The organism is Ectobacillus soli, from assembly GCF_042610425.1.
Taxonomy (GTDB): domain Bacteria; phylum Bacillota; class Bacilli; order Bacillales; family Bacillaceae_G; genus Ectobacillus.
Window position 1 is genome coordinate 2,076,177 of the sequence record NZ_JBGJZM010000001.1, and the last position, 57,671, is coordinate 2,133,847.

A 57,671-nucleotide genomic window follows, 5' to 3' on the forward strand; every position below is an offset into this window, starting at 1 on the left:
AATTTGTCTTGAAATAATGCAGCGGGCCTCTGTGCTTTACCGCGTCCGATAAAATCGGTTCGATCGCCGGTATAGGAAACTGTGCCGGACGCTGCAATATGGAGGAAAGCAGTAGCATCTCGGAATGTCTCTTGATATAGATTATGCGCAAGTAAGGTGCCATTTTCCCATTCGGTAACGATGAAAGGAGCCTGTGCTTCCCTTAGAACGCCGAGAACCCACTCCACATAATACGTAATCGAAATCGTTTTTTCTTCCTCGCTTGTATTTTTCAGGCGAAGCTGCATCAATTTCAGCGGATCTTCCGTCGGTACGGTGATTTCCATCGTATGCACGATATCCCCGTCCAATTGTTCAATAGCGCTCTGGCCAAAGCCGTGCGTTACCTTGTACGATCGTCCGTCTCCATTTGGCTTCGGGGCAGCGGTCCATATTTCATTGCTGGCAATATCCCGCAAATACAAACACTCACCAGGTCGGTCAAGGACCGGATCATTCGTCCACGGTGTCAGCTTGCATTCTCTTGAATTATGCCACCATGTATAACCAGTTCCGAGCTCCGTTACAACGCATCCAAAATGTGGATTAGCCAGTACGTTACTCCATGGTCTAGGTAAATATACACCCTCTCCGACATGCATTTGATACGCCTTACCACCTTCTACAAATCCGCCCCAGCCATTATAAAATTCACCCTTTGCCGCTAATCGTATCGCTTTATTTGTTGACATGCTCATTGGCAAAGCAGATGGTACTTCTGGCAGGTCTCGTTTGTTCACACGTAGCTGCGTCTTAAGACTTGGCCCACCTGCACGTATGATGACGCGCGCCGCAGCAAAGAGAAGGGTCCGCACCTCAACAGATAAATGAGATGTTTTCAAGAAAATAAGCCGCTGCGGGTTCCAAATGCCACGGTTCTTCAAATTATCATGGACGCGATGCATAAATTCATCTTGGTAACTACCGTGCGTTTCATCGAGTATAACAAGCTCAGTAGCCACACCAAGCATGCTAAGATACTGATGCTGACAGGCGGTGGTTAAAACAAACGGCAAATCTGCATGATGGCGCACAGACACGACAAACATCGGAATATCACCGCTAATGCCATGCGACCATAAAGACGACTGCCCTAATGTATTTTGTAAAATGGCCTCTCTGCGCAGCGGTGAAAGCGGTGGTGTATACAACAAACGACTCGCTAATAGATGTGCATGCATTGCCTCTTTACGTGTAAGGTGCATTTGGCGAAGATCAATTTGCGTGCGTACCCATGCAAGATGGAACGCTCGGTCTGCTTGCCGCGGTTCCCGCAGATGATCTACAATGGCAAGTGCCTCTTCTCGTTCTTTCGCAACGCCGGTTACCATATAGACCGTCGCAGTAGCTTGTGGAGGCAATTGAATACTCCGGCGCATCACAAAGGCTGGGTCAACAACCGAACCCGTTGCACCGCTTAAACGTGTACGCAGAGCCTTTGGTGCTTGCAAGGAATGACCACGCCCGATGAAGGCTGCTCGGTCTGTTTCAAATTCATAGTCACTAATCTCATGCTTATCCACATAAACGGTATGAACAGCCCACGTTTCTTCTTCCTCATCCTCACGCCGTCTTCTCTTTGCGACTAGACATGAAGCCCCTGAATCATGATTCGTTTCAATAAATAATTTATTAAAAGCTGGATGCGCACTATCCGCAGAGGGATGGGCGAGCGCTAACTCAAGGAATGAGGTCACCTCAAGTGTTCGATCCTGTGCTCCCGTATTCGTTAGCGTAAGCCTGCGCACCTGGGCATCCATATTGGATGCAATCGTTACTTCAAGCTTAGTTGATATATCATCATATAATTCTTCATAAACGGTTTTATCTAACCGAAATAACGTCTTCATCTCTCCCGTTGCACAAGGAAAGTTCGTGACACTCCACGCTTTATCCTGCACTACGTCATACAGATAAACAATTGGGCCTGATGTATCTTCGACTGGGTCCTCTCGCCACCTCGTTACAGCCAGACTATTCCACATCAACATGCCTGTACCGACGTTGGTATTCACACTTGTCAATCGTCCATTCGATAATACATTCACTTCTAAAGCTTCAGTTGGCTCAGTAAAGATTCGATCACTTTCATCGGACGGACAGTCGAATTCTAGCGTTTTTACCTGATCCAGTGGCTCAGTCAGCATGGCAGCCTTTGCTGGTATACGCTCCTGCAAGAGCAGTTCAGCAGAACAGACGCGCGGATCACGGTGGAATCGGTTCACCATAATGTCATCCTGAAGCAAATTCACAAGCGTAAGCATACTCATCCCTTGGTGATGCGCCATAAAGCTTTGTACTACCTGATAATCGGCTCCACGCGGCATGCGAGTCTTTGTGAAATCGACCGCTTCATAGAATCCATACGTTCCTTTTGCATCATAGGATTCTAACGAATGAAGGGCTTTGACAGCTGCTTCTTTCGCATGTGGAAGGGCCAGAATCGTTGCATACGGCGCGATGACCTGATGATTTTCTAAACCACGCTGCATCCCAAGCCCCGGCACCCCAAACGCACGGTACTGGTAGTTTAATTGATAATCAAACGCATAGTACCCGCTCTCAGATATACCAAAAGGAAGCTTTAGCCCATCGGCATACGTTTTCTGACGTTTCACAACCGCTCGGTACGTTGAATCCCAAATGGTGTTTGGATACGTTCGCATGAGTAGACTTGGCATCAAATACTCAAACATCGTTCCCGACCATGACAGAAGCGTCTTGCACCCATCAATCATGGTCATCGTACGGCCCAGTGTAAACCAATGAGACACGGAAACCTGCCCTAAGCTAATTGCGACAAAGCTAGCTTGCCTTGCCTCGGAAGCAAGTAAATCATACAAAATTGTATCCTTTTGCTCCGTATCAACATGGTAGCCAAGACAAAACAAACGCTCGTCATCGTTATACAACGCTTTAAAATCGGTTTGTTCTACAATCTCGTCAATTTTTTCAATGATCATGTGAATACGAGAGGCAAACTCCTCTTCCTCGCATTCGATAAGCGCCTGACGAACTACCATTAAATAGGCGACAAAATTTCCGGAGTCTACCGTCGAAACGTAGCGCGGCGTAAGAGGAGAAGCGCTGCGTGTATCATACCAGTTTAACAAATGCCCTTTCCATTTTTCCATTGATTCGACCGTTTGTAAGGTAGATTCTATCCGAAAGAGCATCGCTTCTGTATCGGTAAAATGTAAATCACGAGATGCCACCGTGCAGGCAAGATAAATGCCAATATTCGTCGGTGACGTACGATGGGCGACAAGCTCACTTGGCTGATATTGCACATTATCAGGTGGTAACCACGATTCCTCTCTCGTAACATATCGCTCATAAAATGACCAAATATGACGAGCCAAGTCTCGTAGCTCCGGCTTTGCCTCCTCTACCCACGCATGCGAAATAGACTTTGGCGGTCGATTCAACTGCACAATAATAGGTCGTGCCAACAGCCAAATGACAGCGAAGGCAAAAGCTGTAGTACGGCTACCACCGGAAAGAAAAGCAAGCCCTAAGAAGAAAGCAATGACGATATAGCCCGCAAGTTCGTACATAAAAACGCGGCCACGTGCCGGACTGCGGTCCGTTAGCGCAGAAGTGACCCACTCTAGCAGTTTCCGCTTGCTTACATACAACCTATACAACGTTCGAATAATCGCATCAACCGAAAGAATCGCCGCAAAGGGTAAAGTCAGTAGATGAACCACGCATTGCAGAAAGCTCACCTTCATACTCTTTACTCTTCCGCTACCCATTACTACATGCACACAAGCCATGAAAAATGGAAGAAAAATCGTAAGCAGTACAATCATTTCCCATACCAATGCACGGCCCGGTAATAGATGCAAACCGAGCAGTGCAACTAGAAATAAAGCGGGTGCCATCAGACTTCTGCGTAAATTATCAATAATTTGCCACCGCGTAAGTCCGCATAAATCTACCTTTTTACTATCCCCATATCTATCCTTACAGGTCCGTCCAATCCACTTAATAAGCTGCCAATCACCGCGAATCCAACGATGTGCTCGGCGCTCAAACGCATAGTACGTAGATGGCTGTGACTCAATTACTTCAATATCAGAGGTTAACCCTGTTCGCAGAAATCCACCTTCTAGTACATCATGACTTAACACATGATGGTCTGGAATCCGATCCACCAGCGTTTTTTTAAATGCTTCCACATCAAAAATTCCTTTTCCAACAAAAACAGCATGACCAAACAAATCCTGATAGCTATTTGACACCGCAAATGCATACGGATCAATGCCTGGTTCCTCGGACCATAAGGAGGCAAAACGAGATTTTTGCGTAGATGCAAAGTTTACCCCAATGCGTGGCTGCAATACGCCGAAGCCTTCCACCACACGTGTTTCTTCCTTATTTAAACGCGGCCGATTATAGGGAAAGTGAATCGTTCCCGCCATGCGGCTAACTACCCCAATCGGTAGCTGCGTATCATGATCCGCCGTAAAGACATACCGAATACCAGACAAAACCTCTTTGTTTCCATGAATCGTTGTAAAGCTCGTATCTTCCTTGCCTGACAACAGCTCCACAAATTCAACGAGCTTTCCTCGCTTTCGTTCCCAGCCCATAAATACTTCATCGACATCATTATAAAGACGCGCACGATGAAAAAGAAAAAATAGATCAAAGCCATACTTGTTGCAGAGTGCGTCTATGCGCTTAATCGCATGCGCCACTATTTCTTCATCACCAGGCTGCGTTTCCTCATTGGCATCAGCAAAATCGGCCAGTACACCGAAATAAATATGCTTTTGTCGGTTCGCTAGGTAATGCACGAGCAGCCGGTCCATCACATCGTCTACCTCTTCCATACTCGACCAAATGATTGGCATAACAACCATCGTTTTCGCATCGTTTGGAAGTTTATCAGAAAAATCATAGCGAAGCAGCGTAGTAGGACGGCAACACCGACTTATTAAACCATGCAGGGTAGTTACCGCCCATTCACTCATCGGTAGCACCAGAGCTACTGCAATAACAAGCCAAGCAAGCGGCTGCACGCCGGTTCCAGATGCTATTAAAGTACCAGCAAGCCAAATAAACCCAAGCAACAATACGATAGACGCCGATACATACGAAACCATCGGCTTCCTACGAATCGCAAGCTGCGGCAATTGACGGGGACGCGTTACCTTACAAAGCTCCTTACGCATGGTCGTCATCCCATGCGGATCCAACAAATAATGAACAAGACTTGCATCCTTAAGCCCAACATTTGCCGAATGCTGTCTTTCCTTTGCAAGATAAACAGCCGTCTGTGCAACGATCGGCTCTGGAACATGAAGCTGGTATGCTATATCCGTTACGCGCGTACGAAGGACATTTTGACTTACTTCATCAATCTCCTTGTACTCACTCGTTATATCGGATAAAAGAATTTGCTCGACATGAGACAAGCGAGCGAACGACTTTCGCCATGGCAAACGTTCGAGTCGATGCAAGCTTTGTACGAGATTACCGCATGTCACCTGCAACTCAGCCTGAAGCTGTTGCTCAAGGGAAACGATGTGATCAAGACTTTCCTCGCTGTTCCCAACATAGGCCGCCAGCCACTCCTGAACAACGTGAATATCCGGTTCCTGCTCCCGCAAATGCCGAACAATATGTACAATTTCAATGGGACCGAGTGTTTGTTTCCGTGCCACCCTCTCAAGTAAAGCACGTACCTCATCATCTGATAGCTGCTTCTTCGTCATTTCACCAAGCAAAGAGGAAACGAAATGACACACCTCATGTCGATTGCGTACATCTCGCATCGTCTTCGCAAGCCTACGAATAATCATCACGCGAAGCGCACTCGGCAACGCCCAGCACTCCGCCACGCGAAGAACCGAGACCTCCTGATATGACAGCACATACTGTTCAAAAGAATGTGCATCATAGCAACCATCCACATGCTCCAAATAATCATCACAAAGAGCATATATACGAGGCTGGCCGGTTGAACGTATGCGCGGCAACTTATGAAGCGTAGCCCGCGGCAAATTTCGCATCACTTCCTGCGACTGCGTCTCTAGAAAATGAATGTGATCAAGCAACCAATCCTCCGCCGGCTGCTTACAATGACCTTTGCTAAGACTCACCTGCTCCGCAAACTCGTGCAAGCTAGCCATATCAGACCGAAAAGCTGGCCAAAACCGAACCTTCAAGCGACTTGGTTCACAAACTTCATGCATAAGGGCAAACTCGTGTCCCCTAGTTCTTAGTTGATCAGTAGTAAGAATCATAAGAGCCTCCTAGGTTTCATTACCAAAAATGATGCCCTTTATGAGACCCTTTTATGCAAAACAAGAGGGATTTTATGGTGAGGAAAGCAGTGAAAAACTAAAAAAACGAATCCACATCATTCTAGATTTCATGGTCGGATTCTGATAAACTCTAGGTGGACAAGTAAAAAGAAAGGAGAATGTAAATGTCAGAAATCAGCAATAAAGAACTCATGCAAGCAATTTTAGAAACCAATCGTATCGTGAAAATCATGCAAACTGATTTAGAAGATGTGAAAAAGGATATCGCTGAATTAAAAACAGATGTCGCTGTGTTGAAAACAGACGTCGCTGTGTTGAAAACAGACGTCGCTGTGCTGAAAACAGATGTCGCTGTGCTGAAAATAGACGTCGCTGAATTAAAATCCGAGCTTCAAATTGTAAAAACAGATGTGGAAGAAATCAAAATAACACAACAAGTATTCCAAAACGACCTATGGATGAACAAAACTGATGTTCAAAAGATAAAAAATCATCTAAATATTTAATGAAATACCCCTTGTAGACACATCATAATACATTCTAGAATCCACATCCTCACTCTCTGTCCTCGATGTCTTGACCGATAATTACTAGATGCATACAACTTACTACCCTATTCTTATGATCCGAACTTCATTCGGATATGATCCAAAATGACTAACTTATGATCCGAATTCCCCAACTTATGATCCGAACTTCATCGGATATGATCCAAAATGACTAACTTATGATCCGAACCCCAGTTTAGCCCACAGATTGAATACCTCATGAACCGTTTATGATCCGAATTCCCCAACTTATGATCCGAACTTCATCGGATATGATCCAAAACCAGTCATATATGATCCGAACCCACGTTCAGCCCACGGATTGAATACCTCATGAACCGTTTATGATCCGAGTTCCCCAACTTATGATCCGAACTTCATCGGATATGATCCAAAATCAGTCATATATGATCCGAACCCCAGTTCAGCCCACAGATTGAGGACCTCATGGACCGTTTATGATCCGAGTTCCCCAACTTATGATCCAAACCATTACTCAAGCTCCTAATCCATCAAAACTATTACTATATTAATATCCACTATTTAATTCCTATCATTCCCTTTTTTGTACGATTCTATTATAAAATAGAAATGATAATACGATAAAAGGGAGGCACTTTCATGTTTTTTGCTTTGTTAACATACAAGACATCTTTGGAAAGGGTAGACGAATACTTAGAAGAACATAAACATTACTTAGATAAAAATTATCAACTTGGGAATTTTATATTTTCTGGTAGAAGAAATCCACGCATAGGTGGTGTTATATTAATTAACCAATCTTCTAAAGAGCAAGTAATGAATATTATTGCAGAAGACCCATTTTATGAACATGAAATTGCTGAGTATGAGTTAATTGAGTTTACGCCATCAAAATATGATGAAAAATTTAATGTGTTTCTGAAGTAAATTTTTGAAAAACATTCGATATATTGGTGGGCACGGAAATGAGCATTACGTGCCCTTTTTTAATGGATATGAATGGATTGTGACCGGCTGCGGTGATTTGTGTAGAATGCGGTCACTAATCCGGGCTTTAATTACCGTCTTCTTTCTTTTTTTCACAATGCGGGCTCTAATCCGATGCTTTAGTGACCGTCTTCTTTCTTTTTTTCACAATGCGGTCACTAATCCGGGCTTTAATTACCGGCTTCTTTCTTTTTGACACAATGCGGGCTCTAATCAGATACTTTAGTGACCGGCTTCTTTCTTTTTTTCACAATGCGGTCACTAATCGGGGCTTTAATTACCGGCTTCTTTCTTTTTTTCACGATGCGGTCACTAATCCGAGCTTTAATTACCGGCTTCTTTCTTTTTTTCACGATGTGGTTACTAATCCGTAGCTTCGATTACCTACAACCCATTTTTTCAACGTGCGCGGGAACCATAGCGTTAGCCTCACTTAAATTATGCACTCGCCCGGCACGATTCCGAGCATTTCATTCCACCTACCCCCATCTCACCAACAACCCGCAATGCGTCAACCCGCCACCAAATCCGTATAAAAGAAGTGTGTCCCCTGCTTGTAGTTTTCCTTCCCGAAATCCTTTATCTAAAGCAAGTGGTATAGAAGCCGCTGATGTATTTCCGCACTCCACTAGGCTGGTCAAGGTGCGATCAACAGGGAACTCGCTCTTTTCACATATTGATTCAATCATGCGGAGGTTTGCGCTATGCGGAACAAACCAATCGACATCTGCTAGATGCATCCCGCTGTTTTCCATCAACTTTTGTATACCTTGCGGGACAGTTGTTACTGCCCATTTATACACTTGCCGGCCATTTTGTACCAAGAAACCGTTATCTACTAATTCGGTTTCACCCATACGATTCGATAAATTCGTGCTATAGAGATTGATGCCGCCTGCACCGTCTGAGCCCATGTGAGTGGCAAAGAAACTTGGATTTTTTTCGTCATATTCCACGAGAACAGCCCCCGCACCGTCTCCAAAAAGAATACAAGTCGTGCGGTCGGTATAATCCATAATTTTTGATAGTGTCTCTCCGCCGATGACAAGAACTTTCTTGTGCAGACCTGCCGTAATCAGGCCGTTCGCCATATGCAATCCGTACGTAAATCCAGCACACGCTGCATTGATATCGATGACGCCGGTGTTTCGGATGCCTAATTTTCCTTGTACACTTGCCGCTACACTTGGCGTATGAAAATCAGGTGTCATCGTACATACGATAATGAGATCCACATCCTCCACAGACTTCTGTGAGGATTGCATTAAGTTTTGAACCGCCTGCACGCAAAGATCGCTTGTAAACTCATCTTCGGCAGCAAGGCGACGTTCCTTTATGCCTGTTCGCTGCACAATCCACTCATCATTCGTCTCGACCATTTGTTCTAAATCTGCATTCGTTAACACCCGCTCTGGAACATATGAACCAATCGCTGTAATACGTGCCTTTGATGTATGCATAATCGGAAACACTCCTGTTGTTATTTTATACTACATATTATGACTAGGTACTAAATATTATGTAAAACTATCCTATCATGTTTACTTTGCCCACTTCAACTCAAAAAATCTAACAATACAGCCTTCCAATACTTGTTTCGCCGTACTGCCTACTTCGGTACGAGCCTCATGACAAGAACAAACGCTAATATATCTACAGATGAACCCAAAGCATTAAACAAAATAAAGAAAATGAAGTGTGATGACAATAAGCCAAGTGAACGCCTCTCTTCCATTTTTCCTTTCGCCCATTAGCCATTCAGGTAGATCAATATTCCCGCTTGTTTCCTTTTTTCACGAACTCCCAATCCACCTCAATATTTTTTCTTACCCTTTGCAGAAGTGTTAAAATGGCTTCAGCTTCTTTCGGCGTAAATCCAGACAATGCCACCTGATTGGAATACTCCCCTTCTTTTTTTAGAAGAGGATAGACATTTTTCCCTTTCAAAGTTGGATATAACCGTTTAATTTTTTTGTTCGTTTTATCGTCTTTCTTTTCTATAAGCCCTTGCATCTCCAACTTTTTTATTGCACGAGCTGCTGTCGTGCGGTCAACCTTTATCATTTCGGCAACTTTTTCTTGAATGATTCCGGGATTTTCACAGATGCGAACCACATACAAATACTGCCCTTTTGTAAGGTCAAATTCTTTGAATTCTATATTACTGATCGAGTCTAGCGCCCTTGCAATCATACCAATTTCACGCAGAATTTCCTTCATTCGAAAAACCCCTAACTTTTTTGTTGCATTTACAACAATAATAATATCACGTATACTATTCATAGACTACATTATTATGACCTGTCTCAAAAAATAAAGCTAGAAAAGGATTGAAGATTGATGTATGCAAAAAGAATAACCGTAGAGGACGATTTAAAACAAGCGTTTGAAATTCGAAAAGCCGTATTTGTTGAGGAGCAAGGGGTACCACTGCAAGATGAATTTGACGAATTCGATACGTTGAATGGACAATGTGAGCACATATTAGCCTATTATAAAGAACAGCCTGTTGGAGTCGGAAGACTAAGAATCGTAGATGGATTCGGGAAATTAGAGCGAATTTGTATTTTACCGTCTTATCGTAAAGTTGGTCTAGGGAAAATAATTATTCAAGCATTAGAAAAACTCGCAAAAGAAAGAGGAGTATCCAAAGCGAAACTACACGGGCAAACACATGCAGAAGGCTTTTATCAAAAATTTGGCTATAAGACTTCATCTGCTGTCTTTATGGAAGATGGGATTCCGCATTTATTAATGATAAAAGAATTGGCCACTCATTAAGATTAGATTGGACAAACCTACAATCTTTTTTCACTTTACATTAGCATGGCGTAAATACTTTTAGGCTGATGGTTAATCATCAGCCTGTAATTTTTGCGTTAAATATCTCCATTTGAATCAACAAAAAGCTTTATATCATCCTAAATTTCCGACCTTATCTTTTTTCATCAGGGTCGGCATGAATATTTACCCGGGTATTTTTTAATGTTTCATTCAAATCCTTTTTCAGGCTACCAATAATATCATGTGTTTCTTTGACTGTAAGATCAGGGGGAACAGTGATATGAAAATCAATATGTTTCTTATTGCCTGACTTTCTTGTTTTAAGCTTATGATAATCAATAAATTGATGACTATGTTCGCTGATGATTTTTTTTACCTCTGCTTCTTCTTCATCAGACAACTTTGAATCAAGAAGATGGTCAAAAGCATTTTTACATAGTTCCCACGCCTCCTTGATTATGATCAATGCTACAAGTATGGCAACAATCGAATCCAGTATACTTAGACCCGTAAGCTTGATAAGAAGAATTCCTATACCCACTCCCAAAGAAGTGTAAACATCTGTTTTCAAATGGAGGGCATCTGCCTCAAGAGCCATCGAATCTTCCTCCTGAGAAACCTTGTACAACTTTCTTGACACAGCCAAATTGATAAGTGCTGATACAAGCATAACAGCGATTGCAATATTCGCTTGTTCTATTTCAGCAGGATTCAGTATTTTTTTAACTGCCTCCGTAATAATCAGTGCAGCAGCTACAAAAATCAAAAGACCTTCGATTAAGCCGGAAATATTCTCTATTTTCCCATGCCCGTAAGGATGTTTCTTATCTGCAGGCTTTGCAGAATTTCTGACAGAAAAAAATGCTACGAATGAGGCTACTAGATCCATTCCTGAATGAATTGCTTCCGAAATAATACTGACTGAACCACTTAAAAAACCTGCAATCAATTTAAAAATAATTAGTATTGTGTTGGACATAATGGATAAAAAAGCAATCTTAACTCTTCTATCAGAATTTAACATAAGTAATTCTCTCCCCCTATACATATTGATAAATAGGAATGTTCCTTATTAATTATATACATATCAATATACCAAAATATATAGAGTGAAACTAAATTTTCAAGATATCAGCCTAATTTATCAATCATCATTCAATTAATTAGTGTCGTACTTTATTCACCAGCCATTGCAATTGCTCTAGTTTCATGAACTGTGCCATGTGGGTGCTCAGCGGGTGCGTAAATAGAGTACATTTTAAGTGGTTTATCCCCTGTGTTGGTTACATTATGCCATTTACCAGCAGGTATCAAAATTGCATAGTCATTTCTTACTTTTTCTTCAAAATTTAGATTTTCCTTACTATCACCCATTTGAACAAGTCCTTGGCCTTCTTCAATACGTAAGAATTGATCCGTTTTAGGATGAATTTCTAAACCGATGTCCTCTCCAACTTCAATATTCATCAAAGTAACTTGCAAGTGAGACCCAGTCCATAAGGCAGTGCGATATGTATCATTTTTCTTAGTAACATCCTCAATATTTACCACAAACGCTTCTGCTCCATAATCTTTTAATTCCATTAAACCGTCTCCTTCAATAATAGTTTAACTTTACTATTCCCCAAATACTTTATTTCATGTAATTGTTACGGGGCAGGAAGATGGCATAATGAAGTACTATGAGCAGTAACTCAATAGTGAAAACATATTCATTCTCTGTCTTTTTAATAAAATAAAACGAAATACTTATTCTTTTTCACCAAATAAAAACCATTCTGGCAAGAATGGTTTTCCCTTTTGTTTATTAAGGTTGAACATCCATATGCTAATTTTCTTTCACATCAATCACCGTAAATCGTTCGCAGACGAGCAACATATCCTCTGAAAATGTCAGCCCATATTTGGCTAGCTCTTGTGTGAAAAGTCTTTCATGCGTGTCCCGCCAATATTGATACGTTCGATCGCCTTCTCCTTCGGCAACCGCAAACGCTTCTGATACTTCGTTCATCGGTGTGACCGTGACTTCCACCGTTTTTATGATTGCTACCAGATTTTCATGACTGTTTAAAACAATGCTATAATCCTCTGTTGTTGGCAAAGCTTCTTGATCAAGTTCATAAAAAACATAGCCCGAACACGTCGCTGTTTTTACGCCATCGACTACCAATTGAGCGAGATAATCTGGATCATCTCCGAATTGCCAGGCCTCAACGGACGTTGGTTTCTCTTTATTTTTCCAAAATGCATTCCAGTAATCTTTCGCTACTTCATTCATTCTTGCATCCCTCTAATCTTCATGCGTGTTCGTTTTTCATCGCTTCTCAGTTGCGAGGAGCTTACCACTCCATACGATTACACAAAGAAGTAATATGAGCAAGATGATGGCGGCCATGCCAAGCGTAAATACCGATGTTTTTTCCAACGGAAACGATGCCTGAATCTGGATGTAGAAATGTCTTTTCTAGGTCAGATGGACTTAGGCTTCGTAACAAGATGATCCAACGTATGTGCAGCGCCTCAAGCAGCATGAGTGAAATGCTAACAGGCAACTTCGAATCCGGTAATTCAGCCCATCTCGCTTCCTCATACGGCTTTATGGTAGGTTGATTTTCGGTAAGTGCGAGCTTAAAACGCACATACGCATTCATATGACTATCCGCGACATGATGCACAACCTGACGAACCGTCCAACCGCCATCCCGGTAAGGTGTATCAAGCTGTTCCTCACTCAGCTTGCTGACGACATCACGCAGTTGTAACGGCAATTGTTCAATTTCATGAATCCAATCTTTAATCACTGCAGGCGTCAGTTCACCTTCGAATTGAAACGTTCCAATCGGGTATTTTCTATCCAAAACGTAGGTCTCCTTCTTGTAAATCAAATTTTGTACAGTCGTTTCCCTCATTATACCTGCTTCTTCATTAAAGCGACCTTTATTTCTATGTCGTTTGGCTTATGTACTATTTCTTCATTATAAGTCCAGTAGCCGAGGGATTCGTATAGCAAGATATTTCTTGGAACATTCATCCGAACTTTGCACCGCACCGTATGCTTCCCGTTTTGAACGGCGTATTCTTCTAAGGCGGTTACGAGTTTCTTCGCAATTCCTTGCCCCTGCTTTTCCGGAACCACTGATAACCGGGAAAAATAAATACCTGTATCTTGTATACGAAAGCGAACCATCCCTACCGGATTATCTTCTATAAAAACAATAAAAGCCTGCTCCCCATCTTCGAGCGCTTCCGTGATCGACTGCACTGTTTCCTCTAACGCACTAGAAGGCGCTACTTCATTCTCGTATTCTTGAAAAGCTTGTATCATAATTGCGTGAATAATAGGAGCTTGTGATGCGTCTGCTAATTGTATATGCACGTGCGTCCCTTCCTTCGTTGGATTGTGTCAAACTCAATATAAAAAGTAAATTTTCATACAATTATCATATATACGAAGGCAAATATTTCGTATACATCTCGATTGCATTTGTATGCTGTTTTAATGTATCAATGATTTTCTTATGAGGCTTTGTATAAATGATTGGATAATCGATTTCACCTTGTTGTTCATTTACTGGAAATGCTAATTTTTCTTCTTCAATCGAAAATTCAGCCTGAACTCCAGGTTTATTCCCGCGCGCATCTAAGCGGATCCAACGCCCGATTGATGTAAGAAAGACGGCGTTAAGCGCATGGATGCAATAGCCTTCCTCTGGAGCATCAAATAGCAGAAGGCGCTGATAACAAAAACCGGTAGGAATTCGCTTTGCTCGTAATAAGGCTGCTAACAAATTCGATTTTGCATAACAAATTCCTTCGTTGTAGGTCAGTACCTCATCTGCACGACAGGTAACCTTTGAACTTTGAATATCCCAGGAATGAGAAATTTCATCACGAACATATTCGAAAGCTAACTTTGCCATTTCAAGATCCGTCTGCTCACTTGTAAACAATTCGTCGACTTTTTCTTGTATGAAAGGATGAGAATAGTTTACTTCATCTGATTCATCTAAATAGTCTGCTAGCTTTTTAGATTCAGGTATAAATTCCATTTGCTTCTCCCTCATATGAAATCGTATGTATGGTAAGCAACAACAAATTATTTCTTCCATAATACTATATATTTGGGATGTAAATTCAATTATTTTCGTCCACGCTACCCATCCTAAAAAGGATAGACTGTTCATCTAAAACTGCCCTACGTATCTTCTACTAGGACATCATTCGACAATAATCCCAAATCACATCTGATAAACTTACTATACAACGCTAGCAGCAGGAGGATTCTGATTATGACAACTAACCCCTACTTCCAACATCCCTTTATGAGTGATCAAATTATAAATTCTATGGCGCAAAATGTAGTCGTAATCGATCAGGACGGATTTATTATCCATACCAATAATCAGTGGGGAGAATTCTGCTCGAAAAACGGTGGAGATATAAAGAAATGCGGAATTGGAATTAACTACTTTGAAGTTTGCCTCCGCAGCTATAAAAATGCTGGCATAACGGAAATGATCTATGTCTTACGGAACCTGAAATTTATTCTGAATGGAAGACAAGAAAGCTTTTCCTATGAATATCCGTGCCACTCCCCTGATGAAAAAAGATGGTTTCTCATGTACGTAACCCCTCTTCAGCAAGGAGCTGGCAAAAGCACCGGAGCAGTCATTGTCCATGTCGACATTACCGCAAAAAAATTAGCAGAAGAACATATGATTTATCAAGAGCGACTATCCGCCATCGGGCAATTAGTAGCGACCGTCGCACATGAAATTCGAAATCCTCTCACTACACTGAAAGGATTCTGGCAACTATTCAATCATCATCCGAATCACACCCTAACGGCTTATGCCGATATCATCAGTCAAGAAATTCAGGAGATAGAAAATATTATCACAAAGTTCATGATTCTTGCTGATCCCATACAAGAACAAGTAGTTGAAATGAACATACTAGAATTGCTTCAACATGCGTTAAAATTGATGGAAGTTGATTCTAGTAAGTATACGGTCACAATCTCGTATCCATACCTTGCAGACAGCTGGCTGATACTCTGTAACGAAAATCAAATGATTCACGCCTTCAGAAACATTATGAATAATGCCTTTCTCGCCATGCCTGATGGAGGAGAGCTAGCCATTCATTTAGAGACCCATGATAATCGTGTAGAAATTATATTTACAGACGAGGGTTGTGGCATCCCGATTGAATTACTGGAGAAATTGGGAGAACCCTTTTATGTAACTGATAAAAAAGGAAGCGGACTTGGCCTTATGCTGGTATATCAAATTATTCATAAACATAACGGCATAGTGTCCATAGAAAGTCAGTTAAATTATGGCACGAAAGTGAAGATTGTGTTGCCTATAACCTAAATGTTTCATTTTATTAATTATATGGTCAGGAGTCCGAGTAGCAAAGAAGTTCGGCTAAGACTGAACATTCCTTAATTATTACATTATCCTGCTTTTTTCCTGCACACGAAACTAGTTTACGTGTATAAAGAGAAAGGTAGGATTTTACTTTCTTTGCCTACGAGGTTTCACTCTTTTTAATATAAACAAATCCACTCAAAGAACTAATTACGGCGTTCGGCCGTTAAAACCTACGTATCAGTCTTACCGCTATGCATATTATCGACTGTCACCAACAGCAGCTCTTTAAACAATAAGCATTCCTTACTGCCCTATTGCATTCCAATATATGGTATTGTAATAATTAGTCAGATCATTTATATATGGGGGGATTAAATTGAAATTGATTTCCATCTGTCCGAGCAATACCGAATTAGTTGCATATTTAGGATTAACCCCGTCACTAATCGGGGTAGATAATTTTTCTGATTGGCCCGAAGAAATCAATGGATTACCAAGGTTGGGACCAGATTTAGACATAGATATGGACAAGGTAGAAAACTTACAGCCTGATTTAGTTTTAGCCTCCCTTTCCGTTCCAGGGATGGAACGCAATATTAAGGAGCTGGACAAACGCAATATCCCGTATGTAATTGTTCCGAATCCACAAACCTTACAAGAAGTCGGAGACTGTCTCTTGTTTGTCGGAAAAGCAACGAAAGCATATGACAAAGCAAACCAACTGTACGAAAAATTTACTCGTATTCTTACATACTACGACTCTTTAAGCCATCAAGTAGATTCACAAAAAACACTTTATTGGGAGTGGTGGGCGAAGCCAATCTTCACTCCAGGCGCCGGGAATTGGCTAACAGAGATCAGTAGGCTTGCTGGAGGACGAAACATTTTTGAGGATAAAGCAGAAGCAAGCGTCCAAACAGATTGGGAAGACATAAAGCTTCGAAATCCAGACGTTATATGTGTTGTATGGGTAGGTGTTCAGAAAAAGAAGGTTAATCCAAAGGTAATCCTAAAACGTCCAGGTTTAGAGAATATGAATGCGATCCAAAACAATCAACTTTTCATTCTGGATGAACCTCTTTATTGCAGACCATCTCCCCGTTTGTTGAACGGGTTAGCTAAAATTGGGTATCTCCTTCATCCTGACATTTATCCAAAATGTAATGAGGGAGTTGACTTGTTACTTCATTCTGAATTCGTATTATAAGGTCATGGTTAACCATTTTTTTAGCGATAAGCCGAGGTAGAACGTATGCACTCATCAACTTAACAGTTCGCCCCCGACTTGTAGAAACATAATTGAAGCTGGGTTGCACGTATAACAAGCGAAGCTATGATACTACAAGAAAATGGCTTATATAATTCTTTTGTATTTAGTTAGTTGTTTTTATGATGCGATTTTCTTACATTTTTTTCAAACCAACCGAATGCAACTTCTGCCTTAACAATTTCATTATCTGGTGAAACTAAAAAAAGAATAAAGGACTCGCCCGATGAAAAAATAAATTTTCCATCTTCATCACTGGTCAAAGTACTTTTTGGTGGTACAATTCGCTTAAATCCATTTACCCCTCTCTTTGGAAAGCCTTCTACAAGTTCTGCAAATGCAATTTTTACTTCCGGCTTTGGAAGTGGAGAAAGACTTGTGTTTGCAGGTGTCACCTTATCCGAAATCATTGGTTTCCCAGGAGGGATTGGATTAAACCAAATTTCAGCTATAAAAGGTTGATTAGAATGATTCGTAATGGTAAATGCATTTACAAATAAGTTTACATCTGAATGAAAGGGGTTAATTAAGCCACCCCAAGCATTTTTCCCTTTTCCGAAACGAATCGTTTCAGTTTGCCCAACAAAATATCTTCCTTGTAAGGATTGATATAATGAGTTAGGGATGTTGACAGCCTTTATAAATTGGTCATTTTTAGACATTGTCATATAAGCACTCACTCCTTTCTAAATTGTATGTAGATTAATAGAGAATGTATGGACAAATATAATTAAATAGAAATAAAAGTAGAATTGAACGACAAGTCTCGTTCCAAATCGATTTAAAAAATCCGTCCTCGTTTACCTATTTCATTACAGCTGTTTCATCATGGAAACAACCTTTATTGCAATACCGTTTGGCTACTATACAATTTTCCAGTATGTCTTTGGACCATTGCTTCGCAGAATAGCATGCTTTGGCACCTGTCTTACTACAAACACACAAGTAAGTGTGTCTACTGAAGCCCCAATTGCATTGATTAAGATTAATGTTATTAGAGTAGGAGTTAATAAGCCGAAAATCCCTAGAATGATAGGAAAAAGAATGGAAAGAACCACAAAGGGAACCAATGTGATGAAGATATACCTTGTTTTATAGATTTCTTCTTCCGTATACACAAAACCACCAAAGGGAGTAAGACCTAAGTATGTTTTGTCCGAACGGAAAAAGTTTGGAACGAAAATCAAATGAAGCAGTTCGTGAACGATAAGTAGTAAAAAAAGGCCAACAATAAAAATGAAATCAATACGTATGATAATGGCATTAGATGTTTGATCAATTAGAGGAAAAGAAATACTAGAAAACATATTGATAATTACGATAGAAAGAATGGCATTTAGAAACATAAACGGAACTGATGTAAATATGATTTTACCCATGTTGTTCGGTTCTTTCAGCAACGTCCATCCATCACTTACTAATTGTGCATGTAGGGGTTCATTTACTTTTGGTAACTGATTTTTGATTTTCAAGCACATCTCTCCCATCAAGCATGCATTTTTTTATTTCACCCCGCCAAAAACGGCAAGCTCCATCCACTTAAAATAACAATCGGAATGCTTAAAACCAATTTTTCTTAGCCAATTAACCTGAATATCTACTCTTTCTAGTATATTATCTTCCTTATCAGGGCGATTGTAATATTCCTTCGCTATTTCTTGGCTGTCCCTTTTATTATGAGTGGCAAGATAATCAATAAACAGTTCATCATGCAATTTTGCCAATTCAGGAGTGGCAGAAGCTGTATGCTCAACATTTATGAAAATACCGCCTGGTGCAAGTATATTGTATATTTCTTGATACAGTTCTTTTTTCTTTGTTTGCGGCAGATGATGAATTGCGTACCCAGAAACAATGCAGTCCATTGACCCTGGCTTAGCATACTGCGCAATTGAACGACTGAAATCCCCATGAATAATTTCACAACGATTCCTATACTCTTTCATGTGAACGCGTGCATGTTCAATCATTGGCTTTGAATGATCCACTAATACAGCAGAAGCCTTGGGGTAAGATGTAAGCAAAATTTCAGCCAAAAACCCATTTCCACATTCCAAATCCATGATTCTTTTCGGATTTGGAATAAAATGATTGACTACTTGAAGCATGAGTTTCGTTTGTTCTGCTCCAAAAGGAATTCCCCCGCGAACCTGTTCCAGATAATGTTGAGTAACCTCTTTCCTTTGCCAAGTTGTTTCCATTTTCGCTCCTCCTTTATATAAAAAAGCCTATCCTCTCATAAGAGACGACAGGCTTTACCTACCTCATTGATTTGTTTATTTATCAACAAATTAATCTCAACCGTTACATATTTTCATAATTTTAAAAATTTTCTCTATTTTACTATTTATTCTTGCATTAATCAACCTATAATTACCATTTTTCTCTCTTAACAACAGCTCTGATCAAAGAATTAAGTGCTGCTGAATTTGTTAATTTTCCCTTTTGGTTGGAAAAACCAATACCTTTCTATTTTTTACATCATATAAACCACTTGGAGTCAATCGAATAAATGGTAAATGAGTTGCAGAGAAAAATAATAAGGTGAAGGCAGGGTCGTTATATTTATAGCCTCTTTCTTTTAGTAACTCGATCATTTTTTTCTCATCTTTAATTAAAAATCCCATATCTAAATTAGACATGATACCCCTTAAAGGTAAAGGAATTTCGTGTATGATATGATTTTCTTCAACCAAGACCATACCTCCACCGATTTCTTGCATTCGTTCAAAAGCAAAAAGCATATCTGTTTTTCTTTTACCTATGATTAATATATCTCCTGTTCCAGAATAAGAACTTGCAAATCCACCTAAATGTTGAGCAAACCCTTTTACTAATGTATTTATTCTCCAAGATCCATCTCGTGCAACCATCATAAGGAAACATTCATCATGTTCCAGTGATAATTCATCACTATTAACATCGATACTACTTTCATACGGTTTGGTAATTACATTATTTAGTAAGTTAATGCCATTTGAAGCCGAAAAGCTAAAATCATCTTCTTGTAACGTCCATTTTAAATGAAGAGGAGATAATTGATACTTGTCCCAATCGATGGATGTTGAATCGTTTTTATCTATCCCATCTTGCTTAATCCATTTCCCTTTTGCTAATACACTAATAGGTGTAGGGTTAGTTTTGCTCTCTAAAATATTTATATTAGCTATTCTCCCTGTAGCAATTGATCCATGCAAATGTTCCATATTATAATAGCGTGCGATATTATAACTTGCCATTTTATAAGCATCAATTACTGGTATACCATGATACATTGCCATTTTTATCAGTTCATCAGTCATTCCATTTTCATAAAAAAAAGGATGAGAACCGTCCGTGGTAAAGAAAAATCTATCAAAATTTCGGACACCTAAGTCTACTAATTCTTTTAAAAGAATTTCTAAATCAGGTCGAATCGATGAATGTCTAAGAGATACTGTATAGCCCTGCATTAGACGTGTAAGTGCTTCTTGACCTGTCATTGCTTCATGATCGCAATCTGTACCGAGTAACATTAATTTTGCTAAAGTACGTTCGGACGCTCCTGGAAAATGTCCTTCTACCTTTTTATTTAACCTCTTTGTCTCTTGTACCCAGGATAGCATTTGGTTATCTCCATTTAATAATTTCGGCCATGCTGTTAGCTCTCCACCTTGCAGCACCGATTCATGTTGGAGCCAAGACATCACATCTTCAGTATTAAAAATATCATCTTGATTCGGCAACTCGGTTTGTCCATCAAAACGACACCACCAGTACATGCTTGATGGAATGTTTTGAAATTCATTTAATAATTCAAAGGCTACTTTAGTAGGAAGCTCAAAGAATAAAATGATATTATCACTAATAAAAGTCGTTGTGCCGAATTGCCCCGCATGTTTCGCTAATGTTAGAGGATTGTATAACTGATAAGGGTGATTATGCGGCTCAATATATCCAGGTACTACATATTGCCCCTGACAATCAATCACCTCATATCCTTTTACGTTTTTAGGAAGATTCTCTCCAACATAAACGATACGATCTTCATATATCCAAATATTCGCAACTAACCATTGATGCAAATAGGTATTTAAATACGTTGCGTTTTTTAGGATCATATGAGGATTTTTTTCTTCATCAAGTACCTCTACATGGTTTCTTATTTGTTTGTTGCCCCATCTATACTTTCTATTATCCATCTCGTCCCCCTATTTTTGTTATTATTTGGTAGTATAATAAACTTCGCATATGTTTATTATACTTGCAAGAATTTCGCACATATTTTACCAATGTGAAATTGATTTTCTTATTGAACCTACTTTGCTAGCTACATATTAAATTTATTTATTCATCTGTTAATACCCTGTCCCCTCTACTATTAGGTTGGGATATTACCAAAAACTCTACATCTCCATTCGATTCATTACACATTTGATGTGGAATAAGGGGAGGTACTTCGATTCCTTCTTGCGAATCTAAAGTGAAGCGTTCTCCCCCCATAATTAATGTTGCAGTGCCTGATAACACAAAGAAAAATTGACGTGCCTGATTATGATAATGTCTTACCTCAGAAGTTTGAACGGGCATCCGTTCATGAATAATACTTAACTCTTTATTTTTCACTAAGTGCCAGCCATCACACTGGTCTCCCCATATGTAATGCTCCGCGTTTTGTTTTGATATCTTCAAAGGGATCACTTCCTTGTTTTTGTAATCTGCTTGATCCATAATCGCGCCCGATTACTGAACAACAGCTTTAAATGGAATTTAAATACCTCCCCTTAATGGAACAATTGTTATATCAGCAAATAAACCTTATCAAAGTAATTAAGTTGATGATTATGAATAAGGATTTTTAAATATCACTTTGGGATTCGCATAGATATAATATTCCATTTTGTTTTTTTTAGACCAACCTGTTTGCAAAAGCATTTGAATATGTCTGAGTTTCCATTCTTCTGACAAACATATAGCATATTCATCAAATATCTCGGTGTTGCCAAAAGAATAGATGATTACGTTATACTTATCCTTTAATAGATTCAACACTGATTTTTCTGATTTTTCTGTATCCAAATTGTCTTCGTCTAAGCGGAAATTATTTAGAAAATAAAGTTCTCCGGACACATCTTTTAATTGATCCTTATGTTCAAATAAGAACCACCATAATTCAGAACACAGCTGAGAAACAGCATCCAGTTCTCTTAAAGAGTTTCTTTCGGTGAACATATCATTAATAATAAGAGGAATATTCAATTGATACCCTGTAATAATACCAATATTCTTATTGTAATCATCCTTAATATCCATCCAATGAGGGTGTATGTACTTTGTTTGTATATCATCGCAAATAAATTCTACTTCTTTTTTCATTATATTTTTCACCAATTGCATATCGTTAGCTCCTTCATTTTTTAAAAGTGAAACCAAAAATTACAACTAGAAAGCATCTATATAGACACTATAAAATTAGTTTTTTGTCAAAACAAGCAATTCATTAACCAACCTAAACATCCAATTTCTATTATACTGATACAGCATCACTTAAAGGAAAACCAAAAAGCTAATGTACAATCCATTGTAACCTAATCTATCTTTTTATAAAGAGTTACTCCGCAATCTGGCCCTAAAATGGAAAAAGCACTTCTCCTTATTACAGGAAAGCGCCCGATTGTTGAAGTATAATGTTTCACAATCTTTTTTGGTTCTTATCTAATTCCAGTTAATCTGACGGATGAGCTATTCTCCATCAAAAACATTTTTATCTATAAACAATCAAAACTAAAAAAGGGCAGTTAAGTCTCGCCCTTATTAGGTGTTAACTATCGTCCCATTAGGTTAGAGTGTACAATTTTTTAATTTAAAATGGTGGTTGTCCCGTTCATTTTCTTGATTTCAGAAATAAAAGCCAGTGCTGATGGATTAAATCCTTTTACGATAAGCCATACTGCTAAAATCATTTCGTTAGCTGCTACTGGCAAACTTAAAAAGGCTCCCCAAATAGAAATTTGATTAATAACTCCAAACATTTCCAATATTGATGCAAGAAAAACGAGTGCTGAGCCTGTCATGCCCAAGATAGGTATAAACTGAGGTACGAGCTTAGATTTATAAAATATATAACTATACATCATTGTATTAATGCCTAACATAAAATTGGGACCAAGTAAAAATGTCCAATCATGGATTGATTTTAATACTGTACCTGAGGCTTCAAATGAGGCGATATTCGGAGATGTAATTGCTGCAAATTCCTGACTTAAAGTTAAAAGGGACAATACGCTTATTATACCAATAGTAATAATAACGGCTTCAAGAAACCTGAAGCAAACATGCCAAAGAGCTATGGTTTCATTGTATTTTCTTAAAATCGGAAACATCGTAGTTGAAGTGCCAACGGCTGAAACGACAAGAATTAATTCCATAAGTGCTCCCATTATCACCTGATTAGCATATTCAGGACCTTTAATCAGGTAATCTGGGCCCTTTAGAATAGGGTTGTATAAATTCAGACCTATTATTGCTGTAACTGCTGCAAATATAAAGAGTGCTCCTATAATTAGTTCGCTTTTTTTGGTAGCCATTTGTTCATCTCCCCTTTCTTAAGGATAGTGATACAAGTTCAGTTTTACATCAACACATCCACAAATTGTTATAACTTTATACATAAGATCTGTTGTGGTCTATGTTGCACATTAATCAAATACTAGTGTGGCGTATTCAATCCCCATGCAATAACTTGAAACAAAAGGCCTAATGAAAGAAGTCCAAATCCCCATTTAATCATGGATTGTCTGGGAGCCGATTTTACATATTCCATAAAAATAAAGACTGAACCAATAAAAGCAACAATAAAACCTATACCACTTAAACTCCAAGCCCACCAACCTAACAAACCAATCCCTCCTCGCATATATAAACTACAGGATAATCATATCAAACCAATAATATAAATTTGGTAATTTCACAATAAAATAACATTAAAAAGCAGTTGAAAAAACCGGAAAATCATTCTAGTAAACTAGCACTTTCATTTCCTATTCACTGACTAAACTTTTCAAATATGAAGATAATACTTCAGGTTGCGAAAAGAACGGTGAGTGGTCTGTATCAAGGGTAATGATTTGCCTGTTCAGACTCATTATCCAAAATACTACATAGACGGTCAGTATAATCTTTCAAAGTAACCTTAGAAAGTGGGGTTTTATCCTTTCCGTGTCCTGGTAAATCAAAGGTTAATACCCGGTGTCCAGCGTCTTGTAACAAAGGGATAACTCTATCTCAACACCATTCTCCATGCCATGCGCCATGAACCAGAACGTATGTACTCATTCAATCACTCCTTTTTTATTTACCCTTTTCATTATATTGGAAATTTTTTCAAATAACAGTTTTTTAATAAATTCCGCTTAATAAATATCCAGTTTTCTTTGCAAGTATTGTACCATTAAATGGCCCTAAAATGGAAAAGCACTCTCCTTATTACAGGAAAGCGCCCGATTATGGAATACTAATTATTTAAAGAAATGTATAAATCTAAAAAGTACTTTTATTTTAAACGTCATGTAATCAATAAACCATTATTCTGTCACGACAAATTCTTGGGTTGGCGGACTGATTGTTATTTTAGCTATCATATCAGCAATCTTCTCCTTAATAACAAAAAGCAAAGGAATTGACCGTTACATCTTTGGAAAATAGTAATTGGAACGCTGCTCTTTACACTATTCTGTCTGCGGGTACTTTGGACAGTTATTTGCAATAACATATACCTAAATGAGCCAAAAAATAGAGCGACGGTCGGTGTCACTATGTGCATAACCGTCGCTCTAAATCTGTGTTGGACTCCGAATCATTCTAAATACCCGAATAAATAATATTCCTCAACTGGATTACCAGACTTTTAAGCTCCTTCTCTCTTTCCAAATAGTATAGCGAAGCTTGCAGCAACGGGAGATTCGGTTCCGCTTTTTTCATTTCCCTCTGGATAAAATAGCAAAGCTCACTCAGCTCCGAACGATGTTTGGCGCCTGACGGAAGAGCGTTTAGGGGCGAATCCATTTCCCGGAACAGTTCGGTAAGAATCTGCTCCTTCTCTCCTTGGCGATTCTCGAGCCCCCAGTTTAAATACCTCTCGAACGAAGCTTGTTTCAGCAGAGGCTTCAGATTGGAAGCCATCATATGTTTAACAAGCACGTTAAGCTTGTCCAAAATGAACTTTGCCGTTTCCTCGAGCGATAACGACTTTTCTTCATAAGCAATCCAAAATAGATACTCCTTCAGAATCGCTCGATAGATGGAAACCAAATCCCACAGATACGGATGAATATCTTCGCCGTACACATGTAGCAAACACTCACTATGCCATCGGATGAGCCGCCCCCTAACCTTGTGTCTAAGCGGTTGGAACTTGGGATCCTGTTGGATAGGGAGCTCCGTAAATTCGACCAGAATATGCTTGTATTCTATAAAATAACGGAATCGAAGAATGATCTGCTGTACAAACTGCTCTTCTGGCGTAAGTCCAGGAAGGCGCGTCAGCCTATCGACTTGATCAAAATAGTCGTTATGACATTGATCAAACACCTCGCTGAATAGGTCTTCCTTGGAAGGAAAGTATTTATAGACGGATCCTTTGGCAATACCGCAATCCTCAGCAATATCCTGTATCGTTGTTGAAAGAAACCCCCGTTCCTTAAAAAGCCTCGTCGCTGATTTTACAACCTCTTCCCTTGCCACACTCATAAACAATATCTCCCCACTTGACTATTTTTGAATCATCGTACAAAATATAAGACATCAAGTCAAATGACCTTATGTTTAATATTTGAAACTAAAGGTCAAATTTAAAAAGTGAGGAGAACATACGGAATGGAAAAATTATTGGATCCGCAAAAAACAGCGTTGGTTGTCATTGATTTGCAAAAATGGCTAGGAAATCAATACGCCCCTTATTCTGCCGAGCAGGTGATATCTAACGCCGCCGCCTTGGCTGATGCTTTCCGTGAGCAAGGCTCGATGGTTGCACTGGTCCGGGTATCTAGCAAAGATCTGAAGGATATCCCGAGACCGAAGTTGGATTCGCCTGCACCACCACTGAATCTGCCTGAAGAATGGGATCAAATCGTCCCGGAAATGCGGGTCGCCGAGACAGACCATATCATCACTAAGAAGCATTGGGGAGCTTTTTACGGAACGGAGCTCGACCTGCAGTTGCGCCGCCGGGGAATCGACACCATCGTTTTATGCGGCATCGCTACCGGGCTTGGCGTGGATACGACCGCGCGGGAAGCGTTTATGCATGGGTATCAGCTGATTTTGGCGATTGATGCCATGACTGGGTTTTCTCAAGCCGAGCACGATCACGTGAAAAATTTTATTTTTCCACGCATCGGGCGTATTCGGACAACACAGGAAATTATCTCTGCCTTTGCTAAAGCTTGAACCTATTAGAACTCAATCAGTCCTTCAATCCTTGTTTCGAACAGTTATGAGAGACAGATGGTATTTAAACGTGCAACTAACTCGTCGAAAGAACCAAGTTCAACAGCTTTTCAAAGTCACTCATCCTGATTTAAATAAAGCTTTTAAGAGCCTTTTTACTACATCTGTTTTGGAGTTAGTCTTAGAGATGGCGAACCAAATTTAGCTTACGAATGGGATGTTTCGAGCATACTATCCTGCTGGCACTTCAAGACGAAGGGCGAATGTCACTCGATTGGTAGATTACTGCGTTAACTGATGTAACCTTCACATCTCTTAGTAACAATCCCAATACAAATACCACTCATCATCAAGTCTTGATTTGTAGATATATATGTTTCCATTATCTCCAATCATAAACTTAGGTTTTTCTTCTGAAGTTATTTGCATAATATACTCATAATCTTGAGATATTGGAGATTGTATATAAGAAGCAAAACCTCCTATTTTAGTCCTAGAATATTGTTCGTATTCATCAAAAAAAGTATCACTTAACTCATCAGAATCATTTATAAGTCATATCGACATACTCCCAGGATTCTTCCCAGCAAGGATAATCTTCTTTATCTGCTATAGTCCACTTGATCTGAAACGATTTATGTCCATTTGAAAAGTGATCGTATACAACGAACTCGATGCCCTAGACTAGACGATTTTAAATGTTCTCCCACTTCAATTAAGTAGCTTTTGAGTTTCTCTGTTGTAAATTCATTCATATCAATATCGCCAAAAAATCTTAATAACAGATTATATTGAAAGCAATAGGTTTTCAGGTTAGAGCTGAATATCCTTCAATCTTCTTATCTAGTTGATACTTCTCCCATGCTTCAGATAATAACATTACACTTCACTCTCCTAGGTTATGAACCATTTAATCTAGATTCTATTATGTTCAAAAAGAGCAAATTTCATACTAAAGTTATTCAACAATCTAGGAGTTACTATTTTCTAGGAACTCTGAAAGCTCCAAGGAATGAAAAAGAGCCAAGAAGAAATACTCCTTCAAATATGACTAATGCATAGATGATAACACTAGAAGGATTTTTAAGTATATTGATATATGACATGAAAGCCTTGCTTTCCTTATTTTTTGTTGATGGTATCTTTTTGCCTATAGTAACTAACAATATGGCAGAGAGAACGGCGAGGCCTGCATAAATACCAAATACACCTCTCCAATTTAGGAAATATGCAATCGAACCGCCAATTGCCATACTAAGTCCTTGACCTAAGAAAGACATACCCATAAATGAACCGATTGCAGTTTGTCTTTCTTCCAAAGGGAACAAATCACCTATTAGCGCCAATGAAATTGGCATTATGGATGCTGCAAACATTCCGGTTAAAGCCCTGTATACTGCCAAGTCAGGAATAGCAACAGCAAACGCACAAAATGCAGTAGCTAATGTAAACATCAACATGGCAAATGTAATATCTGTCGCTTACCAAATCGTTCTGCAAGATACCCATATAACAGCTGAAACAAACCAAAAGGCAACATATAGGCAGTTATTACAATAGAAGCTGATGCAACATCGACATTCAAATTTTGTGCAATGGAAGGAAGAATAGGCGATACCACCCAATTATCAGCCATTGTAACAAAACCTGCAAAACCGAGTATTAGTAACATTTTTTTCTTATCCATAAAAATCTTCTCCTTTCATCTACCAGCCCTTTAAAAAAGCAGAGGTACTTTCCATTTTGTTACTGTTTATTATGATGGGATTGATTTTACTCATCTCTTTATTCGACTTCAAGTTCCTAGTTGCTTTCCGATATTTATCTCCCTCATAATATAATATACAATACAACTATTTTTCTAGTTTAATAGTTTTAATTGTATCTATTTTTTAACAATAACTTTAAAAATACTTGTAGGAATAAAGTTTATTCTCCCTATCCAAACACTGAATCTATCCCGTAATACTCTTCCTTAAGGAATCAACTTAAATAAAATAAAGAACGATCTTAAAAAATTAACAACCATTTTAAAAGTACATGATTTACATATATAGGGGAATATAATAGAAGCAATATTAACTTCTATTTTATACAATCTGAAACAGAAGATTATGATTTATTTCTACAACAATTATCCAAAGAGTTACATGACCAATTTGGAATTGAACATGCAACAATTCAAATTGAAAAAGGAACGTTTTGCTGTTCACTTGCATCTGAAGAAACGATATAAAGAAAAATAATAATGCATATTTGTTCACAAAACATTCAATAATAAAACTACAAAACTAGAAAAATAGTTTTATAATAACGATAAGGAAGTGATAATATGAAAAAGCAATGTTGCTCAGTAAAAAATTCAGTAAAAAGTGATGAGGAAGCAAAAGCAGTGGTGCAACAATCCGCGATAAATGTACCATTGTTAAAAAATAATGAACAACTATTAGAAACAGCAGAATTTTTTAAAGCATTAGGTGACGAAACGAGAATTAAGATAATCGGTATGCTTTCAGTTGAGGATCTTTGTATGTGTGAAATTGTGTCTGGCTTACAGATCGCTACTTCTACTATATCTCATCATTTGAAATTGCTAGAACGAGGTAAAGTGATTCAATCACGAAAAGAAGGACGTTATACTGTGTACAATCTAAACAAAGAAAAAGTTCTAGCTTATATTAATTAGACGACTTTTATGTTTGAAAAAGGGGGAATATTTATGGATGCCTTTCTAAATGTATTTTCATGGCTGAACGATCAGCTGCTTAAAATGCAGTGGCTTTCAGATTTAATTCGAAAACTCGTAGAAGAAGTTTTTAATATGCCTATTGATAGTAAAATTGGTGGAAGTATACACTTTTTTATCTACGATACAATCAAGATATTTATTCTTTTATCTGTCTTAATTTATATTATCTCGTATATTCAAAGCTATTTTCCACCAGAACGAACAAAAAAAATGCTTGGCGGAATCAAAGGGATTAAAGGAAACATACTTGGCGCATTACTTGGAACCATTACACCATTTTGCAGTTGTTCAAGTATTCCTATCTTTATAGGATTTACATCTGCTGGTTTACCTTTAGGTGTAACCTTTTCATTTTTAATTTCATCACCATTGGTAGACTTAGCATCTTTTCTATTATTAACCTCTTTCTTTGGAATAAAAATTGCACTTATATACGTTGTAGTCGGATTAATTCTTGCTGTTGTAGGCGGTACAATTATCGATAAGTTACGATTAGAAAAATATGTCGAAGAATATGTTACCGAAGTTGAAAATGTAGATGTTGAAGTGGAAGAATTAACTACAAAGGAAAGAAGAACTTATTCTATAGATCAAGTCAAAGATATTATTAAGAAGGTTTGGTTATACGTACTTATTGGCGTTGGTATAGGTGCATTAATCCACAATTGGATTCCAGCGTCTTGGGTACAAAATGTCATCGGGGATGATAATCCTTTCGCTGTTCTCATCGCAACAATAGTTGGTATGCCAATCTATGCAGATATATTTGGTACACTACCAATTGCTGAAGCATTGTTTGGAAAAGGTGTAGGAATAGGTACTGTACTTTCATTTATGATGGCCGTAACAGCCCTTTCATTACCTTCTATTATCATGTTAAGTAAAGTGGTTAAACCTAAATTACTGGGTATTTTTGTATCAATCGTTGCAATAGGTATTATCATCATAGGTTACACATTTAATGCGTTAGAATTCCTAATCTAATTGGGTTTTCAATATACAATCATATAGTAAGGAGATGTTCGACTTGAATATTAAAATTTTAGGATCAGGATGCTCCAATTGCAAGAGATTAGAGGCCAATGCAAAGGCTGCCATAGAAGAATTAGGACTAGATGCAACAATTGAAAAAGTAACAGATATTAAAGATATTATGAAATATGGTGTCATGAGTACTCCTGCACTTGTTGTAGATGAAAAAGTGAAAGTAATGGGTAAAGTACCTAGTGCAGAAGATATTAAAAAATACTTATAAAATGTAACTAATTCAACATTCAAAAGGCGATTTCATATATACAAGAAATCGCCTTTTCTTATTCATTCTTGTTCAACTCCGGCTTCGTTACTTTTATAAAAATCTCCTTTAAAATTTAGGATAGAGATCTAATTTTCCTTAAAGGAGTTGCTCTACAATCTGGCCCGATTGTTTAATAGAATGACTCACATTTTTTAAACGACTTTTTTGTCACTTAACAATAAGCCTTGGTATCAAACATCCTCATTACGATAAGTTTAAATCCTTCCAACCATAGATAGTAATGATCAATCCCTAGTAAACCAAGCACGCTGAAGTAACGTGATTCCCTCATAAATTTCATTTTCATTTAATCCAGCAAAGCCAAGGAGAACCATTGGCTTCCCTATAGCAGGTGGATTTACATAGTAGATTGATACGGGATATACCTTAACCCCCTCTTTCATAGCAGATTCAATAAGTTCTTCCTCAGACATCGTATTGTTTGGTTCCAATAAGATATGCAAGCCCGTTTCTGCACCAATCACATGTACTTGTTCCCCCATTATATGTTTAATGGTTGTAAGCAGAGCGGCACGTCTTTTTTTGTATATATTCCGTACTTTGTTTATATGTCTGTCCCAATGTCCATTTTCCATAAAGAGCTTGAGAGTATGCTGATGAAGTCTCGAAACTGTTTGTTTATATACAGTGAACTTCTCCCTATAGAGCGCTAATAACGATGGGGGCAATACCATATAACTTAAACGTATGGAGGGGATGAGAGATTTTGAAAACGTACCTAGGTAGATAACATTTCCATGGTTATCAAGACCCTGAAGGGAAGGGATTGGTTTCCCATGATATCTAAATTCGCCATCATAATCATCCTCGATAATGAACCCGTTCTCTTGTCTCGCCCATTCAATTAATTCCATTCGTCTTGATATAGGCATTACGGTACCGATTGGAAATTGATGAGATGGAGTGACATAAGCTACTTTTGCTCCGCTTTTTCTTAGTTCCGTAATACTGATTCCTTTTTCATCAAGGTGGATTGGCTTAATCTCTGTTCCATAATCCCTCAGCACAAATCGTACGCGGTGAAAGCCGGGTTCTTCTAAGGCATAGGGTACTTGTCTGCCTATCATACCGCATAACAAACTAAGTACGTATTGTGTTCCAGCTCCGATTACAATTTGCTCTGCTGAACATTGGACTCCTCTTGATTGATACAGATACTCCGCAATCAGTCTGCGCAGTGAAATTTCTCCTTGCGGCTCACCAGTTAATAAGAGATGACCTTGGTCCGAATAAAGAATTTGCATGGTTAGTTTACGCCATATTTCATATGGAAAATGCTTTAGATCTATATCTCCGTGTTTAAAATCATATCGAATAGTGGGTATTTGTTTATTCTCCAAATTTTCAATCAATACCCTCTGCTTATCTTTATAGCTCGTTAAAAAGAATTCGTTTTTTAGCTCCTCAACAAATAATCCTTTTCTTGCTTTCGGTTGAACGTATCCTTCAGCTATAAGCTGTTGGTAGGCAGCATCGACTGTATTCCGGCTCACCTGTAAGTATTCCGCTAATTTTCTTTGGGAAGGAAATTTGCTTAAAGGGGGTATGTTCCCGCTCCGTATTTCACTTCGAATATAATCATACAGTTGTATGTACAATGGTTCTTTTCTACTACTATCAAGGGCGGGAGTCATTTCTAACATGCTATTCACCTCTCTATGCATTCTGGCTCTATAAAAATTAGGAAAACTGGCTCTTTTTATGATGCCAGCGCAATCTTTATACTAAGGATACAATAAAGATAACAAAAAAACAGGAGGGTAAACTTATGTATATTCCATCGCAATTTCAAATTGAAAAGGAAGAAATACAGTACGACATTATAAAAAATAATGGCTTTGCTACCTTGTTTTCTCAGCATGATGGAGTTCCCTACGCAACTCATTTACCTTTGATGATTGATCAGGAGAATAAATGTTTATATGGGCATTTGGCACGTCCTAATCCTCAATGGAAGGATATTAAAGACCAAACTGTACTAGCTATCTTCCAGGGTCCCCACTGCTATATCTCGCCCTCTTGGTACGAGACAAATAAAACAGTACCAACATGGAATTATGTCACTGTTCATGTCTATGGACATGTTGAGATGATCGGTACGGAAGAATTAATGAATTCCCTACGTGATCTCGTATTGAAATATGAAAAGCCAAACAGTCCCTATAAATTAGATCAAGTAGACGCTAGTTTAATAGAGGGCATGACGAAAGGAATTGTAGGATTCAAAATCAAGATTGATAAAATAGAAGGAAAGGCAAAGCTAAGTCAAAACCACTCAGTTGAGCGACAAGAACTTGTCATTTGGCAATTGGAACAATCTACGAGTGAAAATGACCGAAACATTGCATCTTTAATGAAAGAAAACCTTGAAACCAAACGTTGAGAGTGGTGATGTAGTAGGAATTTTTTTAATAGGTGCAAGAAAGGCGGCGGAGAATTTTGAATATCGAAGCAATAGAATTAATAGGGCAGCGAGTGAAACTTGTGCCGATGCATATCGATCATATTGAAGGATTATTCGAAGCCGGTAGCAATGATGAGATATGGACATACATGCCGATGAAGGTTAAAACGATGGATGATGCAAAGCGCCTTGTAGACAACGCTCTATCTGCTAGAGATCAAGGATTAGAATTTCCCTATACCATTTTTGACCAAGAAACAAATAAAATCGTAGGTAGCAGCCGATTTCTTACTATTTCTAAATTAAACCGTAGTCTCGAAATCGGCTGGACTTGGTATAATCCAAGTGTTTGGCGTACTCGTATAAACACCGAATGTAAATACTTGTTGCTCTGTCATTGTTTTGAAACCTTATCCACGATACGTGTAGAATTTAAAACGGATTCTCGAAATACTCGTTCTCAGCGGGCTATTGAAAGACTAGGTGCAGTTAAAGAAGGAACTTGGCGAAATCACCGCATTTTATCGGATGGCTACATACGTGACTCAGTTTACTACAGTATTATTTTCCAAGAATGGCACACTGTAAAATCGAAGCTGCAACATTACTTAAAAAGCTAGCAATAGATGAATCCATCTAGAAATATTATTTTCGAACGCCGTTGATGATTCGTATTTTCGTTAGCGGCGTTTCATACTATTATATCAATGTCTAGTCCATTCTTTTTAAAATGAGACATCAGGTTTCAAAGCTCTTATTTGTAATTAATGTTCACTTATTTTGCAACGTATTGCTTTTGGTCTCCTTGTTACTGATATTTTTATGTAGCCAATCTAGCATTGATATCCCCTACCATGATTGTACATAAGCAAGTATAGTCACAATCAAAAAAACAACCCCAAGTAGCCCGTTCCATAGGCTCAACTTTTCCCGATAGTTGCGTTGCTCTTTTGTTTCAGAGTGAAAATTCGCACGTTGTCGGTCTCCGCTCACCCAAACCCCAAGCGATAATCCTGAAATGAGAAAACAAACAGCGGTAATGCTAAGAAACAAGTTGAATAGGATCATATTGTTTTCCCCCTCATTTTCCATAACATTTTCTACATCTCGTCTGTTTAACAGATGTGCGGAATACGATGAAGTAATTGTATCTTTCTCACATTCTATTATATATCAGACGGGAGGCCCGAATATGTTTATTACATCAACGATTTTAAAGCTAGCAATTGCTACCTTTTTAGGGATGATTTTAGGCCTTGAGCGCGAATTGAAGCGCAAGCCGCTTGGTCTGAAAACAAATACGGTCATTTGTGTTGCTAGTTGTTTGATTACGATTGTATCAATAGAATCGGCGTATCAATTTCCGAAGATGCAAAACATTACGATGGATCCGCTCAGATTAGCAGCTCAAATTGTGAGCGGTGTTGGTTTTCTTGGTGCTGGGGTCATTCTCGTCAAAGGAATGACGGTAACTGGACTGACGACGGCTGCCATGATGTGGGGTGCGTCCGGTATTGGTATAGCGGTCGGGGCTGGCTTTTGGGAAGAAGCGTCCATTGCACTTGGTTTTATGATTATTTCGGTAGAACTGCTTCCTGTTTTTTTGCGAAAAATCGGTCCGGGACGCCTACGTGAAAAAGAATTAGAATTAATCATCATCGCCACGGAAGATAGCGATTTAGATAACATCCAAACAAGTATCAAAAGCAAAGAAATTATCATCCATCACGTACGCATCCGCGATATGAAAAACGGCAACCGCCAGCTCACTTACTCTATCTCCACCTACGAAAACAGACAAACAACCGCTGTCTATGAAGAGATACGCTCCATCAAAGGGATCCGCTCAGTAGAGCTCGCAACGGGTGGATAGCTTAGAAATGATAGAGAGTTATGAAATTTTGATAGATTTCTACAAACACAGCGATACCAAAATAAGCAAAAAAATCGAAACTTATCCCATGAAAATCACCACAAAAAAGAACGAGAGTTACTCGTTCTTTTTTCGTTCTATTATTACGCTCCAATGGAACCGGTGTAGCCTATGTCCTTCAGACGTTTCCTTAATGCATCGCTTACACGCTTTTGTTCAGCTTTAATCTTTTCGACGAGATATGCTTTCTGCTCAGGGTTTGTTACGAGCGGATAGTACAGTTCAATCTGTTTCAAATACGAGATAATGGAAGCGACATCCTTTGTATTTGTAATAGAAAGCGCTGATGCTCGCTGCAGTAATTTTTGGACTTGTAAGTATGGGAGCTGTGGCTTCAAATCTTTCCAAAGAATATCAGAAATGGCTTTATAACCTGCTAGATTCGGATGAACATCGTTTGGATTCGGTAGATATGCGTATGGATTTTCAGCAAATGGTGTGGAAATGTCTATATACGTCGTTCCGGTTTGGTTGGCTGCTTGTTGAATGGTTTGATTAATGAGTGAGAGAACTTGAAGAAGTGCTTGCTGCTGATCAGTTGGTAGATATGGAAATGCATTGTAGTAGCCGATAACATATACCTTTGCGTGCGGGTTAATTGCCTTAATTGTTCCGAGTGTCATTCCGAGATTAGTACCAATTTGCGTCAGAATTCCTGGTACTTTTGCGGGATCAAGGGATACACCCGCTTGCGTAATGGTCAGTTCTCGAAGGAGATCATTTGCCCCTGCATGAACCGTGATAATATCAGACTTTGCAATTTGGGTAAGTACCTCTGGCTTTTGCACGATTGTAAGTACATCCGTTGTCGTTGCTCCTGACTGGGCAAAGTGTTTGTCAAAGGAACCCAAGTACCCCGCATCTTGTATATCCTTTGCTAAAAAGTCTGCATACCCTTGTCCAATTTGTCTGTACGGTGTTTGACCTGCAGCGAGTGAATCTCCCAAAGCAAGGTACGACAGCTGATCCGACGGCTTCACTGTTACAGGTGCTGCGCTCGTAACCGGCGCAAACGCCAATGTGAAGATGGATAGAGCGAGTGCAAAAAAGGTTATTTTTTTATACTTGACTAACATTCTCATCCTCCTAATATAGTAGAATAAACTCTTCCATGTGTTCATTCTACTTTTATGGAGGAAATTCCTGTAAATTCGAGGATGCTTTTATGCACTAACTAGTTAAAAAATGGAAACAGTCAATTGACCTACATATCATACACTATGCGACAACACGAGCCCCCCATACACAAATGCAGCAATAATTACAAACGCTGGATGGATTCTTCGCATTTCCATTGCCCAAAATGCTACAAGGGCAATTCCAATAAACTGCAGTATCCCGATTGAAGCGAACGAACTTGTGCTCATCTTCCAGGTTAATAGAACCATCATGATTGCAATCACAGGTTGGACAAGGAGTGTCATCCCTTTTACAATAGGAGATTTGCTAAATTTATTTAATACTTTTAACAGCAAGATTAGTGCAATAGTCGATGGTACGACTGTGGCAACAAGCGCAATAATTGCGCCTGACCATCCTGCGACATCATAACCAACAAAAGTTGCAATATTTGTTGCAATAGGTCCAGGCAGTGAATTGCCGAGTGCAAGCATATTTGAAAATTCGGCATCCGTTAACCAATGATAATGAGGAACAATTTCTGCATACATAAGAGGAATGGACGCAGGTCCTCCTCCATACCCAAGAATATTTGCAATAAAAAATCCCATAAAAAGTTGAAAATAGATGATCATGCGCTCTTACCCTCCTTTTTGCTTCTTTTTCCCCATCTTGTAACGGATCTAAAATGAATACTTCCATATGCTAAAAAGATAACAATTACAATGGCTGGATGGATGTGGATGATTTGAAGGAGGAGAAATGCAATAAGGAACATGACAATTCCCAACGTTTTTCCTAAGCCCTTTACTGCCTTTTTTCCAAATTGATAGGCCATGGCACCAAGCATAACCGCTATAACAGGTGTAACACCTGCAATCATTCCCATGACAACTTTCGAAGTGCTAAGTAGAGTAACAACAGAAAGCAAAGCAATCATAGCAACGCTGCTTGGTAATATATGTATGAGTACAGCAAGCATTGCACCCGTTGCTCCCTTTAGCTTATATCCCAAATAGGCAACCATTTTTGTTGCAATCGGACCTGGCAACGCATTCGCTATCGCTAACGTTTCTCCAAATTCATCATCCTGCATCCATTTATATCTCGATACCGCTTCATGTCTAATTAGCGGGATCACAGAAGGTCCGCCTCCAAAACCAAGAATTCCAGTTCGGAACATAGCTACTGATAATTGATAATACGGATGATCCATCAACTTTCCATTTTCATTATCTTTCATCTTATAATTTCATCCCCATTCTGCTCTTATATCTTTGAATTAGGAGCTGACAATCTACACTCATAATTCCAGGAAGAGGATACAATTTTTGATTTAGAAACTCTTCCATTTCTTGATTATCTTTGAACAACCCATGCATATGAAGTTTACTTGGCCCCGTCATATGATACAGACTAGTGACAGCAGGTTCATCAGCTAATATAGTCGCAACCTCTTGCAAATGCTTAGGTTCCACCTCGACATTAAAAAAAGCCGACACGGAAATCCCCATTTTTTCTGGATTCACCACTGCCGTGAATCGTTCAATCACACCATTTTCCATTAAATTATTAATACGAGATTGCGTAGCCACCCTAGAAAGTCCTATTTCTTTAGCTAAATCTGTGTAAGATATTCTCCCATCATCATGCAAAATCTGAAGGATTTTTCTATCAATCTCATCTAAGCTAGTATACGATTTATGATCCATAAATTATTATCCCCTAACACAGAATATATTTTGAAAGTCATTTACCAATTTAACTTTCTTTATGTTTAAATATATAGCCATTTATATTCAATATCAATATAAAAATTCATAATTAGTTACGCATAGAGTACTTTTATTTTATTATAAAAAATAAATTTTTTTGCTTCATGACAAAAATAAAGTGGTCACGTTTTCATCCTTTAACCCACTTTCTTTTTGAATAATAATGAACGCTATATTAAACAAATAGTAAGTCATGATACACCTATACTATTATAATATAGCACTTATAAAGTTTTTATATTTCGTTTTGCAAATTATCCTATTGACAATATATACTATGTTATATTAAATTACATTACAAGTTATACAAACAGATAAAACAACTTAGAATCTGATTAATTTTTGGCACATTTGTATAATATATCGTTATTTATGTGATATATACTGACATGATTTTATGATTACAATCAAAGAGGAGGAAACATTTTGAAAGCAAAAAATCCAGTCATATTAATTATTCTATTTTCACTCGGTTGGGCTTTTATGTATGCAGATCGCAATATTTTGTCACCGGTAATGGGAGTCATTGGACAGGAATGGGGACTTTCCAAAACACAACTCGGTTTAATGTCGACCGTTTTCTTTATTACATATGCCTTAATGCAAATACCAGCTGGTTTTCTTGCTGATCGATTAGGAAGAGTCAAAGTATTAGTAGGTGGATATATTCTATTCGGTATTGGAACATTACTTAGCGGACTAGCACCAGGATTTAGCGTATTTCTTCTTATTCGTGCTATTACAGGTTTAGGGGAAGGAACATATTATGGTCCGCAATATGGAATATCATCGAGTCGCATTCCCAAAAAGTATCGCGGTGTATCTTCAGCACTAATCAATAGCGGGATGGCTTTCGGTATTTCTTTAGGCTTTATCGCTTCAAGTTATATTACATTTACACTCAAAATGAGTTGGCAATATTCTTTCTATTTATTTGGAGCATTAACTGTAATTGTCGCCATCCTTATCTCTTTATTCATTAAAGATGACAAGCAAGAAGAATTAACGGAACAAAACCTTCCAATCGCAACTCCAAAGGAAAGTATAAAGATTCTGTTTAGTCGAAATCACATTTTTACTTATATTATTATTTTCTGTTCTTTGTATGGATTCTTTAGTATGCTCACATGGCTCCCTTATTATCTACAAACTGCAAGAGGGCTAAAAGGATCTAGCACGGGTATTATTGCTTCCTTAGTACCATGGGCCTCTATTCCAGGCGCAATCTTTTTCGGTTATATTTCAGATCGTATTAAACATAAAAAACCGCTTATTTTACTCCTTGCTTTACTCGGAGCTATTTGTCAATTCGTCATTCCTTATACACAAAATTACTCATTAATGCTAACTGGATTAGTAATATACGGACTTGTTGGTAAGCTAGCTCTTGATCCAATTTTAGTTTCCTATGTTGCTGAAAATACACCAAGATATATGTATGCAAGAGCATATGGAGTATTTAACTTTATGGGTATGCTTTCATCTATATTTGCTCCATATATAACTGGGTACTTCGCTGAAAAAACTGGTTCCATCGAGATTGGTTTTTATTTATCCGGAGCATTGCTATTAATTGGAGGTTTCCTCTTCTTATTTACTAGCACAAAACCATCTGTAGCTGTAGTAAAAATGGATTCTGTGCCGGCTGCAGCTGTTGTGAAATAGTGTACCAAAGATTTTTATTCACCTTCTATCAGAAGGAGAAAACCCTTATCTGATAGAAGGTTATTTTTATAAAAAGGGGGAAGTTATATGGAAAAACCTGTTATCGGAACAAAAACAATGGTAGTGAGTCCGCATTATTTAGCCTCTACAGCAGGCGCAAGAATACTAGCAAAGGGAGGAAATGCGTTTGATGCAGCTGTAGCAGTTAGTGCCTGTCTAGCCGTAGTGTATCCTCATATGACAAATGTTGGAGGCGACTCATTTTGGCTTACCTATCATCATGCAGAAAAAAAAGTCCGTGCGTATAACGGAAGCGGTCGCTCCGGATATCAGGTAAATCGTAACTTGTATGAAGGCGAGGAAGAAATCCCAAGAAGAGGCGTGCGAAGTGCCATTACGGTTCCGGGTATGGTTGACAGTTGGGATGCAGTTCTTCGTGAATATGGCCGGCTTAGCTTAGCGGAAGTTCTCGAACCGGCTATTACGTATGCAACAGAAGGATTTCCTATGTCATCGAGTCATGAGGAAAATACGAGACTCGTTTATGATGTTCTATCACACACCCCCATTACTTCTTCAATTTATACGCCAGCGGGAAAAATCATCAGAACAGGAGAAAAATTTGTACAAAGTCAATTAGCCAATACATTAAGGGTACTTGCAAAAGAAGGACGCGACGCTTTCTACAAAGGTTCGATTGCAGAAGAAATTGCTTCTTTTCTGAAAGAACATGGTGGATATTTAATTCGTGATGATTTTGCTGATCATTATGGCAATTGGGTTGATCCTATTTCTACTTCCTATCATGATTATACAATGTACCAGGTTCCTCCCAATTCCCAAGGGTTTTCCGCTTTAATGACACTTAATATTTTAGAAAACTATGATTTTTCTTCTATTAAACATGGTTCCTATGAATATTATCATGTATTAGTAGAAGCACTAAAACGCAGCTTTACAGATCGAAATAAAGTGCTGACAGACCCAGACTTTTACGATATTCCTTTAAAGCGCCTTCTAAGTAAAGAATATGCCGCCCAGCTTGCTGCCTCTATAAGCCTTGACCAGGTTGGAAGCCAAAAAACGGAACCAATTGGAAACGATACTGCCTTCGCAGCCGTTATAGACGACGAAGGAAATGCGGTTTCGTTTATTCAAAGTCTCTACTTTGAATTTGGATCAGCGGTTGTAGCTGGGAATACAGGCATATTACTGCAAAACAGAGGATCTTTCTTCTCATTAAATCCAAATCACGTAAATAAACTAGAACCACATAAACGCACCTTCCATACACTTATGCCTGCTATGGCTTTTTTAAACGGTAAGCCAAGTATATTATACGGAACACAAGGCGGCGAAGGGCAACCACAAACACAAACGGCCGTTATTACTCGCCTGATTCACTATGGAATGAATCCGCAGCAAGCAGTTAGCGAACCGCGCTTTGTCTGGGGAAGAACATGGGGAGATGCCACGCAAGAATTAAAAGTAGAAGCACGGGTACATGACGATGTATTAACCGCCCTATCCTCCGCAGGTCACATCGTACGAAAAGTACAAGAAATGGACGGCGTTATGGGCCATGCGCACGCCATTCAAATTGACGCCAACGGATTTCGACTCGGCGGCAGCGATCCACGCAGCGACGGAGCAGCAATTGGATGGTAAAAAAGAAAAGCGGAATCGACTTGGTCAGCTCCGCAGGGCGGCTTTTTGCCTTTATGGTTGAGGGTTCTCCGGCCGGAGGAGCTAGCCGATGGAGCTGGACATCATAAGAAAAGCGGACCCGGCTTGCCCAGCTCCGCAGGAATGAATCAAATGTTTTATGCTTTCTCACTATAATAAGGTGGTGACTACAAATGAATAATCAATTTAGTGCATTTATTGATCCTGAATTTCATCTAGAAGCAACTGGCAAAGGAAAGTTAAATGGTTTATCCTTTGCAGTCAAAGATGTGTTTGCTTTAAAAGGTCACACAAACGCAGCAGGGAATCCAGACTGGCTTCGCACTCATCATGTAGCAGAGCAAAATGCTGCAGTTGTGGATACTCTCCTTCAATACGGAGCGCAGCTTACAGGAATTACGCATACCGATGAATTAATGTATAGCTTAAACGGTGAAAACATTCATTATGGAACTCCTATCAATCCAAACGCACCTGGGTGCATTCCTGGCGGTTCTTCAAGTGGTTCTGCAGTTGCAGTCGCATCAGGTTCTGTAGATTTTGCGCTTGGAACGGATACAGGAGGTTCTGTTCGGATTCCGTCTTCGTATAATGGAATTTATGGCATTCGTCCTTCCCACGGAAAAATCGATATGGAAGGTGTCATTCCTTTATCTGCTCAGTTTGATACCGTGGGCTTTATGGCAAAGGATGCAAATCTTTTATATGAAATTGGCGCTACCTTATTTGGCGAAGATTGTTCTTTACCAACCATTGAAAGAATTTACATCGCAGAGGATGCATGGAACTTAGCGGAAGAAAGTACAAAACAAGTACTTCTAGAACCCATTCAATTGCTTACAAAGGGGCTAATAACAGAACATGTAGAAATTGCTCCAGAAGGATTTAAGAAGTGGATGACTGCCTTTCGTTTGCTCCAAGGTCGTGAAATTTGGAAAACGCATGGAGATTGGATCACTACCCATACACCTACATTTGGACCTGATATCGCAGACCGCTTTGAGTGGGCTTCACACATCCCAGAAGACGATGCGTATGAAAAAGCGAAGCAGCTTCGCCCTATCATTCAAAAACGGCTAGGTAAACTCCTTGGAGAAACAGGGTGCCTTGTCATTCCTACAACCCCAGGACCTGCTCCGCAGATAGGACGTTCCATGGATGCTATCGAAATAACAAGAACGAATACGATGCAGCTTAGCTGTATTGCAGGACTTTCCGGATTCCCGCAAATCACAATACCTTATATCGGTATAGATCATTTGCCAATTGGTCTCTCTATTATAGGAGGATATGGGTCCGATATGCAGCTACTTACATTCGTAAAAAATATGTTTGGTAGTCAACGCTTACCTAACCATGTAACAAAATGAGTTTTTGTTACATGGCCAATATCACCTTAGCATACTACTATAACTCTCACCGATTTTTAAAGTAGTATGCTGGTTATTTATTGCGCAACGTTAACATTCATTAAGCGAACAACAATAATCTTCCTACCAAAAAGTATACGATATAGATGCATATCGCTAGCAAAATAGCATAAAGTGGCTTCATCCAATAGGCCAATAAAAACACACTGAAAAGAAACAGAACCGCTCCGAACGCACCAAAAATTCCAGCTTTTTGGGCAGACTGGAATTCATTCTTGTTTAAAAATTTCGTTTGTAGTATCAAATTTGCTAGTGTCATGATGGGCAAAATAGTAATAACACCTGACAAAAATATATTTTTTGATTTGCTGAAATACGTTGCAAGAGCAAGGATGCAACCTCCAATGATGAATTTTGAAACATACTCGAACACTACTACTACACTTCCTTGTAACAGAATATTCATTAAAATCTTATTCTATTTTGATACATATTTATGTATTTGTATACCCACTACTCTAATCTTTCTAGTGGATAAAAATGATAGTGTTAGTTTCTATACTCGTCCATAGTCGGTCTATCTCTTCTTATTTAGCCGTTGTAATACAAGGCTCTCCCACTGTTTCCACGAAAACATTTGTTTTAACATAATCCCCGTTTTTACTCCCCTACCAAACGGATACCGAAGCGCAGTATTGGATTGATCCGCTATATAAGCAATTTTCTCTGCTACTTCCTTTGGATCTCCAAATTTACTGTGTCCTTTTTCTAAATAGCGTTCTATTTGACTCATATAATCATAGTAAGGAGAGGATTCGGATGCTTCTGATATATGCTTACCGCTTGACCAAATATTCGTTTTATACGAACCAGGTTCTATCAGAACAACATCAATTCCAAACGGTTTTACCTCTAAGCGAAGGCATTCACTCCAGCCTTCCAGTGCATGCTTGGATGCTACATAAGGTGATAAACCTGGAAATCCGACCTTCCCGCTAATGCTGCTCAAATTGATAATTTTTCCACATTTTTGTTTTCTCATTATGGGAAGAACAGCTTGAGTCACTCGAATGACTCCAAATAGATTCGTCTCAAACTGTCTTTTGTATTCCTCAAGCGGAATCTCTTCCACAAACCCACCTGCTGCATATCCAGCATTGTTAACAAGAACATGTACATACCTTACTTCTTCTAATATAGGAAGAAACTGTTTTATAGACTCTTCGGATGTTACATCCAGTGGTTGAACCTGAATTCGATTGGCTACCCCTATTCTTTTCGATTCATCTACTAGATTAAACCGAGCTTCTACATTTCTCATCGTAGCGATAACATCATACTCACGCTTCGCTAGTTCCAATGCTGTAAGCATCCCAAATCCACTTGAAGTCCCTGTAACAACTGCCACCTTTTTTTCCACTATTCTCCCCCTTTGCCATTTGTACATGTTCTGTCTTTCTTGCTCTTCTTATTTTACTAGATTTTTCTTATACCCCATTACACTATTGCCAATATAGTTTCATAAATGTTTCATATAGACGAATTTTCAGTTGTATATTTATTACTTCCAGGGAGTTTCTTAATTTCATTCCAAGCTTCAATCGCTTCCGTACGACTTTTCCCTTTATTTTTTGTGTCAGAGAAAAAGTCACGAATAAATTGATTGTATTCAAATTGAGGAGCAATTTTCTTCTTATAAGATGGGTCTTTCTTTCGCCTTTCCTCTTCATACCAAGCTTCTACAACATCACGATATGCTTTCCCTACATTGTCTTTAAAGTAATTTTGAATGTAAGTAGAAAAATGAAATTTCGAACTAATTACTGTCTTAAAGAATGCTCTTACGTCTTGACTGCAACGATGATTTTCCGTAATTACAGTATCAAGACTCAATTCGACCTTTGTTCGAGGTTTATTACCAGCCTTTGAATTTCTAAATGGTTTTTTTATCTCTCCTGTTTGAAGAAATGTTTCAATTCTATCTAAAATCTCTATCTTGGAACCAGATGCACTTATTCCATTTTCTCTACAAAAAAATTGCAATTCTTCTTTTAACCAATAGTAATCTCTAAAATCTTGAACACTTATTTCTTTTGTAAGAGTGGATCTCATTTATAACACCCCCATATGTAAATATTTACATTATAGAACATTTGTTCCTATAAATTAAAAAGAAGCTAACTACTCGATTAGGTAGCTAACTTCTTTCTTCTTTCTTTTACTTTAATCTCTTCTTATCCCCTTACCCCCGGTTCGGCCGATTGCCTGATGGAAGGAAAAAGGATAATACAAGTGCCACCACTGACAAAACAGTCGCAATTAAAAATGCGTCATTAATACCGTTTACCATTGAAAGCTTCATGACTTGGCTATATAGTGCTGCCGTGCTAAGCGTCGATCCCGTTTGTTGTGATACATGTGCCAAGGCTGTAATGCTCTGACTCATCTGCGCGACATTCTGATTCATAATTGGATCAGTTGATGTAATCGCACCCGCATAGTCTGCCCCGTGGAAGGTTGTTTGTCTTGTCATGACAGTGACGAGAATTGCTGTTCCAATCGAGCCAGCTATAGAACGAAGTGTATTTTGGGATGCAGTACCGTGCGAAATCTGTTTCAACGGTAATGCGTTCATTCCCGCTGTCATAATTGGCATCATAATAAACGCCATCCCAAAAGAGCGTAAGATGTAAATTCCGACAATTGTAGCATAAGGCGTGTCCATTGTAAGCTTTGATAGCTCATACGTACCATATGTCATCAAAATTAATCCAAAAATTGCCAGCGGACGAATGCCATAGCGATCAAATAACTTTCCAGCAAATGGTCCCATCAGTCCCATAATTAATGATCCTGGTAACAGCAATAACCCGGTATCAATTGGCGAAAAACCGCGTATGTTTTGCAAGTATACAGGCAACAGAATCATTCCGCCAAAAAGCGCCATAGTAATAATAATATTAATTAATATTGTAAAGGAGAAGGCTGGAATCTTGAAAATGGTTAAATCCAAGAGCTTCGTTTTTGCGTTGAGTTCCCACCAAATGAAGACAATGAGACCAACCACTCCAATTGTGAGCATAACATCAATTTCTATGCTGTCCCAACCTTTATTTCCGGCTTCACTTAATGCATACAACAGACTGCCAAACCCAATAGTAGATACAACAACCCCGATTACATCGAATTTCGGCTTCGACAGTGGCTGTACGAGTTTGAACCAGCGTAAGGCCATCAAAAAGATAACAGCTCCCAAAGCAAACATCGCATAAAACATAATATTCCACGTGTAGTTTTCCACAAGCCAACCGGCAATTGTTGGTCCGATAGCTGGTGCTAGAATCAATGCGACCCCAAGAAGTCCCATAGCTGCGCCGCGTTTTTCTGGCGGAAAGAGCGTCATAAAAATATTCATTCCTGTTGGCATAAGAATACCTGCTCCAACTGCTTGCACAAGACGGCCTGTTAACATCACTGGAAAATTACCCGATAGAGCACAAATAATAGAGCCGACTGTGAAAAACCCCATAGCTATCAGAAATAGCTTTCGATACGTAAAAGATTGGATCAAATAGGCACTAATAGGTACCAAGATCCCGTTTACCAGCATAAAACCGGTAGACAGCCATTGCACTGTGGCTGTAGATACATTGAACTCATTCATTAATACCGGTAACGCTACATTGATAACGGTTTGATTGAGAATGGAAAAAAACATACCTAAGATCAATACGAACAATACCAATCGTACATTAATCGCAGGCTCTGCTGCGGGCTTAGGAGTTATTTTTTTGGTCGCCGGAATTTCTTCTTCCTCCATATGTTTCTCTTCTACCGTTTCTTGTTTCCCCTCTTTGTCTTCTTGTTTCACTTTTACCAAAGTGTCCTGCTGCTTTGGCATAGTAGGAGCAAGAGGTTCTGATTCACTCTTCTTTTTTTGTTTTCGAAAAAACACGTTCACAATGAAAAATACAAGGACACAAAAGAGTGCATACACTGCAATCATAGTTGATAACATGTAGTACCCCCCTTATCTATGAATGCGAACCGTTACGTTCATCCCAGGTACAATATTTAAGGATTTATTATGGTTTAACGCAATTTTTACTGGAATGACTTGTGTAACCTTCGTATAATTCGCATTCGAATTACTACTTGGCAGTAAGGAGAACGTTCCTGATGTTGTTAATCCAATTTGATCCACGACACCCGTTAATGCGGTATCAGAATACGCATCCACATATACGTCTACTTGTTGACCCTTTTGTACTTTGTCAACATCTGTTTCTTTAATATTTGCTGTTACATATAAATTGTTCATATCGAAAGCATAAGCAATTGGTGTTCCTGCCCCGACAAAAGTATTTACTGTTGCATTCGATTGTACCAAAGTTGCACCTGCTGGCACTGTGATATCTATATTTTGCATCGCAGTTGCTGTTTGGAATTCTACGGTACCCACTTTATCGCCAGCATTGTAGGATTTGCCAACCTCTCCTGTCCAGGAAGTTAGCTTACCTGCTGCAGGGGAAGCTATCGGAATGATTTTCCCATCAATCTTGGCATTATTTGTTTTTAAATAGCTTTGTGATTGATTGTAGTAATAGTAGCCAAGAAAGCCACCCCCAACAAGTACAATCAACGTAATAATATTGATAATAAATAAACGGCGAAATGAATTCATGAAGACTCTCCTTTTCTTATAACTGTTTCATTTTGACACATGAATAGAACCTAATACTATAAATCTCTAAGCTTTGCAACTTATATTCCAATCAAAAATGACCAATTAGTCAATAACATTCTATACTATATAGTACCCGCTAGTTTTTGACAACAAATATATATTCAATTCATCTTGCATATTTAAAAACTTTTTTCATATTGCTAATCATCCGCACCTTGTTTTATGATAAGTGCATACGACCCATCGGTCATAAATGACTTGCATGATAAGTTTTATATAAAATGAACGGCGACAATATATGTACATGACATATAAAGTTTTTTTGTTCTTACAGGTCATGAGGACCTAAATAACCACATTCACAGTTACAAAATTACTACCAACTTCATCTGGAACCGTCCCAGAGAACATAGAGGTGAATAGAGTGAATACACGCAAGAAAGAAATTATCACAGAAGCAACAAAGTTGTTCAGTCAGAAGGGATACCTTGCAACATCCATTCAGGAAATCGTAGAGCGGAGTGGTATGTCAAAGGGTACCTTTTATAATTATTTCAATTCTAAAGAGGAACTTATCCTCTCCTGTATCAAGCATCATTATGAACTGCTGAATGAGAAATTGAATGTAATTACGAACCAGAACTTAGATGAAAAAACAAAGTTTATGAAACAGTTACAAGCACTTCTGGAACATTCGTTTGAGCATAGAGACTTCACTCAATTGCAGATGCAGGAACAAACGTTACGTGAAAACGAGCTAATTCGTCAACTTCTATTTAAGGTACGAGCTCAATTGTTGACTTGGCTTCACCGACGTCTTATCAAGGTGTACGGAGACCGTATATCGCTTTATGCACTAGACTGCGCGACTATATTAAAAGGAATGTTGAGGGAATACATATCTTACATCGTATTTGACCAAAAGCCAGTAACACCAGAGGAAGTAATTTTCTTCCTAATGCGTCGCATGGATGCAATTGTTGTCAGCTTTACTAAAGATGAGAAGCCACTGTTGAATGAATACCTAATGGAGAACTTTCTTCATGTGGAAGCGTTAGAAAAACAAGAGTGCCATAAACAAATCATTCTTATCATTTCCCGTATACGTGATGTAATAGACTCACTCACAATAAGCCAAAAGCAACGGGATAAATTGGTACTTTCATTAGATGCGATTGAACATGAATTTAGTCAAACACAGCAAGAACCACGTGAACATATTGTCCAAGGATTATTACTGTATATGCAGAAGCAAAAGGTACTAGAGTCCGATTTACAAGAATTATCAGCTTCTGTGGAAGCCTATTTCTAATCAAATAGGAGATAAATTAGCTTTCACCGCTTTAACGCGGGAGAGATGACGCAAAGGAAATCATTCCTTTTTGTCATCTCTTTTTTATCGTCTGCATTTAAACACTCGGATTTGCTTCAGACAAAACCACTTTTCCTCGCTTCAACTGTTTTTCCTTTTTTCCATGCATAAAGTAGTAAAGTATGATACAGAATAGGATAATAGCCACCATTGTCATATAAAGACCTCGATATCCTGTATAAGGAATAAGGAACCCTAATACATAAGGCCCAACTCCAAAGCCAAGATCAACAAAAATAAAATAGGTTGATGTAGCCAAACCTAAGCGATGGGGCGGCGTTACTTTTACAGAAACTGCTTGTGCTGAAGAGGTAAAGTTTCCATACCCAAGGCCGATAATTGCCCCTGCTAGCAGCAAGGTCCATCCCTGTTCCGCTTGGCTGAGAAGGAACATGCCTCCTGCAAAGATAATAAGAGCCGGATAAATAACAAAATTAGCCCCTTTCACATCAAATAATCGACCGGAAACTGGTCTTGATAGGAAAACGACTATTGCATAAACAATAAAGAAAAAGCTAGCTGCGTCTACCAGCTGTAACTCTTTCGCATAGAACGTAATAAAAGAAAGAACGCCTGAATAGGCGAGACCTACAAATAACGTAACAATTGCAATTGGAAGAGCTTTGAATTCTATAAAGCTACTAATTGTTAAACCATCACTTTCTACTGCCGTATGTTTAGAGGCTTCCTTAAGAGAGAGTGTTAAACCGGATGTAGAAACTAAGCTTAAAACTCCTATAACTACAGAAAATATAAAAATAACTTGGAAGTTTGTATGCTGAACTAAATATAGACCCAAAAATGGACCAATAGCCGTTGCTATAATCGCACTTAAACTATAATACCCAATTCCCTCACCACGTCTTGATGACGGAATAATTTGTGCTACAATGGTTCCCGTAGCTGTACTAGCTATCCCTAATGCAATCCCATGCAAGAAGCGATTCATCAGTAAGAAAAACAAAGTATTTGCACCAAAGTAAAACAACGTAGTAGCAGTGAAAAAAAGCAATCCTACAAGCAGAACTTTTTTTCGTCCTTTCTTTTCGATAATTCTACCCGTGAAAAGTCTCCCAAATAGAGCCCCAATAACAAAGATTCCTGTAACAAGTCCTGCTTCACTCGTGCTCGCATGAAATGTTTCTACAGCGTAAATCGAAATACTTACCATTAATAAGTAAAAAATCAATGTTACAAAAAAGTTAATGGTAGAAACAATAATAAAATCTTTCGTCCATAATTTTTCCCTAGTCATTTTTTTCCCCTTTGTTTTAACAACTGATTATTTATTTCGTCTTGATAAAATGAACTGATGAATCCCATTTTAAATATAATTTTTCGAAATGTAAAACAACGATTTTTAATGTTAATATAAGAATTACTTATATTAAAAAAATAGGAGGCCTTACTTATGAATTTTGATCAGATGGAGTATATAAAGGAAGTCGTGAAAACGAAATCCATGTCTCTTGCTGCACAAAACCTGCATGTGTCCCAATCAGCGATCAGTCAGTCGATCTCTTTATTGGAAAAAGAAATCGGAATTTCATTATTTAAACGTTCTCGCTTTGGAACCATTCCTACCGAAGAAGGAAAAAGCATTATTAAAAAAGCGCTGGAAATATCAAAAAAAGTCAATGAAATGAAGGAGGAAGTCCACTCTTTAACCTCTTCCTTTATTGGAGAATTACGAATTGCTACGATCCCTAGCTTATTTATGAATGTCTTACCTCAAGCACTCTACCAATTTAAAAAAGATCTTCCACAGATTAACGTGACGATTATCGAAATGGAAAGCAAAGAAATTATTGAAAGAGTAAATCAACATGATGTGGACCTAGGTTTTATTGGCCTAAATAAACATTCAGAAGCAGGACTTCCAGAACAAATTAAATCTCAATTATTTCATTATCAATGGGGAGTTAAAGTAATTGTCCCTAATAATTCTCCGCTCGCTTTTAATAAAGAACTACTGCTACAGGACATCGTAGATTATCCCTTTGTCATATACAACGGGAGCTTTTGGGACAACGTAGTGGAATATATTACAAAAAAGCAAGGACCCATAAATGTAATATTTACGACTACGAATACGGAAGTAATTAAAAGAACCGTATCAGAAGGGCTAGGCATTAGTTTATTATCCAGTTTGATGTTAAAAGACGACCCCTATGTAGAAAGCCACCGAATCGTAGCTATTCCCTTGGCTGATTATAATATAGACTCAAGCATTTCATTTGGTTGGATACACTCGCAAAATAACACGCAATACAGATTGATAAAGAAGTTTTTAGAATATGTAGAGGTATAATCATCGTGTAATACGAAATCTCCAATTCAGTTCATGTACTTCCTCACAGAGTTCATAAAAGAAACCTTTTAAACTCGGATGATGGCTTTACCACGCCTAAATAAAACTAAACACATATAAATAATTTGATTTAATTATTGACATGGTATATGTGAGGGAGTACTATAATTATCAATTGAATATTTCTTATCAAGAGTGGCGGAGGGATTGGCCCTGTGAAGCCCAACAACCAGCATGTTTGTCAGCATGTATGGTGTTAATTCCAGCAGATGTATATTTACAATCTGAAAGATAAGGAGGCGCATCGGGGTAATTCGCTAAGTCTTCATTCTTTCAGCCAGAATGAAGACTTTTTTATTCGCTGAAAGAGAGTCGCAGTCTGTCAGATTCGAGATTCATTGTTTATTATTCATCATATCAAAAGGGGTGGGGAAAATGGCAGAAGTATCATCAACTACAGAAGTGCAAGAACAACTTAATACGAAAAAAGCTAGTGGTTCAGCATTCATTCGCAGTGAGGATTGGTGGTCTGTGTGGATTGGATTATTGCTTGTCGTCTTGGCCGTAGTTTTATGGGGATTAGGAAATTCACTGTCTGTAGTAACTGCGCAAATTCCAAAATGGACAGAGTTTTCTGCATTGACGAAAGCTCTTGGCGGGCGTGCCGGTAATATTTTTCTTCTTTTTATAACATTGGCAGTAGTGTTTAGCATTGCAGCATCATTTTTGAAAATTAATGTGAAGAAGTTTTTATCAGGATTTATTGTACTATTCATTTTAAGTGTACTAATTAATAGTTTTAGCGGCTGGAAATGGGCACAACAGTATAATTTAGAGGCCCCGTTAGTTGCCTTAGCAATCGGGCTGATTATTGGAAATATTGTTCCGATACCGGAATGGTTTGGAACGTCTCTCCGTACAGAACTTTATGTCAAAGTCGGTATTGTCCTTCTCGGTGCAACATTGCCCTTCACTTTAATTGTGCAAGCTGGACCTGTTGCCTTCATCCAAGCAACGATTATTGCTCTCATTACATTCTTTACTATTTATTTTGTTGGGACAAAAGCATTAGGATTAGATAAAAAATTCGCTTCCATCCTTGGCGCCGGTGGTTCGATTTGCGGTGTTTCAGCCTCCATTGCGGTTGGGAGTTCCATAAAGGCCAAGAAAGAACATGTTTCCGTTGCCATTTCTCTTGTTGTTGTTTGGGCAGTTGCAATGATTTTTATTCTTTCATTCATTATTAAAGCTTTAGGCATACCTGCAGGTCCTGCCGGAGCATGGATTGGTACATCAGAATTTGCTGATGCAGCAGGAATAACGGCTGCCAGCTCATTTGGCGATAAAGCTTTAACATCTTTTACGTTAGTTAAAGTGGTTGGCCGCGATATTTTCATAGGTATTTGGAGCTTTGTGCTTGCATTTATATCAATTACGTATTGGGAAAATAAACAAGAGGGGAAAAAAGCTGATAAAACGCAAATTTGGCGTAGATTCCCTAAATTTGTGATTGGATTTTTCATCGCTTCTGCTCTTCTGACAATTATTATTGCTAGTGTTTCTGCTGCTCAAGGAAAAGTCATTAACACGAATGTCATTGCACCGATTAAGGAATTAAGAACATGGGTCTTCACATTCACTTTCCTTTCAATTGGTTTGACAACGAGGTTCAAAGACTTAACTTCTGTCGGATGGAAACCCTTTGTAGCATTCAGTTCTGGAGCGATAGTAAACGTTATTTTAGGTTACATTTTGTCCATCTGGATACTAGGATCGTACTGGGCAGGTTTGTAATTCCAGCGTAATGTAAGAACAGCAAACTAATACCTGTAGATGAAACGCCATGAGAGAACGGAGATGGTTAGATCGTGTTGAAAGATCAATTAGTATGTAATCACAAAACCTGCTTTATTTTTCATTTTCTTTCAAATGATTTGCGTAGTTTTCGAAGACAGGATCGTTTTGTTAAATCAAGTGCTGCAGAAATAGTTGATGACTGGAACACAGCCTTGTCACTCCGTCTAGGTGACATTTCTAATATGATACGTTTATTGACAGCAGCACATGATAGTTGGAGCGTTTTGTGGAAAAAAGATCACATTGTGATGGAAACGGACGATTATGATTTTAGTGATGCCGTTCAAGTATTGCATAAACATGGATATACGGACAAAAATTATATTTTAGAAGTTGAGTATGAACGTAAATGGGGTATGTTGTAAAGAAGAAATGTTTCGACTATTTTATGGGCAGTTTCCCCGTTTTAAGGTTTCTCTTATGCCTTAAAGCGGGGTCTTACTCCCCTTACATAGCGAGATTAGAGGCAAATTCAAAAAAAGATTCCACTTACTCTATATTCACTTTTTTCCGATAATAAACGAATATAACGTAACTTCTTCCCCCTCTATTCCCTTAACTTCTTTCTCGATTTCTCTCCAATACGGACAATCATACGCAATTAATAATCCGATCATCGTTCCGCTATGTGCCACAACAATACCTCCTCCATACGTCTCATGTAATCGAAAAAATGTATGAAAATAAGGATTAGGTAAAAACCGCTGATTGATTGCTGCGCTCATCGTGCTAGCTCGAAAAATATCGGAAAGATTGTGTGATTTCATTCCTTCTCGTATAAGATGGTAAGCTTTAGAACATTGCTGCTTCTCTTCATTTGTATACGATTTTGGTAGCTGATTAAAGGCGATGGTATTTACTGTTCCGCCTGTATCGATACCTATTAGCCTGCAAGGTGGGAGCTGACCGAATGATTCTAGTAGCCGACCACTTTTATAATCATAGGCAACTATCCCGTCATACATGACACCATCGGTTGGTTCGATGCTGCTAGCAAGTATAGAGAGGATCTCTTCTGATACGGGTAACTCATAGCTTGCGGCTACCGCCTTCATACTGGCAATAAGATCTGCAGAGCTGCTTGCCATTCCTTTTCCAACAGGAATATTAGAATCCATATATAGACAACCGCCACTTGTGATTTCAAAGCATTGCAGTAGGGATTTACACGCTAAAATAGCTTTTTTATAAAAGCTTGGTCCTGTTATATCCGTTCTGTCATTTGGAATAAATACCGCCCTGCTTTGTAAGGCCGGGATAGGTAGTGTAATTAAAAAAGGGCGCTCCTGATGCACCCCTTGCACAAGCTCTCCAAATGTACCAAAGCAGCTTCCTGTACCCATTTTCATGCTTACCACCCCATAGTGATTGCAACAAGCAAACAGACGAGCACACAAATCGTAGATGTAAGCTTCATCACTTTGATTGTAGCCAATATGTCCTGTTTCTGAATTAGCCGCTCCGGATCTCCCATTTTCGCGCGGTGAGAGACTATTCCTCCGTAGTAATTCGTTCCGCCAAGCTGAATATGAAGTGCCCCGGCAATCGTAGCCTCGGGTATTCCGCTATTTGGACTCGGATGACCCTTGGCATCACGCACAACCATACGCCGTGCTGCACGTACATCCAGTCTTCGAATCCAGCAGGCAAGCAGCATAAATAAAATCGTCAATCGTGCCGGAATATAATTGAGTACATCATCGAGGCGAGCAGAAGCCCAGCCAAGATTCTGATACTTCTCATTTTTATAGCCCACCATCGAATCGAGGGTGTTGACCGCTCTATACATCATCGCAAGCGGAGCACCGCCAAGTAGCGCAAAGAAAAGAGGAGATATAATTGCATCAACGATATTTTCCGCGACCGTTTCCACTGTTCCTCGTGAAATTTCTCCTTCATCTAATCTCTCAGTATCACGGCCAACTATCATACTCAAACTATGTCTTGCTTTTGTGAAATCACCGTCTTTTAAATGATGATATACTTCAAGTCCTGCATCTCCAAGACCTTTTGTTGCAATCGTTGTAGATATGAGCCAAATTTCTACGACGATTGCCAGCCAGTGATTCCATAATCCGAGACCATATAGCAGCAATGTAATAATTCCGTACACACCGCCTGCGATGATTATCGGAAATAAGAGACCAGCTGCTTTTAATGCTTTTTCCTTTTTCACAACTCTGCGAATCCCTGATTCTAGCAATCGAATTGCCTTTCCAATCCAGACGACGGGATGGGGCAAGGACCGCGGATCTCCGACGATGCGGTCAATGATATATGCAATGACGATTTCTATTCCATGAACTAGCATCTTAATCCTCCCGCCCTAGTACTTCGTATATGGCATCATAGACCTGGCAGCCGATGGCATTACCGATTGTCGTAGCAGTTCCGGCAAATGCATGGGTTGGTTCGTTCTTATTTTGTGTCACGGCTAGTACAACGCTATCTGTCGTAGTTCCTGTTGCAATCTTGCCATTTTCATCTGTAATATGTAAATCCTGCATGGCCGCTGCCTTGGCTTCGGTTGCCGTAATAATGCCGTTTATCATCGCTGCATGTGTCATGTTGCCATCAATGAAAAGAAATGTATTAATCGTACCGCACTGATAAGCAGAAAACGTTTCCCGTCTTGTACCAGCTCTTGCGCTATTTCCAACTCCTGCCGTTACACAACAAATCATCCGGAATGCATCTCCGTTCATCTCTTGAATAGATGCATCCAGAATGTTTGCTGCAGTTTGCAACCCAATCGACTGCTCTGCAGGACATTCCCATTCCTTCAGTTTTTGTTTCATTAGCAAAACCGGATCGCTTACATCAAAATCAAAGGGAACCTTCCAGTTAACAAAGTGACTTGCTCGCTTAAGCCCTCCGCCATAAACTGCGCTACTGAATACTTCCAATACCGAAGGATGCTGCATGATGATACGATCGTCTTTTTTATAAATTTCAAATTCTGGCCAAACCGCCGAACGATAAAAGTGTTTCTCATGAAATGGTTGCACGATGTTCTCCTTACCCAGTTTGCTATATGTCACGCACGGAGTGAAACGTCCGTGTTTGTGTATCAAATTCTACTATAATCCCTTTGCCAAGTTTGATTCCCTTCACATTCCAAAACTCGTTTTCATTCTGTTGTACCCATTTACTAAGAAACCAACGAATCGGACCTCCATGGCTTACAACAAGAATGGTTTCCTCTTTATGTAACAATGTTTCATTCAACCATTTGTCAAACCTTACACCAAGTTGATGCAAGGTTTCGCCGTTTGGCGGACTGATCTCTAACGGATTATGAATCCATTTTTCAAACCATTCGGATTCGTTTTCCGTAATCATTTCATATGTTTTACAATCCCAATTGCCAAAGTCAAGTTCTCGTAAAGCAACCACAGGGATAGGCTTCAGTTGCAAAGCTGAACCAATGATTTGCGCACTTTCCATCGTACGTGATAAATCACTGGAATAGAGCTTACCTTTATCTGTTGAAATCTTCCCCTTCAATTGGTCTGCTAATTGAAAAAGTTGCTTGCGCCCCGTCTCATTTAACGGTGCATCGTAATGTCCAAGATAGCAGTGTGCTGCATTTTCATTGGTTTGGCCGTGTCGTATGAAAATTAGTTTCATGCTACAAATCTCCAAATGGCTAACGCTAGAAATAAAGAAACACATTCGCTAAATTCCACTAGCGCTCCGTAGCAATCTCCGGTTAGCATGTTTAGCTTTTTATAAATTTTCATTACAAACAAACCTGTTATAATGGCCGTTACACTAAATAATAGAATACCAGACATACCCGTTGTTAGATAGGTAATTCCAACAAGTATTAGCGTATGTATGGCTAGAATGAGCCACGTTATGTATGTACGAAGACCTGCACCAATTCCGCCTTCTTTTCGGTATGGCAAAAGACGAATGGCGCTAATTAGCAAAAACCGTGCATAGAATGGACTTAGCACTAGAATGCTAGGCAAATGCAAATGAAGCAATTCATATACTGCAATCATTTTCCCGACAATGAGGCATATCCCTGCAATCACACCCATAGCCCCAACGCGGCTATCCTTCATAATTTCTAGTGTTTCTTCACGACTTCGGTTGCTTCCAAAACCATCGGCTAAATCCATCCAGCCGTCAATATGCAACCCACCTGTAACCCAAATCCATAGTAACACAATTAAAAATGCAGAAACAGCTTCTGAAAATATCCTTTCTATTCCAAAAGAAGCAAGGGATAAGATCGCACCGATGATAAGACCTACAATTGGAAAATAGATAGCACTTTTTTGCCAATCCTGTTTGGATGATTGAATTCTTGGAACTGGAATACGTGTTAAAAACATAACTGCTGTAAGAAATGCTTTCATTATTTCAACCTCACAGGCAAACCGGAAAAAACAGCAAACGCTTCGTCAGCTGCCTCAGCCACTATTTGATTTATTTTCCCAAGAACATCCTGAAATAAGCGTCCAAGCGGGGATAATGCAATTCCACCTAAACCTACCTCATCGGACACAATGATGAGGTGCTGGTTTAGATTTCGAATCTCTTCCAGCCACTCTGTTGCCTCCTGAATAATCTCGACTTTCTCTTCCTTATTCTCCGATATATTCATACAACGGTTCGCAACCCATGTACCTATGCAATCTACTAGAATACTATCATAGTTTTGATAAACAGACTGATACCCGACTAGTTCCTCTGGCTTTTCTAATACGTCCCAATGGTCCGGT

General features: G+C 38.9%; 58 protein-coding genes, 2 pseudogenes and 1 riboswitch (2 of these 61 cut by a window edge). Of the genes and pseudogenes, 20 read left to right on the forward strand and 40 right to left on the reverse strand.

Features of this window, described 5'->3' with window-relative positions:
- A protein-coding gene (locus tag ACAN53_RS10535) for a glycoside hydrolase family 94 protein (RefSeq protein WP_379969711.1) crosses the window boundary here: on the reverse strand, positions 1 to 6,296 show its 5' portion. The gene continues 1,723 nt to the left of window position 1, outside the view; only the first 6,296 of its 8,019 coding nucleotides appear in the window; the start codon lies at positions 6,294 to 6,296; the stop codon falls past the left edge of the window.
- Positions 6,297 to 6,481: 185 nt separating this feature from the next.
- On the opposite strand from ACAN53_RS10535, the gene ACAN53_RS10540 reads away from it, so the two are divergent.
- Both ACAN53_RS10540 and ACAN53_RS10545 read left to right on the forward strand, forming a co-directional pair.
- On the forward strand, positions 6,482 to 6,823 hold the full coding sequence (locus ACAN53_RS10540) for a hypothetical protein (protein WP_379969713.1): 342 nt from the start codon (positions 6,482 to 6,484) through the stop codon (positions 6,821 to 6,823).
- 663 nt (positions 6,824 to 7,486) lie between these two features.
- Positions 7,487 to 7,774, forward strand: a complete 288-nt coding sequence (locus ACAN53_RS10545; RefSeq protein ID WP_379969715.1) for a YciI family protein — start codon at positions 7,487 to 7,489, stop codon at positions 7,772 to 7,774.
- A 539-nt stretch (positions 7,775 to 8,313) separates the two neighbouring features.
- On the opposite strand, the gene ACAN53_RS10550 is transcribed toward ACAN53_RS10545, so the two are convergent.
- Both ACAN53_RS10550 and ACAN53_RS10555 read right to left on the reverse strand, forming a co-directional pair.
- Positions 8,314 to 9,294, reverse strand: coding sequence for a ketoacyl-ACP synthase III (locus ACAN53_RS10550; protein ID WP_379969716.1), 981 nt, complete (start codon positions 9,292 to 9,294; stop codon positions 8,314 to 8,316).
- Between the two features lie 307 nt (positions 9,295 to 9,601).
- Positions 9,602 to 10,054, reverse strand: a complete 453-nt coding sequence (locus tag ACAN53_RS10555; protein WP_379969717.1) for a MarR family winged helix-turn-helix transcriptional regulator — start codon at positions 10,052 to 10,054, stop codon at positions 9,602 to 9,604.
- Between the two features lie 120 nt (positions 10,055 to 10,174).
- Between ACAN53_RS10555 and ACAN53_RS10560 the strand changes: the two genes are divergently transcribed.
- Positions 10,175 to 10,615 (forward strand): GNAT family N-acetyltransferase, encoded by a 441-nt coding sequence (locus tag ACAN53_RS10560; RefSeq protein ID WP_379969718.1) that lies wholly within the window; start codon positions 10,175 to 10,177, stop codon positions 10,613 to 10,615.
- Positions 10,616 to 10,769: 154 nt separating this feature from the next.
- Here ACAN53_RS10560 and ACAN53_RS10565 read toward each other — a convergent pair whose 3' ends face one another.
- From ACAN53_RS10565 to ACAN53_RS10590, 6 genes and pseudogenes are all read right to left on the reverse strand, one after another.
- The gene (locus ACAN53_RS10565) at positions 10,770 to 11,642 is read right to left on the reverse strand and encodes a cation diffusion facilitator family transporter (RefSeq protein ID WP_379969720.1); all 873 of its coding nucleotides are present in this window, start codon (positions 11,640 to 11,642) and stop codon (positions 10,770 to 10,772) included.
- Positions 11,643 to 11,794: 152 nt separating this feature from the next.
- Positions 11,795 to 12,214: pseudogene (locus ACAN53_RS10570) on the reverse strand (cupin domain-containing protein); the annotation flags it as partial.
- A 232-nt stretch (positions 12,215 to 12,446) separates the two neighbouring features.
- Positions 12,447 to 12,896: an ASCH domain-containing protein gene (locus tag ACAN53_RS10575; RefSeq protein WP_379969722.1), complete on the reverse strand. Its 450-nt coding sequence runs from the start codon at positions 12,894 to 12,896 to the stop codon at positions 12,447 to 12,449.
- Between the two features lie 61 nt (positions 12,897 to 12,957).
- Positions 12,958 to 13,527 (reverse strand): YfiT family bacillithiol transferase, encoded by a 570-nt coding sequence (locus ACAN53_RS10580; RefSeq protein WP_379969724.1) that lies wholly within the window; start codon positions 13,525 to 13,527, stop codon positions 12,958 to 12,960.
- Positions 13,527 to 13,994: a GNAT family N-acetyltransferase gene (locus tag ACAN53_RS10585; RefSeq protein WP_379969726.1), complete on the reverse strand. Its 468-nt coding sequence runs from the start codon at positions 13,992 to 13,994 to the stop codon at positions 13,527 to 13,529. The genes ACAN53_RS10580 and ACAN53_RS10585 overlap by 1 nt, the downstream gene beginning before the upstream one ends.
- Positions 13,995 to 14,058: 64 nt before the next feature.
- Positions 14,059 to 14,667, reverse strand: a complete 609-nt coding sequence (locus ACAN53_RS10590; RefSeq protein WP_379969728.1) for a transglutaminase-like domain-containing protein — start codon at positions 14,665 to 14,667, stop codon at positions 14,059 to 14,061.
- A 240-nt stretch (positions 14,668 to 14,907) separates the two neighbouring features.
- Between ACAN53_RS10590 and ACAN53_RS10595 the strand changes: the two genes are divergently transcribed.
- Together ACAN53_RS10595 and ACAN53_RS10600 are read left to right on the forward strand one after the other, a co-directional pair.
- A complete protein-coding gene (locus ACAN53_RS10595; RefSeq protein WP_379969730.1) occupies positions 14,908 to 15,996 on the forward strand; it encodes an ATP-binding protein in 1,089 nt (362 codons plus the stop codon).
- Between the two features lie 376 nt (positions 15,997 to 16,372).
- Positions 16,373 to 17,203: a cobalamin-binding protein gene (locus tag ACAN53_RS10600; RefSeq protein ID WP_379969732.1), complete on the forward strand. Its 831-nt coding sequence runs from the start codon at positions 16,373 to 16,375 to the stop codon at positions 17,201 to 17,203.
- A 170-nt stretch (positions 17,204 to 17,373) separates the two neighbouring features.
- Here ACAN53_RS10600 and ACAN53_RS10605 read toward each other — a convergent pair whose 3' ends face one another.
- The 10 genes from ACAN53_RS10605 to ACAN53_RS10650 form a co-directional block, all read right to left on the reverse strand.
- Positions 17,374 to 17,931, reverse strand: coding sequence for a DUF6143 family protein (locus tag ACAN53_RS10605; RefSeq protein WP_379969734.1), 558 nt, complete (start codon positions 17,929 to 17,931; stop codon positions 17,374 to 17,376).
- 195 nt (positions 17,932 to 18,126) lie between these two features.
- Complete coding sequence (locus ACAN53_RS10610) at positions 18,127 to 18,735, reverse strand: DUF3267 domain-containing protein (RefSeq protein WP_379969736.1); 609 nt, start codon at positions 18,733 to 18,735, stop codon at positions 18,127 to 18,129.
- A 30-nt stretch (positions 18,736 to 18,765) separates the two neighbouring features.
- Positions 18,766 to 19,464: a class I SAM-dependent methyltransferase gene (locus ACAN53_RS10615; protein WP_379969738.1), complete on the reverse strand. Its 699-nt coding sequence runs from the start codon at positions 19,462 to 19,464 to the stop codon at positions 18,766 to 18,768.
- A gap of 231 nt (positions 19,465 to 19,695) precedes the next feature.
- The gene (locus tag ACAN53_RS10620) at positions 19,696 to 21,444 is read right to left on the reverse strand and encodes an adenine deaminase C-terminal domain-containing protein (RefSeq protein ID WP_379969740.1); all 1,749 of its coding nucleotides are present in this window, start codon (positions 21,442 to 21,444) and stop codon (positions 19,696 to 19,698) included.
- A gap of 145 nt (positions 21,445 to 21,589) precedes the next feature.
- The gene (locus ACAN53_RS10625; RefSeq protein WP_379969742.1) at positions 21,590 to 21,934 is read right to left on the reverse strand and encodes a cupin domain-containing protein; all 345 of its coding nucleotides are present in this window, start codon (positions 21,932 to 21,934) and stop codon (positions 21,590 to 21,592) included.
- Positions 21,935 to 22,084: 150 nt separating this feature from the next.
- Positions 22,085 to 22,639 (reverse strand): hypothetical protein, encoded by a 555-nt coding sequence (locus ACAN53_RS10630; protein ID WP_379969743.1) that lies wholly within the window; start codon positions 22,637 to 22,639, stop codon positions 22,085 to 22,087.
- A 461-nt stretch (positions 22,640 to 23,100) separates the two neighbouring features.
- Positions 23,101 to 23,829, reverse strand: coding sequence for a DUF4386 domain-containing protein (locus ACAN53_RS10635; RefSeq protein ID WP_379969745.1), 729 nt, complete (start codon positions 23,827 to 23,829; stop codon positions 23,101 to 23,103).
- 122 nt (positions 23,830 to 23,951) lie between these two features.
- Positions 23,952 to 24,140, reverse strand: coding sequence for a hypothetical protein (locus ACAN53_RS10640; RefSeq protein ID WP_379969747.1), 189 nt, complete (start codon positions 24,138 to 24,140; stop codon positions 23,952 to 23,954).
- Between the two features lie 215 nt (positions 24,141 to 24,355).
- A complete protein-coding gene (locus ACAN53_RS10645) occupies positions 24,356 to 24,511 on the reverse strand; it encodes an alpha/beta fold hydrolase (RefSeq protein ID WP_379969749.1) in 156 nt (51 codons plus the stop codon).
- Positions 24,512 to 25,102: 591 nt separating this feature from the next.
- Complete coding sequence (locus tag ACAN53_RS10650; RefSeq protein ID WP_379969751.1) at positions 25,103 to 25,990, reverse strand: TetR/AcrR family transcriptional regulator; 888 nt, start codon at positions 25,988 to 25,990, stop codon at positions 25,103 to 25,105.
- Between the two features lie 126 nt (positions 25,991 to 26,116).
- Here ACAN53_RS10650 and ACAN53_RS10655 point away from each other — a divergent pair, with 126 nt between their 5' ends.
- Both ACAN53_RS10655 and ACAN53_RS18100 read left to right on the forward strand, forming a co-directional pair.
- The gene (locus ACAN53_RS10655; RefSeq protein ID WP_379969753.1) at positions 26,117 to 26,689 is read left to right on the forward strand and encodes a hydrolase; all 573 of its coding nucleotides are present in this window, start codon (positions 26,117 to 26,119) and stop codon (positions 26,687 to 26,689) included.
- A gap of 10 nt (positions 26,690 to 26,699) precedes the next feature.
- A pseudogene (locus ACAN53_RS18100) lies at positions 26,700 to 26,876 on the forward strand (IS110 family transposase); the annotation flags it as partial.
- A gap of 128 nt (positions 26,877 to 27,004) precedes the next feature.
- Here the strand turns inward: ACAN53_RS18100 and ACAN53_RS10660 are convergent.
- The 3 genes from ACAN53_RS10660 to ACAN53_RS10670 all read right to left on the reverse strand — a co-directional run bounded on the left by ACAN53_RS10660 (position 27,005) and on the right by ACAN53_RS10670 (position 28,376).
- Positions 27,005 to 27,241: a DUF1963 domain-containing protein gene (locus ACAN53_RS10660; RefSeq protein WP_379970306.1), complete on the reverse strand. Its 237-nt coding sequence runs from the start codon at positions 27,239 to 27,241 to the stop codon at positions 27,005 to 27,007.
- A 428-nt stretch (positions 27,242 to 27,669) separates the two neighbouring features.
- Positions 27,670 to 28,143, reverse strand: coding sequence for an MFS transporter (locus tag ACAN53_RS10665; RefSeq protein WP_379969755.1), 474 nt, complete (start codon positions 28,141 to 28,143; stop codon positions 27,670 to 27,672).
- Positions 28,143 to 28,376 carry an MFS transporter gene (locus ACAN53_RS10670; RefSeq protein WP_379969757.1) on the reverse strand — a complete coding sequence of 78 codons (234 nt, stop codon included), beginning with the start codon at positions 28,374 to 28,376 and terminating at the stop codon, positions 28,143 to 28,145. Before ACAN53_RS10670 ends, ACAN53_RS10665 begins: the two co-directional genes overlap by 1 nt.
- A gap of 645 nt (positions 28,377 to 29,021) precedes the next feature.
- Here ACAN53_RS10670 and ACAN53_RS10675 point away from each other — a divergent pair.
- From ACAN53_RS10675 to ACAN53_RS10685, 3 genes are read left to right on the forward strand one after another with little or no spacing between them, the layout of a single operon-like run.
- Complete coding sequence (locus tag ACAN53_RS10675; protein ID WP_379969759.1) at positions 29,022 to 29,375, forward strand: ArsR/SmtB family transcription factor; 354 nt, start codon at positions 29,022 to 29,024, stop codon at positions 29,373 to 29,375.
- A gap of 33 nt (positions 29,376 to 29,408) precedes the next feature.
- A complete protein-coding gene (locus ACAN53_RS10680) occupies positions 29,409 to 30,422 on the forward strand; it encodes a permease (protein ID WP_379969761.1) in 1,014 nt (337 codons plus the stop codon).
- A gap of 43 nt (positions 30,423 to 30,465) precedes the next feature.
- Complete coding sequence (locus ACAN53_RS10685; RefSeq protein WP_379969763.1) at positions 30,466 to 30,693, forward strand: thioredoxin family protein; 228 nt, start codon at positions 30,466 to 30,468, stop codon at positions 30,691 to 30,693.
- A 287-nt stretch (positions 30,694 to 30,980) separates the two neighbouring features.
- Here ACAN53_RS10685 and pdxR read toward each other — a convergent pair whose 3' ends face one another.
- A complete protein-coding gene (pdxR, locus tag ACAN53_RS10690; protein ID WP_379969765.1) occupies positions 30,981 to 32,399 on the reverse strand; it encodes a MocR-like pyridoxine biosynthesis transcription factor PdxR in 1,419 nt (472 codons plus the stop codon).
- A 125-nt stretch (positions 32,400 to 32,524) separates the two neighbouring features.
- On the opposite strand from pdxR, the gene ACAN53_RS10695 reads away from it, so the two are divergent.
- On the forward strand, positions 32,525 to 33,139 hold the full coding sequence (locus ACAN53_RS10695; protein ID WP_379969767.1) for an FMN-binding negative transcriptional regulator: 615 nt from the start codon (positions 32,525 to 32,527) through the stop codon (positions 33,137 to 33,139).
- Between the two features lie 56 nt (positions 33,140 to 33,195).
- Positions 33,196 to 33,780: a GNAT family N-acetyltransferase gene (locus tag ACAN53_RS10700; protein ID WP_379969769.1), complete on the forward strand. Its 585-nt coding sequence runs from the start codon at positions 33,196 to 33,198 to the stop codon at positions 33,778 to 33,780.
- Positions 33,781 to 34,009: 229 nt separating this feature from the next.
- Here the strand turns inward: ACAN53_RS10700 and ACAN53_RS10705 are convergent, their stop codons facing one another.
- Complete coding sequence (locus tag ACAN53_RS10705; protein WP_379969771.1) at positions 34,010 to 34,228, reverse strand: DUF5316 family protein; 219 nt, start codon at positions 34,226 to 34,228, stop codon at positions 34,010 to 34,012.
- A gap of 124 nt (positions 34,229 to 34,352) precedes the next feature.
- Here ACAN53_RS10705 and ACAN53_RS10710 point away from each other — a divergent pair, with 124 nt between their 5' ends.
- Positions 34,353 to 35,033, forward strand: coding sequence for an MgtC/SapB family protein (locus ACAN53_RS10710; RefSeq protein ID WP_379970307.1), 681 nt, complete (start codon positions 34,353 to 34,355; stop codon positions 35,031 to 35,033).
- Between the two features lie 143 nt (positions 35,034 to 35,176).
- Here ACAN53_RS10710 and ACAN53_RS10715 read toward each other — a convergent pair whose 3' ends face one another.
- The 4 genes from ACAN53_RS10715 to ACAN53_RS10730 form a co-directional block, all read right to left on the reverse strand.
- The gene (locus ACAN53_RS10715; protein WP_379969773.1) at positions 35,177 to 36,169 is read right to left on the reverse strand and encodes an SGNH/GDSL hydrolase family protein; all 993 of its coding nucleotides are present in this window, start codon (positions 36,167 to 36,169) and stop codon (positions 35,177 to 35,179) included.
- 135 nt (positions 36,170 to 36,304) lie between these two features.
- Positions 36,305 to 36,847 (reverse strand): chromate transporter, encoded by a 543-nt coding sequence (locus ACAN53_RS10720; protein ID WP_379969775.1) that lies wholly within the window; start codon positions 36,845 to 36,847, stop codon positions 36,305 to 36,307.
- On the reverse strand, positions 36,844 to 37,455 hold the full coding sequence (locus ACAN53_RS10725) for a chromate transporter (protein WP_379969777.1): 612 nt from the start codon (positions 37,453 to 37,455) through the stop codon (positions 36,844 to 36,846). Before ACAN53_RS10725 ends, ACAN53_RS10720 begins: the two co-directional genes overlap by 4 nt.
- A 1-nt stretch (position 37,456) precedes the next feature.
- Complete coding sequence (locus ACAN53_RS10730) at positions 37,457 to 37,924, reverse strand: Lrp/AsnC family transcriptional regulator (protein WP_379969779.1); 468 nt, start codon at positions 37,922 to 37,924, stop codon at positions 37,457 to 37,459.
- A gap of 489 nt (positions 37,925 to 38,413) precedes the next feature.
- Here ACAN53_RS10730 and ACAN53_RS10735 point away from each other — a divergent pair, with 489 nt between their 5' ends.
- From ACAN53_RS10735 to ACAN53_RS10745, 3 genes are all read left to right on the forward strand, one after another.
- Positions 38,414 to 39,652 (forward strand): MFS transporter, encoded by a 1,239-nt coding sequence (locus ACAN53_RS10735; RefSeq protein WP_379969781.1) that lies wholly within the window; start codon positions 38,414 to 38,416, stop codon positions 39,650 to 39,652.
- Between the two features lie 87 nt (positions 39,653 to 39,739).
- A complete protein-coding gene (ggt, locus tag ACAN53_RS10740; protein WP_379969783.1) occupies positions 39,740 to 41,320 on the forward strand; it encodes a gamma-glutamyltransferase in 1,581 nt (526 codons plus the stop codon).
- Between the two features lie 191 nt (positions 41,321 to 41,511).
- Positions 41,512 to 42,708 carry an amidase gene (locus tag ACAN53_RS10745; RefSeq protein ID WP_379969785.1) on the forward strand — a complete coding sequence of 399 codons (1,197 nt, stop codon included), beginning with the start codon at positions 41,512 to 41,514 and terminating at the stop codon, positions 42,706 to 42,708.
- 100 nt (positions 42,709 to 42,808) lie between these two features.
- Here ACAN53_RS10745 and ACAN53_RS10750 read toward each other — a convergent pair whose 3' ends face one another.
- From ACAN53_RS10750 to ACAN53_RS10770, 5 genes are all read right to left on the reverse strand, one after another.
- The gene (locus tag ACAN53_RS10750; protein WP_379969787.1) at positions 42,809 to 43,174 is read right to left on the reverse strand and encodes a hypothetical protein; all 366 of its coding nucleotides are present in this window, start codon (positions 43,172 to 43,174) and stop codon (positions 42,809 to 42,811) included.
- Between the two features lie 111 nt (positions 43,175 to 43,285).
- Positions 43,286 to 44,128 carry an oxidoreductase gene (locus ACAN53_RS10755; RefSeq protein ID WP_379969789.1) on the reverse strand — a complete coding sequence of 281 codons (843 nt, stop codon included), beginning with the start codon at positions 44,126 to 44,128 and terminating at the stop codon, positions 43,286 to 43,288.
- Positions 44,129 to 44,238: 110 nt separating this feature from the next.
- Positions 44,239 to 44,820, reverse strand: coding sequence for a DUF6434 domain-containing protein (locus tag ACAN53_RS10760; RefSeq protein WP_379969791.1), 582 nt, complete (start codon positions 44,818 to 44,820; stop codon positions 44,239 to 44,241).
- Between the two features lie 130 nt (positions 44,821 to 44,950).
- Positions 44,951 to 46,726 (reverse strand): DHA2 family efflux MFS transporter permease subunit, encoded by a 1,776-nt coding sequence (locus tag ACAN53_RS10765; RefSeq protein ID WP_379969793.1) that lies wholly within the window; start codon positions 46,724 to 46,726, stop codon positions 44,951 to 44,953.
- 12 nt (positions 46,727 to 46,738) lie between these two features.
- Complete coding sequence (locus ACAN53_RS10770; RefSeq protein ID WP_379969795.1) at positions 46,739 to 47,392, reverse strand: HlyD family efflux transporter periplasmic adaptor subunit; 654 nt, start codon at positions 47,390 to 47,392, stop codon at positions 46,739 to 46,741.
- 427 nt (positions 47,393 to 47,819) lie between these two features.
- Between ACAN53_RS10770 and ACAN53_RS10775 the strand changes: the two genes are divergently transcribed.
- Positions 47,820 to 48,707: a TetR/AcrR family transcriptional regulator gene (locus tag ACAN53_RS10775; protein ID WP_379969797.1), complete on the forward strand. Its 888-nt coding sequence runs from the start codon at positions 47,820 to 47,822 to the stop codon at positions 48,705 to 48,707.
- Between the two features lie 97 nt (positions 48,708 to 48,804).
- Here the strand turns inward: ACAN53_RS10775 and ACAN53_RS10780 are convergent, their stop codons facing one another.
- Entirely contained in the window at positions 48,805 to 50,022 is a 1,218-nt protein-coding gene (locus ACAN53_RS10780) for an MFS transporter (protein ID WP_379969799.1), read from the reverse strand.
- A 156-nt stretch (positions 50,023 to 50,178) separates the two neighbouring features.
- Between ACAN53_RS10780 and ACAN53_RS10785 the strand changes: the two genes are divergently transcribed.
- From ACAN53_RS10785 to ACAN53_RS10795, 3 genes are all read left to right on the forward strand, one after another.
- Positions 50,179 to 51,078 carry a LysR family transcriptional regulator gene (locus tag ACAN53_RS10785; protein WP_379969801.1) on the forward strand — a complete coding sequence of 300 codons (900 nt, stop codon included), beginning with the start codon at positions 50,179 to 50,181 and terminating at the stop codon, positions 51,076 to 51,078.
- Positions 51,079 to 51,261: 183 nt separating this feature from the next.
- A riboswitch (SAM riboswitch) is annotated at positions 51,262 to 51,376 on the forward strand.
- 137 nt (positions 51,377 to 51,513) lie between these two features.
- Positions 51,514 to 52,872 (forward strand): YeiH family protein, encoded by a 1,359-nt coding sequence (locus ACAN53_RS10790; RefSeq protein ID WP_379969803.1) that lies wholly within the window; start codon positions 51,514 to 51,516, stop codon positions 52,870 to 52,872.
- Between the two features lie 74 nt (positions 52,873 to 52,946).
- Positions 52,947 to 53,300 carry a hypothetical protein gene (locus ACAN53_RS10795; RefSeq protein WP_379969805.1) on the forward strand — a complete coding sequence of 118 codons (354 nt, stop codon included), beginning with the start codon at positions 52,947 to 52,949 and terminating at the stop codon, positions 53,298 to 53,300.
- A 135-nt stretch (positions 53,301 to 53,435) separates the two neighbouring features.
- Here the strand turns inward: ACAN53_RS10795 and ACAN53_RS10800 are convergent, their stop codons facing one another.
- The 6 genes in view from ACAN53_RS10800 to cobU are tightly spaced (at most 22 nt apart) and all read right to left on the reverse strand, a layout consistent with a single transcriptional unit that may run on beyond the window.
- A complete protein-coding gene (locus ACAN53_RS10800; RefSeq protein WP_379969807.1) occupies positions 53,436 to 54,284 on the reverse strand; it encodes a GHMP family kinase ATP-binding protein in 849 nt (282 codons plus the stop codon).
- 2 nt (positions 54,285 to 54,286) lie between these two features.
- Entirely contained in the window at positions 54,287 to 55,246 is a 960-nt protein-coding gene (gene cbiB, locus ACAN53_RS10805; RefSeq protein ID WP_379969809.1) for an adenosylcobinamide-phosphate synthase CbiB, read from the reverse strand.
- Position 55,247: 1 nt separating this feature from the next.
- Complete coding sequence (locus ACAN53_RS10810) at positions 55,248 to 55,943, reverse strand: adenosylcobinamide amidohydrolase (RefSeq protein WP_379969811.1); 696 nt, start codon at positions 55,941 to 55,943, stop codon at positions 55,248 to 55,250.
- Between the two features lie 22 nt (positions 55,944 to 55,965).
- A complete protein-coding gene (locus tag ACAN53_RS10815) occupies positions 55,966 to 56,565 on the reverse strand; it encodes a histidine phosphatase family protein (RefSeq protein WP_379969813.1) in 600 nt (199 codons plus the stop codon).
- Complete coding sequence (cobS, locus tag ACAN53_RS10820; protein ID WP_379969815.1) at positions 56,562 to 57,305, reverse strand: adenosylcobinamide-GDP ribazoletransferase; 744 nt, start codon at positions 57,303 to 57,305, stop codon at positions 56,562 to 56,564. Before cobS ends, ACAN53_RS10815 begins: the two co-directional genes overlap by 4 nt.
- Positions 57,305 to 57,671: the 3' portion of a bifunctional adenosylcobinamide kinase/adenosylcobinamide-phosphate guanylyltransferase gene (cobU, locus tag ACAN53_RS10825; RefSeq protein ID WP_379969817.1), read on the reverse strand. 158 nt of this gene lie beyond the right edge of the window; the window shows 367 of its 525 coding nt (coding positions 159–525); its start codon lies off the right edge, out of view — the gene reads right to left on this strand; the stop codon is at positions 57,305 to 57,307. The genes cobS and cobU overlap by 1 nt, the downstream gene beginning before the upstream one ends.

What these genes read in the sequence shown, in the direction of transcription:
- ACAN53_RS10540 (WP_379969713.1), top strand. Translation starts at nt 6,482, where the DNA reads ATGTCAGAAATCAGCAATAAAGAACTCATGCAAGCAATTTTAGAAACC.
- ACAN53_RS10545 (WP_379969715.1), top strand. Translation starts at nt 7,487, where the DNA reads ATGTTTTTTGCTTTGTTAACATACAAGACATCTTTGGAAAGGGTAGAC.
- ACAN53_RS10550 (WP_379969716.1), bottom strand. Translation starts at nt 9,294, where the DNA reads ATGCATACATCAAAGGCACGTATTACAGCGATTGGTTCATATGTTCCA.
- ACAN53_RS10555 (WP_379969717.1), bottom strand. Translation starts at nt 10,054, where the DNA reads ATGAAGGAAATTCTGCGTGAAATTGGTATGATTGCAAGGGCGCTAGAC.
- ACAN53_RS10560 (WP_379969718.1), top strand. Translation starts at nt 10,175, where the DNA reads ATGTATGCAAAAAGAATAACCGTAGAGGACGATTTAAAACAAGCGTTT.
- ACAN53_RS10565 (WP_379969720.1), bottom strand. Translation starts at nt 11,642, where the DNA reads ATGTTAAATTCTGATAGAAGAGTTAAGATTGCTTTTTTATCCATTATG.
- ACAN53_RS10575 (WP_379969722.1), bottom strand. Translation starts at nt 12,896, where the DNA reads ATGAATGAAGTAGCGAAAGATTACTGGAATGCATTTTGGAAAAATAAA.
- ACAN53_RS10580 (WP_379969724.1), bottom strand. Translation starts at nt 13,527, where the DNA reads ATGAGGGAAACGACTGTACAAAATTTGATTTACAAGAAGGAGACCTAC.
- ACAN53_RS10590 (WP_379969728.1), bottom strand. Translation starts at nt 14,667, where the DNA reads ATGGAATTTATACCTGAATCTAAAAAGCTAGCAGACTATTTAGATGAA.
- ACAN53_RS10595 (WP_379969730.1), top strand. Translation starts at nt 14,908, where the DNA reads ATGACAACTAACCCCTACTTCCAACATCCCTTTATGAGTGATCAAATT.
- ACAN53_RS10605 (WP_379969734.1), bottom strand. Translation starts at nt 17,931, where the DNA reads ATGACAATGTCTAAAAATGACCAATTTATAAAGGCTGTCAACATCCCT.
- ACAN53_RS10615 (WP_379969738.1), bottom strand. Translation starts at nt 19,464, where the DNA reads ATGGAAACAACTTGGCAAAGGAAAGAGGTTACTCAACATTATCTGGAA.
- ACAN53_RS10620 (WP_379969740.1), bottom strand. Translation starts at nt 21,444, where the DNA reads ATGGATAATAGAAAGTATAGATGGGGCAACAAACAAATAAGAAACCAT.
- ACAN53_RS10630 (WP_379969743.1), bottom strand. Translation starts at nt 22,639, where the DNA reads ATGCAATTGGTGAAAAATATAATGAAAAAAGAAGTAGAATTTATTTGC.
- ACAN53_RS10635 (WP_379969745.1), bottom strand. Translation starts at nt 23,829, where the DNA reads ATGGCTACCAAAAAAAGCGAACTAATTATAGGAGCACTCTTTATATTT.
- ACAN53_RS10650 (WP_379969751.1), bottom strand. Translation starts at nt 25,990, where the DNA reads ATGAGTGTGGCAAGGGAAGAGGTTGTAAAATCAGCGACGAGGCTTTTT.
- ACAN53_RS10655 (WP_379969753.1), top strand. Translation starts at nt 26,117, where the DNA reads ATGGAAAAATTATTGGATCCGCAAAAAACAGCGTTGGTTGTCATTGAT.
- ACAN53_RS10665 (WP_379969755.1), bottom strand. Translation starts at nt 28,143, where the DNA reads ATGTTTACATTAGCTACTGCATTTTGTGCGTTTGCTGTTGCTATTCCT.
- ACAN53_RS10670 (WP_379969757.1), bottom strand. Translation starts at nt 28,376, where the DNA reads ATGGATAAGAAAAAAATGTTACTAATACTCGGTTTTGCAGGTTTTGTT.
- ACAN53_RS10675 (WP_379969759.1), top strand. Translation starts at nt 29,022, where the DNA reads ATGAAAAAGCAATGTTGCTCAGTAAAAAATTCAGTAAAAAGTGATGAG.
- ACAN53_RS10680 (WP_379969761.1), top strand. Translation starts at nt 29,409, where the DNA reads ATGGATGCCTTTCTAAATGTATTTTCATGGCTGAACGATCAGCTGCTT.
- pdxR (WP_379969765.1), bottom strand. Translation starts at nt 32,399, where the DNA reads ATGTTAGAAATGACTCCCGCCCTTGATAGTAGTAGAAAAGAACCATTG.
- ACAN53_RS10695 (WP_379969767.1), top strand. Translation starts at nt 32,525, where the DNA reads ATGTATATTCCATCGCAATTTCAAATTGAAAAGGAAGAAATACAGTAC.
- ACAN53_RS10705 (WP_379969771.1), bottom strand. Translation starts at nt 34,228, where the DNA reads ATGATCCTATTCAACTTGTTTCTTAGCATTACCGCTGTTTGTTTTCTC.
- ACAN53_RS10710 (WP_379970307.1), top strand. Translation starts at nt 34,353, where the DNA reads ATGTTTATTACATCAACGATTTTAAAGCTAGCAATTGCTACCTTTTTA.
- ACAN53_RS10715 (WP_379969773.1), bottom strand. Translation starts at nt 36,169, where the DNA reads ATGTTAGTCAAGTATAAAAAAATAACCTTTTTTGCACTCGCTCTATCC.
- ACAN53_RS10720 (WP_379969775.1), bottom strand. Translation starts at nt 36,847, where the DNA reads ATGATCATCTATTTTCAACTTTTTATGGGATTTTTTATTGCAAATATT.
- ACAN53_RS10725 (WP_379969777.1), bottom strand. Translation starts at nt 37,455, where the DNA reads ATGAAAGATAATGAAAATGGAAAGTTGATGGATCATCCGTATTATCAA.
- ACAN53_RS10730 (WP_379969779.1), bottom strand. Translation starts at nt 37,924, where the DNA reads ATGGATCATAAATCGTATACTAGCTTAGATGAGATTGATAGAAAAATC.
- ggt (WP_379969783.1), top strand. Translation starts at nt 39,740, where the DNA reads ATGGAAAAACCTGTTATCGGAACAAAAACAATGGTAGTGAGTCCGCAT.
- ACAN53_RS10745 (WP_379969785.1), top strand. Translation starts at nt 41,512, where the DNA reads ATGAATAATCAATTTAGTGCATTTATTGATCCTGAATTTCATCTAGAA.
- ACAN53_RS10750 (WP_379969787.1), bottom strand. Translation starts at nt 43,174, where the DNA reads ATGAATATTCTGTTACAAGGAAGTGTAGTAGTAGTGTTCGAGTATGTT.
- ACAN53_RS10760 (WP_379969791.1), bottom strand. Translation starts at nt 44,820, where the DNA reads ATGAGATCCACTCTTACAAAAGAAATAAGTGTTCAAGATTTTAGAGAT.
- ACAN53_RS10765 (WP_379969793.1), bottom strand. Translation starts at nt 46,726, where the DNA reads ATGTTATCAACTATGATTGCAGTGTATGCACTCTTTTGTGTCCTTGTA.
- ACAN53_RS10770 (WP_379969795.1), bottom strand. Translation starts at nt 47,392, where the DNA reads ATGAATTCATTTCGCCGTTTATTTATTATCAATATTATTACGTTGATT.
- ACAN53_RS10780 (WP_379969799.1), bottom strand. Translation starts at nt 50,022, where the DNA reads ATGACTAGGGAAAAATTATGGACGAAAGATTTTATTATTGTTTCTACC.
- ACAN53_RS10785 (WP_379969801.1), top strand. Translation starts at nt 50,179, where the DNA reads ATGAATTTTGATCAGATGGAGTATATAAAGGAAGTCGTGAAAACGAAA.
- ACAN53_RS10790 (WP_379969803.1), top strand. Translation starts at nt 51,514, where the DNA reads ATGGCAGAAGTATCATCAACTACAGAAGTGCAAGAACAACTTAATACG.
- ACAN53_RS10800 (WP_379969807.1), bottom strand. Translation starts at nt 54,284, where the DNA reads ATGAAAATGGGTACAGGAAGCTGCTTTGGTACATTTGGAGAGCTTGTG.
- cbiB (WP_379969809.1), bottom strand. Translation starts at nt 55,246, where the DNA reads ATGCTAGTTCATGGAATAGAAATCGTCATTGCATATATCATTGACCGC.
- ACAN53_RS10815 (WP_379969813.1), bottom strand. Translation starts at nt 56,565, where the DNA reads ATGAAACTAATTTTCATACGACACGGCCAAACCAATGAAAATGCAGCA.
- cobS (WP_379969815.1), bottom strand. Translation starts at nt 57,305, where the DNA reads ATGAAAGCATTTCTTACAGCAGTTATGTTTTTAACACGTATTCCAGTT.